At 66.1% G+C, this 57,101-nt stretch carries 49 protein-coding genes and 1 tRNA gene (2 of these 50 running past the window's edge); 15 read left to right on the top strand and 35 right to left on the bottom strand.

Annotation, left to right across the window (positions count from 1 at the left end):
* The 22 genes from OEJ36_RS01580 to trmJ all read right to left on the bottom strand — a co-directional run.
* Window positions 1–1,693: the 5' portion of a discoidin domain-containing protein gene (locus tag OEJ36_RS01580; RefSeq protein WP_263400119.1), read on the bottom strand. Its footprint begins 1,235 nt before the window's first position; 1,693 of the gene's 2,928 nt are visible here — the first part of the coding sequence; its start codon is at window positions 1,691–1,693; the stop codon falls past the left edge of the window.
* Between the two features lie 219 nt (window positions 1,694–1,912).
* Window positions 1,913–2,707, bottom strand: a complete 795-nt coding sequence (locus OEJ36_RS01585; RefSeq protein ID WP_263400120.1) for an amidohydrolase — start codon at window positions 2,705–2,707, stop codon at window positions 1,913–1,915.
* Window positions 2,695–3,843, bottom strand: coding sequence for a pyridoxal phosphate-dependent aminotransferase (locus OEJ36_RS01590; protein ID WP_263400121.1), 1,149 nt, complete (start codon window positions 3,841–3,843; stop codon window positions 2,695–2,697). The genes OEJ36_RS01585 and OEJ36_RS01590 overlap by 13 nt, the downstream gene beginning before the upstream one ends.
* 157 nt (window positions 3,844–4,000) lie before the next feature.
* Complete coding sequence (gene der / locus OEJ36_RS01595) at window positions 4,001–5,479, bottom strand: ribosome biogenesis GTPase Der (RefSeq protein WP_263400122.1); 1,479 nt, start codon at window positions 5,477–5,479, stop codon at window positions 4,001–4,003.
* A 79-nt stretch (window positions 5,480–5,558) separates the two neighbouring features.
* Window positions 5,559–6,710 carry an outer membrane protein assembly factor BamB gene (gene bamB, locus OEJ36_RS01600; RefSeq protein ID WP_021220832.1) on the bottom strand — a complete coding sequence of 384 codons (1,152 nt, stop codon included), beginning with the start codon at window positions 6,708–6,710 and terminating at the stop codon, window positions 5,559–5,561.
* Window positions 6,703–7,347 (bottom strand): YfgM family protein, encoded by a 645-nt coding sequence (locus tag OEJ36_RS01605; RefSeq protein WP_043240102.1) that lies wholly within the window; start codon window positions 7,345–7,347, stop codon window positions 6,703–6,705. The genes bamB and OEJ36_RS01605 overlap by 8 nt, the downstream gene beginning before the upstream one ends.
* A 25-nt stretch (window positions 7,348–7,372) precedes the next feature.
* Window positions 7,373–8,662, bottom strand: a complete 1,290-nt coding sequence (gene hisS, locus OEJ36_RS01610) for a histidine--tRNA ligase (protein WP_263400123.1) — start codon at window positions 8,660–8,662, stop codon at window positions 7,373–7,375.
* A 13-nt stretch (window positions 8,663–8,675) separates the two neighbouring features.
* Window positions 8,676–9,788, bottom strand: coding sequence for a flavodoxin-dependent (E)-4-hydroxy-3-methylbut-2-enyl-diphosphate synthase (gene ispG, locus OEJ36_RS01615; RefSeq protein ID WP_043240098.1), 1,113 nt, complete (start codon window positions 9,786–9,788; stop codon window positions 8,676–8,678).
* Between the two features lie 3 nt (window positions 9,789–9,791).
* Entirely contained in the window at window positions 9,792–10,850 is a 1,059-nt protein-coding gene (locus OEJ36_RS01620; RefSeq protein ID WP_263400124.1) for a helix-turn-helix domain-containing protein, read from the bottom strand.
* Window positions 10,847–11,602, bottom strand: a complete 756-nt coding sequence (pilW, locus tag OEJ36_RS01625; RefSeq protein ID WP_263400125.1) for a type IV pilus biogenesis/stability protein PilW — start codon at window positions 11,600–11,602, stop codon at window positions 10,847–10,849. The genes OEJ36_RS01620 and pilW overlap by 4 nt, the downstream gene beginning before the upstream one ends.
* A 13-nt stretch (window positions 11,603–11,615) precedes the next feature.
* Window positions 11,616–12,764, bottom strand: a complete 1,149-nt coding sequence (gene rlmN, locus OEJ36_RS01630; protein WP_263400126.1) for a 23S rRNA (adenine(2503)-C(2))-methyltransferase RlmN — start codon at window positions 12,762–12,764, stop codon at window positions 11,616–11,618.
* A 24-nt stretch (window positions 12,765–12,788) separates the two neighbouring features.
* Entirely contained in the window at window positions 12,789–13,220 is a 432-nt protein-coding gene (gene ndk / locus OEJ36_RS01635; protein ID WP_021220839.1) for a nucleoside-diphosphate kinase, read from the bottom strand.
* A 93-nt stretch (window positions 13,221–13,313) separates the two neighbouring features.
* Window positions 13,314–13,514 (bottom strand): Fe-S cluster assembly protein IscX, encoded by a 201-nt coding sequence (gene iscX, locus OEJ36_RS01640; protein ID WP_111263271.1) that lies wholly within the window; start codon window positions 13,512–13,514, stop codon window positions 13,314–13,316.
* Window positions 13,515–13,523: 9 nt separating this feature from the next.
* Window positions 13,524–13,862, bottom strand: coding sequence for an ISC system 2Fe-2S type ferredoxin (fdx, locus tag OEJ36_RS01645; RefSeq protein WP_021220841.1), 339 nt, complete (start codon window positions 13,860–13,862; stop codon window positions 13,524–13,526).
* A 3-nt stretch (window positions 13,863–13,865) separates the two neighbouring features.
* Window positions 13,866–15,725, bottom strand: coding sequence for a Fe-S protein assembly chaperone HscA (gene hscA / locus OEJ36_RS01650; RefSeq protein ID WP_263400127.1), 1,860 nt, complete (start codon window positions 15,723–15,725; stop codon window positions 13,866–13,868).
* A gap of 48 nt (window positions 15,726–15,773) precedes the next feature.
* A complete protein-coding gene (hscB, locus tag OEJ36_RS01655) occupies window positions 15,774–16,295 on the bottom strand; it encodes a co-chaperone HscB (RefSeq protein ID WP_184487501.1) in 522 nt (173 codons plus the stop codon).
* A gap of 8 nt (window positions 16,296–16,303) precedes the next feature.
* Entirely contained in the window at window positions 16,304–16,627 is a 324-nt protein-coding gene (gene iscA / locus OEJ36_RS01660) for an iron-sulfur cluster assembly protein IscA (RefSeq protein WP_021220844.1), read from the bottom strand.
* Between the two features lie 26 nt (window positions 16,628–16,653).
* Window positions 16,654–17,040: a Fe-S cluster assembly scaffold IscU gene (gene iscU, locus OEJ36_RS01665; RefSeq protein ID WP_021220845.1), complete on the bottom strand. Its 387-nt coding sequence runs from the start codon at window positions 17,038–17,040 to the stop codon at window positions 16,654–16,656.
* A gap of 31 nt (window positions 17,041–17,071) precedes the next feature.
* Window positions 17,072–18,286: an IscS subfamily cysteine desulfurase gene (locus tag OEJ36_RS01670; RefSeq protein WP_263400128.1), complete on the bottom strand. Its 1,215-nt coding sequence runs from the start codon at window positions 18,284–18,286 to the stop codon at window positions 17,072–17,074.
* Between the two features lie 30 nt (window positions 18,287–18,316).
* Window positions 18,317–18,823, bottom strand: a complete 507-nt coding sequence (iscR, locus tag OEJ36_RS01675; RefSeq protein ID WP_263400129.1) for a Fe-S cluster assembly transcriptional regulator IscR — start codon at window positions 18,821–18,823, stop codon at window positions 18,317–18,319.
* Between the two features lie 148 nt (window positions 18,824–18,971).
* Entirely contained in the window at window positions 18,972–19,748 is a 777-nt protein-coding gene (cysE, locus tag OEJ36_RS01680; RefSeq protein WP_263400130.1) for a serine O-acetyltransferase, read from the bottom strand.
* Entirely contained in the window at window positions 19,748–20,521 is a 774-nt protein-coding gene (gene trmJ / locus OEJ36_RS01685) for a tRNA (cytosine(32)/uridine(32)-2'-O)-methyltransferase TrmJ (protein WP_043240082.1), read from the bottom strand. Before trmJ ends, cysE begins: the two co-directional genes overlap by 1 nt.
* 145 nt (window positions 20,522–20,666) lie before the next feature.
* Here trmJ and suhB point away from each other — a divergent pair, with 145 nt between their 5' ends.
* Complete coding sequence (gene suhB, locus OEJ36_RS01690) at window positions 20,667–21,482, top strand: inositol-phosphate phosphatase (RefSeq protein WP_021220850.1); 816 nt, start codon at window positions 20,667–20,669, stop codon at window positions 21,480–21,482.
* A gap of 94 nt (window positions 21,483–21,576) precedes the next feature.
* Here the strand turns inward: suhB and OEJ36_RS01695 are convergent, their stop codons facing one another.
* The 6 genes from OEJ36_RS01695 to queA all read right to left on the bottom strand — a co-directional run bounded on the left by OEJ36_RS01695 (window position 21,577) and on the right by queA (window position 27,757).
* The gene (locus tag OEJ36_RS01695; RefSeq protein WP_021220851.1) at window positions 21,577–22,131 is read right to left on the bottom strand and encodes a glycine zipper 2TM domain-containing protein; all 555 of its coding nucleotides are present in this window, start codon (window positions 22,129–22,131) and stop codon (window positions 21,577–21,579) included.
* A 202-nt stretch (window positions 22,132–22,333) separates the two neighbouring features.
* A complete protein-coding gene (gene secF / locus OEJ36_RS01700) occupies window positions 22,334–23,248 on the bottom strand; it encodes a protein translocase subunit SecF (protein WP_263400131.1) in 915 nt (304 codons plus the stop codon).
* Window positions 23,249–23,255: 7 nt separating this feature from the next.
* Entirely contained in the window at window positions 23,256–25,118 is a 1,863-nt protein-coding gene (secD, locus tag OEJ36_RS01705; RefSeq protein ID WP_263400132.1) for a protein translocase subunit SecD, read from the bottom strand.
* Between the two features lie 61 nt (window positions 25,119–25,179).
* On the bottom strand, window positions 25,180–25,521 hold the full coding sequence (gene yajC / locus OEJ36_RS01710; protein WP_184487498.1) for a preprotein translocase subunit YajC: 342 nt from the start codon (window positions 25,519–25,521) through the stop codon (window positions 25,180–25,182).
* A gap of 56 nt (window positions 25,522–25,577) precedes the next feature.
* Window positions 25,578–26,693: a tRNA guanosine(34) transglycosylase Tgt gene (gene tgt, locus OEJ36_RS01715; protein ID WP_263400169.1), complete on the bottom strand. Its 1,116-nt coding sequence runs from the start codon at window positions 26,691–26,693 to the stop codon at window positions 25,578–25,580.
* A 14-nt stretch (window positions 26,694–26,707) separates the two neighbouring features.
* Window positions 26,708–27,757: a tRNA preQ1(34) S-adenosylmethionine ribosyltransferase-isomerase QueA gene (gene queA, locus OEJ36_RS01720; RefSeq protein WP_263400133.1), complete on the bottom strand. Its 1,050-nt coding sequence runs from the start codon at window positions 27,755–27,757 to the stop codon at window positions 26,708–26,710.
* A 107-nt stretch (window positions 27,758–27,864) separates the two neighbouring features.
* On the opposite strand from queA, the gene OEJ36_RS01725 reads away from it, so the two are divergent.
* From OEJ36_RS01725 to OEJ36_RS01735, 3 genes are all read left to right on the top strand, one after another.
* A tRNA-Leu gene (locus OEJ36_RS01725) sits at window positions 27,865–27,950 on the top strand.
* A 344-nt stretch (window positions 27,951–28,294) separates the two neighbouring features.
* Window positions 28,295–28,507 (top strand): cold-shock protein, encoded by a 213-nt coding sequence (locus tag OEJ36_RS01730; protein ID WP_003298189.1) that lies wholly within the window; start codon window positions 28,295–28,297, stop codon window positions 28,505–28,507.
* 113 nt (window positions 28,508–28,620) lie between these two features.
* A complete protein-coding gene (locus OEJ36_RS01735) occupies window positions 28,621–29,118 on the top strand; it encodes an RDD family protein (protein ID WP_263400134.1) in 498 nt (165 codons plus the stop codon).
* A gap of 63 nt (window positions 29,119–29,181) precedes the next feature.
* Here OEJ36_RS01735 and lptG read toward each other — a convergent pair whose 3' ends face one another.
* Window positions 29,182–30,243 (bottom strand): LPS export ABC transporter permease LptG, encoded by a 1,062-nt coding sequence (lptG, locus tag OEJ36_RS01740; RefSeq protein WP_031288249.1) that lies wholly within the window; start codon window positions 30,241–30,243, stop codon window positions 29,182–29,184.
* Window positions 30,236–31,354, bottom strand: coding sequence for an LPS export ABC transporter permease LptF (lptF, locus tag OEJ36_RS01745; RefSeq protein ID WP_263400135.1), 1,119 nt, complete (start codon window positions 31,352–31,354; stop codon window positions 30,236–30,238). Before lptF ends, lptG begins: the two co-directional genes overlap by 8 nt.
* Before the next feature lie 143 nt (window positions 31,355–31,497).
* Here lptF and OEJ36_RS01750 point away from each other — a divergent pair, with 143 nt between their 5' ends.
* The 8 genes from OEJ36_RS01750 to rlmF all read left to right on the top strand — a co-directional run bounded on the left by OEJ36_RS01750 (window position 31,498) and on the right by rlmF (window position 40,733).
* Window positions 31,498–32,982: a leucyl aminopeptidase gene (locus OEJ36_RS01750; protein WP_263400136.1), complete on the top strand. Its 1,485-nt coding sequence runs from the start codon at window positions 31,498–31,500 to the stop codon at window positions 32,980–32,982.
* A 63-nt stretch (window positions 32,983–33,045) separates the two neighbouring features.
* Window positions 33,046–33,465 (top strand): DNA polymerase III subunit chi, encoded by a 420-nt coding sequence (locus OEJ36_RS01755; RefSeq protein WP_263400137.1) that lies wholly within the window; start codon window positions 33,046–33,048, stop codon window positions 33,463–33,465.
* Between the two features lie 9 nt (window positions 33,466–33,474).
* A complete protein-coding gene (locus OEJ36_RS01760) occupies window positions 33,475–33,948 on the top strand; it encodes a DNA polymerase III subunit chi (protein WP_263400138.1) in 474 nt (157 codons plus the stop codon).
* Between the two features lie 109 nt (window positions 33,949–34,057).
* Window positions 34,058–36,907, top strand: coding sequence for a valine--tRNA ligase (locus OEJ36_RS01765; protein ID WP_043240057.1), 2,850 nt, complete (start codon window positions 34,058–34,060; stop codon window positions 36,905–36,907).
* Between the two features lie 55 nt (window positions 36,908–36,962).
* Window positions 36,963–37,412 carry an SRPBCC family protein gene (locus OEJ36_RS01770; protein ID WP_263400139.1) on the top strand — a complete coding sequence of 150 codons (450 nt, stop codon included), beginning with the start codon at window positions 36,963–36,965 and terminating at the stop codon, window positions 37,410–37,412.
* 13 nt (window positions 37,413–37,425) lie between these two features.
* A complete protein-coding gene (locus tag OEJ36_RS01775) occupies window positions 37,426–37,722 on the top strand; it encodes a winged helix-turn-helix domain-containing protein (RefSeq protein WP_263400140.1) in 297 nt (98 codons plus the stop codon).
* A gap of 107 nt (window positions 37,723–37,829) precedes the next feature.
* On the top strand, window positions 37,830–39,659 hold the full coding sequence (locus tag OEJ36_RS01780; RefSeq protein ID WP_263400141.1) for an SLC13 family permease: 1,830 nt from the start codon (window positions 37,830–37,832) through the stop codon (window positions 39,657–39,659).
* 78 nt (window positions 39,660–39,737) lie between these two features.
* A complete protein-coding gene (gene rlmF / locus OEJ36_RS01785; protein ID WP_263400142.1) occupies window positions 39,738–40,733 on the top strand; it encodes a 23S rRNA (adenine(1618)-N(6))-methyltransferase RlmF in 996 nt (331 codons plus the stop codon).
* A gap of 164 nt (window positions 40,734–40,897) precedes the next feature.
* Here the strand turns inward: rlmF and OEJ36_RS01790 are convergent, their stop codons facing one another.
* Window positions 40,898–42,424, bottom strand: a complete 1,527-nt coding sequence (locus OEJ36_RS01790; RefSeq protein WP_263400143.1) for an MFS transporter — start codon at window positions 42,422–42,424, stop codon at window positions 40,898–40,900.
* A gap of 110 nt (window positions 42,425–42,534) precedes the next feature.
* On the opposite strand from OEJ36_RS01790, the gene OEJ36_RS01795 reads away from it, so the two are divergent.
* Window positions 42,535–43,434 (top strand): LysR family transcriptional regulator, encoded by a 900-nt coding sequence (locus OEJ36_RS01795; RefSeq protein ID WP_263400144.1) that lies wholly within the window; start codon window positions 42,535–42,537, stop codon window positions 43,432–43,434.
* A 131-nt stretch (window positions 43,435–43,565) separates the two neighbouring features.
* On the opposite strand, the gene OEJ36_RS01800 is transcribed toward OEJ36_RS01795, so the two are convergent.
* The 3 genes from OEJ36_RS01800 to sbcD form a co-directional block, all read right to left on the bottom strand.
* Window positions 43,566–46,991, bottom strand: coding sequence for an AAA family ATPase (locus OEJ36_RS01800; protein WP_263400170.1), 3,426 nt, complete (start codon window positions 46,989–46,991; stop codon window positions 43,566–43,568).
* A 69-nt stretch (window positions 46,992–47,060) separates the two neighbouring features.
* Window positions 47,061–48,158, bottom strand: coding sequence for a sensor domain-containing diguanylate cyclase (locus OEJ36_RS01805; RefSeq protein WP_263400145.1), 1,098 nt, complete (start codon window positions 48,156–48,158; stop codon window positions 47,061–47,063).
* Between the two features lie 125 nt (window positions 48,159–48,283).
* Window positions 48,284–49,504: an exonuclease subunit SbcD gene (gene sbcD, locus OEJ36_RS01810; RefSeq protein WP_263400146.1), complete on the bottom strand. Its 1,221-nt coding sequence runs from the start codon at window positions 49,502–49,504 to the stop codon at window positions 48,284–48,286.
* Window positions 49,505–49,628: 124 nt separating this feature from the next.
* Between sbcD and OEJ36_RS01815 the strand changes: the two genes are divergently transcribed.
* Entirely contained in the window at window positions 49,629–50,957 is a 1,329-nt protein-coding gene (locus OEJ36_RS01815) for a TAXI family TRAP transporter solute-binding subunit (protein ID WP_263400147.1), read from the top strand.
* A 7-nt stretch (window positions 50,958–50,964) separates the two neighbouring features.
* On the opposite strand, the gene OEJ36_RS01820 is transcribed toward OEJ36_RS01815, so the two are convergent.
* Window positions 50,965–55,932: a tetratricopeptide repeat protein gene (locus tag OEJ36_RS01820; RefSeq protein ID WP_263400148.1), complete on the bottom strand. Its 4,968-nt coding sequence runs from the start codon at window positions 55,930–55,932 to the stop codon at window positions 50,965–50,967.
* A 173-nt stretch (window positions 55,933–56,105) separates the two neighbouring features.
* On the opposite strand from OEJ36_RS01820, the gene yejK reads away from it, so the two are divergent.
* Window positions 56,106–57,101 carry the 5' portion of a nucleoid-associated protein YejK gene (gene yejK / locus OEJ36_RS01825; RefSeq protein ID WP_263400149.1) on the top strand. It continues 12 nt past the right edge of the window, so only the first 996 of its 1,008 coding nucleotides appear in the window; its start codon is at window positions 56,106–56,108; its stop codon lies off the right edge, out of view.

A 57,101-nucleotide genomic window follows, 5' to 3' on the forward strand; every position in this document is an offset into this window, starting at 1 on the left:
CAGCGGGCGCAGAACCGGCAATGGCGCTGCTGGTGGAGTGAACCTTCCAGCTGTTACGCGGCAACTGCTTGCCCTTGGCATCCACCAGCAGCAGTTCGGCGACGCTGGCGTTGTCCTTGCCGTCCTGGGAAGAAGTGGCCACCAGTTTCAGGTAGCGGCCCTGGGCTGTGTCTTGGGTGACACCGAAGGCCTGGCCTTCGAGCACCAGGTCCCGGGTGGCCTTGGTATCCGACTCGATCGCCAGGTACCAGCGCCCGGGTTGAGGGTCGTTCACCCCCAGGGACACGTTGTGTTGCATGATCGAGCGGTAATCGAAGCTGGAATTGCTGGGGTGCGCTCGACGCTTGAGCAGCAGCCGGACCTTGCCGGACCTTTCCGAACCCTCTCCATCCAGCACGCTGAACACCAGGCGCTGGGTGCCTTCGGGTACATCGACCGGGTAGTAACGTGTTTCACGCGGAGCCAGGCTGACTCGCTGCTCAAGGACAGACGTTGCCTGCTCACCCTCGTGTGGCACCACCGATGGGCTATAGGCCGACATCCGCGCCGCGTTCTCACGCCAGACGCGGGCCATGTTGGCGGTGCGGGCATCCCCGAGCGGCACCCCCCGGTTGTCCTTGATGTCCGGGTTGGAGTAGTAGCCCACCTGGTTACCACAGAGGATGGTGCCGACCCGGCCGTTGTTGTAGCCGAACCGATAGCTGCTGCCGTCCGAGCAATGGCTACCACCGATGTTGTGGCCTAGCTCATGACGGAAGGTGGTCGACGAGTTGATGTAGTTGATCGAGTAGCGGCCGGGACGGTAGCCCCAGCCCACGGCGGTATCCACGCCCGGAGTACCCATGATGAAGCTGGCGACCACGTCCGGGCCGTACTGGCGCATACCCTGGGCAAATACGCTGCTCACCTGGCTCAAGGTCCCGGTGGTGATCGGGTAGTCCTCGGCCACCACCTGGGTACCCACCAGGCGCACGCGCACGCCCTGGACCTGGGACTGCTTCAGCGCGCGGTTCGCCGAGGCCACCTGGACCAGTGCATAGGCTTCATGGTCCCCCACCCAATTGGCCGCCTTCTGCGAGAACCCCGCCAGCAGGTCGATCACGGTTTCGCCCTGGGCGTTGCGGTGGGCCTGGAAGCTGCGCTGGCCGCTTTGCGACTCCTGCTGCCCCGCCACTTCGTTCTCGTCACCGGCCACGTAGTCGAGGCTGCCCGGGGTATGGAACGGAGCGGCGTCGAAGCGAATCAGCGACTGCTCGCCGTTGGCGGTGCCGCGGATGATTGCGTTGGCATCAGGCAGCAGCGCGATGAAACTGCCGTCGGGGCGGGCCGCCAGGGTCATTTCACCAGGTGCCTGCATGGAGCGGGCACGGCCTTCCAGTCGCCCGGTCATCACCTGCAGGTCCTTGAAGCTGTCATCGTGCTGCGCGGTCAGGCTGCGGATGCGCATCCCGGTTTCCTGCAGCAACAGGTCGGTCCCCGCTTCGGCGGAGCCGCGCAAGGTCCCGGCGCTCAACGCCTGGAGGTTGATGAAGCGGCCAGCGGTTACCCGCTCATGGCCCGGTGCGACGCTGGCAGCAACCTGCTCATCCTGCGCCAGAACGGGGGAAGCCAACGGCAGCAGCACGGCCAGGCTGAGGCTGGTGCCCCAGAATCGGGTGGCTCGGGTCAGTGCATTCAATCGGAAGCTCGGCATAACCAGTCCTTCAGTACCCAGCGCAGCCGTCAGCCTGACGAACAGCGGCCATCGGGCCGCAGCGCTGGAAGGTTCATGGAGTTGGAGGTGTGCCGGCGGCGCGATGGTAGGCAAGGAGCCTGGTCGCTGTAAAACGTAGAGGGGGTATTTCAGACCCGTCCTAGGAACGGCTTATCGACGAGCACCTGAGCACCCCGAACGGTGCCCAGGCGGCAGGTATCAGGACTGCAGGGTGAAGCCATCCGCATCCAGGTGGGCGGGGAAGCGCTCACGGTAGCTGGCCAGGGCACTGGCGCTGAGGGTGACGCTGAATACGCCTTCCTGTGCGGCGGCGTCGAGCAGCGTCTCGCCCTGGAAGTCCAGTGCCTGGCTGTCACCGCTGTAGGGGTGGCCCTTGCCGTCCTCGCCAACGCGGTTAACCGCGGCCACGTAGCAGAGGTTTTCGATGGCCCGGGCGGGCAGCAGGCGGTTCCAGTGGTGGCGGCGCGCAGCAGGCCAGTTGGCGGTGTAGAGCAGCAGGTCGGTGTCGTGGGGGTCGCGGCTCCAGACCGGGAAGCGCAGGTCGTAGCAGACCAGCGGGCGCACCCGCCAGCCCTTGAGCTCGAACAGCGCCTGGGTATCCCCCGGGGTGTAGTGCTTGTGTTCACCGGCCATGCGGAACAGGTGGCGCTTGTCGTAGTGCAGCACTTCGCCGTCGGGGCGCGCCCAGAGCAGGCGGTTGCGATGGCTGCCGTCGGCAGCGCGGATGATCAGGCTGCCCGTCACCACGGCATCGATGCGCCGGGCCTGCTCACGCAGCCAGGCGTAGGTGACGCCCTCTTCCTCCTCGGCGAGGGTGGCCGAATCCATGGAAAAGCCGGTGGTGAACATTTCCGGTAGCACCACCAGGTCGGCGCCACACGCCTGTTCCAGCAGCACCTCGAAGTGGCTGCGGTTGGCAGCCGCGTCGTGCCAGGCCAGGGTGCTTTGCACCAGGGCCAGCTTGAGGTCGGGCAACGCGGTCAGATCGCGCATAGTTTTTCCGCTGCCTGGCGCAGCGTCTCCTCACGTTTGGCGAAGCAGAAGCGCACCAGACGCAGGTCGCGCGGGGCGCTCTGGTAGAACACCGACACGGGAATGGCGGCAACGCCATGTTCACGGGTCAGCCATTCGGCCATGGCCACATCGTCCAGCTCGGGGCGGATGGCGCTGTAGTCCACCAGTTGGAAGTAAGTGCCGGCGGCGCGGGTGAAGCCGAAGCGGGAGTCGGCCAGCAGGTCGCAGAACAGGTCGCGCTTGGCCTGGTAGAAGCCGGGGAGCTCGGTGAGGTGCTCCGGGTGCGCGGCCATGAAATCGGCCAGCGCCCACTGCAGCGGGGTGACGCCGCAGAAGTTGACGTACTGGTGCACCTTGCGCAGCTCGGCGGAGAGGGCCGGTGGCGCGACCACGTAGCCGGTCTTCCAGCCGGTGACGTGGTAGGTCTTGCCGAAGGAGCTGACCACGAAGGCGCGGGCGTAGAGCTCGTCGTGGGACAGCACGCTGACGTGGGCCTGGCCGTCGAACACCAGGTGCTCGTAGACCTCGTCGGACACCAGGTAGATGTCACGGCCACGGATCAGCGCCGCCAACTGGTCCAGCTCGGCGCGGGAAATCAGGGCGCCGCTGGGGTTGTGCGGGCTGTTGAGGATGATCATCCGGGTGCGGTCGCTGAGGGCGTCGGTCATGCGCTGCCAGTCGATGGCGAAGCCCGGCAGCGCCAGGGGTACATGCACACAACGGCCACCGGCCAGCTCCACCGACGGCTCGTAGCTGTCGTAGCAGGGGTCGAGGACGATGACCTCGTCACCGGCGCGCACCACCGCCTGGATGGCACAGAAGATCGCTTCGGTAGCACCGGGGGTGACCGTGACCTCGGTGTCGACATCCACCTGGCGACCGTAGAAGGTCGCGACCTTGGCGGCCACCTGGTGGCGCAGCGCCGGCAGGCCGGTCATGGGCGCGTATTGGTTGTGGCCAGCGCCGATATGGCGGGCCACCGCATCGCACAGGGCGGCAGGGGCGGAGAAATCCGGGAAGCCCTGGGACAGGTTGATGGCGCCGGTTTCGGCGGCGAGCTGGGACATGCGGGTGAAGATGGTGGTGCCGACGTTGGGCAACTTGCTGGCGATCATTTCTTCAGGCTGCTGGCGACTGGGGATGGCGGCTAGCTTAAGGCCTGACGAGGCTCATGACCAAGATGAAAGCGGCGCCTGGCGGCGCTGCGTGAGGGCCCGGGACAACAGAAATGAAAAAGGCGCCCATGGGCGCCCTTTTCCGGTGCTGCGAGAATCAGCGGTTCTTGTCGCGGCGCTTCTTGTCAGCCTTCTTGTGGTGGGACATGAGGCGGCGTTTCTTGTTCACCTGGCGGTCGGTGAGGGTGTTCTTCTTGCCCTCGAAGGGGTTGTCGCCACCCTTGTACTCGATGCGGATGGGCGTACCCACCAGCTTCAGCACGCGCCGGTAGGTGTTCTCCAGGTAGCGCGAGTACGACTTGGGCACCGACTCGACCTGGTTGCCGTGGATCACGATCAGCGGCGGGTTGGCACCACCGAGGTGGGCATAGCGCAGCTTGATGCGGCGGCCGTTGACCAGCGGCGGCTGGTGCTCTTGCACCGCGCCTTCGAGGATCTGGGTCAGGCGGCTGGTGGGCCAGCGGGTGATGGCGGATTTGAAGGACGCCTGCACCGACTTGTACAGGTTGCCTACACCGGTGCCATGCAGCGCGGAGATGAAGTGGATGTCGGCGAAGTCGACGAAGAACAGCCGGCGCTCCAGCTCGGTCTTCACGTAGTCGCGCTCACCGGATTCCATGCCGTCCCACTTGTTCAGGGCGATGACCAGCGCGCGGCCGGTTTCCAGCACGAAGCCGAGCAGGTTGAGGTCGTGCTCGACCACGCCTTCGCGGGCGTCCATGACGAAGATCACCACGTTGGCGTCCTGGATCGCCTGCAGCGTCTTGACCACCGAGAACTTCTCGACCGCTTCGAAGATCTTGCCGCGACGACGTACGCCAGCGGTGTCGATCAGGGTGTACTTCTCTTCGTTGCGCTCGAAGGGGATGTAGATGCTGTCGCGGGTGGTACCGGCCTGGTCATAGACGATGACCCGCTCCTCGCCGAGCATGCGGTTGACCAGCGTCGACTTGCCGACGTTGGGGCGCCCGATGATGGCGATCTTGATGCCGTCCTTCTCGCTCGGCCCGGGGATGCGGCTGAGCTCTTCGCCTTCGGCGACTTCCTCGGTCTGGAGCGCAGCGTCTTCCTCGGCCGCGTCATCGCGGGGGAATTCGCCGAGGGCTTCCTGCAGCATCTGGCTGATGCCACGCCCGTGGGCGGCGGCGATCGGCAGGGCGTCGCCCAGGCCCAGGGGGCTGAACTCGGCGCGGGCGAGGTCCGGGTCGACGGTGTCGACCTTGTTCGCGACCAGGTAGGTCTTCTTGTTGCGCTTGCGCAGGTGCTCCGCGATGGACTGATCGGCAGCGCTCATGCCGGCGCGGGAGTCGACCATGAACAGCACTGCATCGGCCTCTTCGATGGCCTGCAGGGACTGTTCGGCCATCTTCGCGTCGATGCCCTGCTCGTCACCCGAGATACCACCGGTATCGATGACGATGAAGGTGCGGCCGTTCCACTTCGCCTCGCCGTATTGGCGGTCACGGGTCAGCCCCGCGTACTCCGCGACGATGGCGTCGCGGGTCTTGGTCAGGCGGTTGAACAGGGTGGACTTGCCGACGTTCGGGCGGCCCACCAGGGCAATTACGGGAACCATGAGGCTCTCCAATTCGTTATTTCAGAAAACGCAACGGCCGCTGCCGTCAGACGGCAGCGGCCGGACACTATTTTTCAGCTTAGCGGATGGTCAGCGCGACCAGCTTCCCGCCGTTGCCGAAGGCATACAGCATGTCGCCGATCACCAACGGACGGGCACGCAGGCCGTCGCCGTCGATCTTCTCGCGGCCCACGAAGTGACCATCCACCTGGCTCAGCAGGTGCAGGTAGCCTTCGAAGTCGCCGACCGCCACGTAGCTGGAGAACACTTCCGGAGCCGAGAGCTGGCGACGGGCCAGGGACTCGTTGCTCCACAGCGCCGAGGAGGAACGCTCGTCGATGCCTTCGATGGTGCCGCTGGCCTGGCTCACGTAAACGTTGCCGAAGCCCTGGGCGACGCCCACGTAGCTGGAGGCTTCGCGCTGCCAGAGCACACGGCCGCTGTCCAGGTCCAGACCCGCGACGCGGCCCTGGTAGGTGGCGACGTACAGGGTGCCGCCGGACAGCAGCAGGCCACCGTCGATGTCGACCACGCGATCCAGCTCGGAACGGCCTTGCGGAACGGCGACGCGTTGTTCCCAGATGGGCAGGCCGCGTTGCACGTCGAGGGCGATGACCTTGCCCGACGACAGGCCGGCAACGGCCAGGCGGTTGGTCACGATCGGCGCACCGGTGCCACGCAGGGTCAGCACGGCGGGGGTGTTTTCGTAGATCCAGCGCTGCTCACCGGTGGCGGCGTCGAAGCCGAACAGGGTGTCGTTCTGGGTCTGTACTACCACCACGTCACCGTTGGTGGCCGGCGGAGCGAGGACTTCACCGTTGACCCGGGCGCGCCACTTCTCTTCGCCAGTGCTGGCGTCGAGGGCGATCACCTGGCCCTTGAGGGTACCGACCAGCACCAGGCCGTAGCCCGCGCCGACCGCGCCGGATACCGGCAGGTCCAGTTCCTGTTCCCAGAGCTTGTCGCCGCTCATGCGGTCGATGGCGACCACGAGGCCTTCGACGTCACCGGCATAGATGACATCGCCGTCCACGGACGGGACCAGCATGTTGTAGGAATCGCCCTGACCTTCGCCGATGGAGCGGCTCCAGACCTCTTTGAGCTGGACCTCTTCGGTGATGTCGGGCAGTTCGGCAGGCGGCAGTTCCTTCTTGCTATTGCTGCTGCAACCTGCGGCCAGAACGGCCATGGCCAGCAGTGCGGCAAATTTCCAGCGCATCACGTCACGCATCCCCTTTGGCCAGGTCGTCGAGCTTCATCTGCAAGCCACCGACCGCCGCGTCTTCCGGCAGGGCGGCCTTGGCTTTCTCATAGGCGGCATGCGCCTCGTCGGAACGACCCAGCTGCACCAGCAGATCGCCTTTCAGTTCTTCACGGCTGGCCAGGTAGGACTTGCTGGCATCGCCTTCGAGCAGCTTCAGCGCGTCGTCGACCTTGCCCTGGGCAGCCAGGACACGGGCCAGGCGCTGACGGGCCAGCTCACCGAGGGTGGCATCGGCGGGCTTGTCCACCACGGCCTTGAGTTCGGCCGCAGCGTCATCGAGCTTGCCGGATTCGACCGCCACCTTGGCGACGAACAGGCTGCCGTACTGGGCGTAGTGGGTACCGCCGAAATCGGTCTTGAGCTTGGTGGCCAGTTCGGCGACCTTGCCGGCGTCGGGCTTGCCGGACGGATTCAGCGCGGTTTCCAGCAATTGCTGGTAGACCTGGGACGCGCCCTGGGCCTGGTTGGTCTGGTGCTTCTGCCAGGCCTGCCAGCCGAAGACCACCACCAGCGCGAGGGCGCCGCCGGTGAGCAGGGGCTTGCCATTGCGCTGCCACCAATCCTTGATCGCCGCCAGCTCTTCATCTTCGGTACGCGTGCTCACCCCAATACTCCTATGTTCTAAAGGCTCAAGCCTGATCGATGCAGGCCGCCAGGCGCTCTGCGAGAGCGTCCCAGGCGATGTTCTGTTGTTCGCTGTCGTCGCGCAGGGGTTTGAAACCTACCACGCGGTTGGCCAGTTCGTCCTCACCCAGGATCAGGGCGAAGCGTGCGCCGCTCTTGTCGGCTTTCTTGAACTGGCTCTTGAAGCTGCCGGCACCGGAGTTGACCAGCAGGCGCAGGCCGGGAACGGCGTCACGCAGCTGCTCGGCCAGTGTCAGCGCCGCGAGTTCGGCAGGCTCGCCGAACGCGCAGATGAAGGCATGCGCCGGGGCGTTGAGCTCGGCGGGAATCAGCTCCAGGGTTTCCAGCAGCAGCACCAGTCGCTCGACACCCATGGCGAAGCCGACGCCCGGGGTCGGCTTGCCGCCGAACTGGGTGATCAGGCCGTCATAGCGACCACCACCGCAGACGGTGCCCTGGGAGCCGAGCTTGTCGGTGACCCATTCGAAGGCAGTGCGGCTGTAGTAGTCCAGCCCGCGCACCAGCTTCTGGTTGATCTCGTAACGGATGCCGACCGCGTCCAGGCGCGCCTTGAGGCCTTCGAAGTGGGCCACGGACTCGGCGTCCAGGTAGTCGTGCAGGCGCGGTGCATCGACGAGCAGGGCCTGGGTTTCCGGCACCTTGCTATCGAGGATGCGCAGCGGGTTGGTGGTCATGCGGCGCTGGCTGTCTTCGTCGAGACGGTCGAAGCGCTCCTGCAGGTAGGCCACCAGGGCCTCGCGGTAGGCGACACGTGCCTCGCTGGAGCCCAGGCTGTTGAGCTGCAGGGTCACGGCGTCGCCGAGGCCGAGCTTCTTCCACAGGCGCCAGGTGAGCACGATCAGCTCGGCGTCGATGTCCGGGCCGGGCAGGTTGAAGACTTCCACGCCGATCTGGTGGAACTGGCGATAACGGCCTTTCTGCGGCTTCTCGTAGCGGAACATCGGGCCCGCGTACCAGAGCTTCTGCACCTGGCCGCCGCCGGTCATGCCGTGCTCAAGCACCGCACGCACGCAGCCCGCGGTGCCTTCGGGGCGCAGGGTCAGGGATTCTTCGTTGCGGTCGAGGAAGGTGTACATCTCCTTGTCGACCACGTCGGTGCCTTCGCCGATGCCGCGGGCGAAGAGCTCGGTGAACTCGAGGATCGGCAGGCGGACTTCACGGTAGCCGTAGCTGTCCAGCAGGTCTGCCAGGGTGCGTTCCAGGTAACGCCAGGCAGGGGTCTGCTCCGGCAGGATGTCGTTCATGCCACGGATGGCTTGCAGCGTCTTGCTCACTCGGAATCCTTAATCAGCTGCGGGCGATGACGGCCGCGTCAGCTTCGACCTTTTCGGCCGCTTTGCGACGGATCAGCTTTTCCAGCTCATCCACCAGGTTGTCATTGTTCAGCTTCTGCGCCGGCTTGCCGTCGATGTAGATCAGGTTGTTCGGCGTGCCGCCGGTCAGCCCCACATGGGCTTCCTTGGCTTCGCCGGGACCGTTGACCACGCAACCGATGACCGCGACGTCCAGCGGGACCAGCAGGTCCTCGAGGCGGCCTTCCAGCTCGTTCATGGTCTTGACCACATCGAAGTTCTGCCGCGAGCAGCTCGGACAGGCGATGAAGTTGATGCCACGGGAACGCAGGCGCAGGGACTTGAGAATGTCGTAACCGACCTTGATCTCTTCGACCGGGTCGGCCGCCAGCGAGATGCGGATGGTATCGCCAATCCCGTCGGCGAGCAGCATGCCCAGGCCCACGGCGGACTTCACGGTGCCGGAGCGCAAGCCACCGGCTTCGGTGATACCCAGGTGCAGCGGCTGGACGATCTGCGTGGCCAGCAGGCGGTAGGCTTCCACCGCCATGAACACATCGGACGCCTTGACGCTAACCTTGAAGTCCTGGAAATCCAGGCGATCCAGGTGCTCGACATGACGCAGCGCGGATTCCACCAGGGCTTGCGGGGTGGGTTCGCCGTATTTCTTCTGCAGGTCCTTCTCCAGCGAACCGGCGTTGACGCCGATGCGGATCGGGATACCGCGATCACGGGCGGCATCGACCACGGCGCGCACGCGGTCTTCGCGACCGATGTTGCCCGGGTTGATGCGCAGGCAATCGACGCCCAGCTCCGCCACGCGCAGGGCGATGGTGTAGTCGAAGTGGATGTCGGCGACCAGGGGGACGTTGACCAGCTTCTTGATCTTGCCGAAGGCCTCGGCGGCGTCCATGTCAGGTACCGAAACGCGGACGATGTCGGCGCCGGCTTCTTCCAGACGACGGATCTGGCCAACGGTGGCGGCTACGTCGCAGGTATCGGTGTTGGTCATGCTCTGCACGGCGATGGGGGCATCACCGCCCACCGGTACCGAGCCGACCCAGATCTTGCGGGACTGGCGGCGTTTGATCGGGGATTCACAATGCATGGCTTATTGCCCCAGCTTCAGGCGAGCAGTCTCGCCGTGGGTGTAGGGCGCTACGTCGACGGATTGGCCGTTGTAGCTGACCTGGGCGCCACGGGCATAGCCGAGGCGCAGTTCGAACGGCGGCCGGCCGGCCAGCTCGACGCTCTCGCCGGTGCGTTTCAGGGCGCTGAGCAGGACCTTGCCATCGGCATCGGTCACCTGGGTCCAGCAGTTGGCAACGAACTGGATACGCACCAGGCCCTGGCCTGCGGCAGCGACTACCGGGGCCGCGGCAGGTGCGGCCGGAGCAGTGGAAGCCGGAGCGGACGGGACAGCCGGGGTGGCAGGCGCAACGGGCGCTGCCGGTACGGAGGCGGCGGGTGCGGAGGCGGCGGGTGCGGCCGGTGCGCTGGTGGCGGGTGCACTGCCCTGGGGCAGCGGCAGGGCCTGCACGGGCGCGGCAGGCGTGGTGCCAGCTGCAGGGGGCGTGCCTTCGGGCTGGGCGGCGACCTCGGGGGACAGCTCGCTCGGAGCCGCCTCCTCGCCTTCCTGGGCGTCGGCCACGGCCTGGTCCTCGGGCTCGTCCAGCGGGTGGATCTGGGTGGTGCCGTCGGCGCTTTCGACTTCGACGTGCTCCATGCTGATGTCGGCGGTTTCGCCGCTGCGGCGCTCAGCCTGGTCCTGCCACCAGAGGAAACCGATGACGCCGAGGACCAGCAGGATGGCGAAGCTGACGAAGCGCAGCACGCTCTGCGACAGGCGCACGGGCTCCTCGATGCGGCCGAGGCTGTGGACATTGCTGCCGGTGGCGTCGGTGCCGGTATAGAGGTCGAAGTCGGTCACCAGGCGCGCCTGGTCCATACCCAGCAGCTTGGCGTAGGCACGGATGTAGCCACGGGCGAAGGTATGACCGGGCAACTGTTCGAAAGAGCCCGCTTCGAGCTGGCGCAGGGCCTGCTCGGTCAGGTTCAGCTGTCGGGCGACCTCGGCAAGGCTCAGGTCCTTGCTTTCACGTGCCTGGCGCAGGGTCTCGCCTGGGTTGGCACGGGTCGCGGCGGCAATTTCGGGTTGCGACGCTTTCATCTTTGCTCCGACAGGTATTGCTGGTATTCCGGCGTGCCGGGATAGAGTCGTTTGAGTTGCAGACCCAGGCTCGCGGCCTGGTCGCGATCATCGAATACGGTGGCCAGCCGAGTGCCCAGCAGCAGGCTGCGGGCACTCTGGGGGGCGATCTTGCTGTAGCGGTCGTAGTAGTCGCGGGCCGGGACGTACTGCTTATCGGCGTAGGACAAGTCGGCCATCTCCAGCAGCGCAACGGGCTGCTGGCGGTTCAGGCGCAGGGACTTGTCGAAATGCTGCTTGGCCAGGTCCGGGCGGTTCATCCGCAGGGCAGTGAGCCCGAGGTTCTCGAACACGCGGGAGCGTTCGGGATAGAGGCTGTCTTCGGCGGCCTGCTCGAAGCGCTTGTAGGCTTCCTCGTAGCGTTTCTGCTCATAGAGGAAACCGCCGTAGTTGTTGAGGATGCGGGAATCGGTGCGCGAGGACAGGGCCTTGCGGAAATGCTCGTCGGCGAGCTTGGGCTCCATTTCGGTCTGGAACACCAGGGCCAGCGCGGCGTTGGCGTCGGCGCTGGACGAGTCGAGCTCGAGGGCCTTGCGCAGCGGCACCTTGGCCCGCTCGGCCGCCCCTTGGGAGAGATAGCCGATGCCCAGCTGGATGTAGGCGTCGCGGGCCTTGGCGCGGCCTTCCGCGGTCTTCATCGGGTCAACGGAGCCAGTGGACACGCAGCCCACCAGGCTGGCGAAAACGAGAAGCAGCGCGGGGCGCAAGGTCATGGATGTCCTCTCTTCAGTTTCGGTTGGCAGCGTTCTGCGGAGCGTCGGTATCGCCATTGAGCTGGCGTACGGCGATGTAGCGCTCGCTGCGGCGGGTACGGTCCATGACCTGGCCAACGAGTTGACCGCAGGCAGCGTCGATGTCATCCCCGCGCGTGGTGCGCACGGTGACATTGTGGCCGGCCTTGTGGAGCATGTCCTGGAAACGGCGAATGGCGTTATTGCTCGGCCGCTCGTACCCCGAGAAAGGGAAGGGATTAAACGGAATCAGGTTGATCTTGCAAGGAAAATCCTTGAGGAGTGCGATCATCTGCTCAGCGTGGAGAGGCTGATCGTTCACATCCTTGAGCAGGGTGTACTCAATGGTCAGGAAACGTTTCTCGCCCAGTCGGGCGATGTAGCGTTGGCAGGCATCGAGCACCACCGCCAGGGGGTACTTCTTGTTGATCGGCACCAGCTTGTTGCGCAATTCGTCGTTCGGCGCATGCAGCGACAGCGCCAGGGAAACGTCGATCTGCTCGCCCAGCTTGTCGATCATCGGCGCAACGCCCGAGGTGGACAGGGTCACCTTGCGCTTGGAAATGCCGTAACCGAGGTCGTCCATCATGATGTTCATGGCGGCAACCACGTTGTCGAAATTCAGCAACGGCTCGCCCATGCCCATCATCACCACGTTGGTGACGGCGCGGTCGATCTTGGCCGGAACGGTGCCGAAGGACTTGTTGGCGATCCACACCTGACCGATGACTTCGGCGGCGGTGAGGTCGCTGTTGAAACCCTGCTTGCCGGTGGAGCAGAAGCTGCAATCCAGCGCGCAGCCCGCCTGGGAGGAGACGCAGAGGGTGCCGCGTCCGCCTTGCGGGATGTACACGGTCTCGACGCAGCTGCCGGACGCCACGCGCACCACCCATTTGCGGGTGCCGTCGCTGGAGATGTCCTGGCTGACGATTTCGGGACCGCGAATCTCGGCAGAGGCCTTGAGCTTGTCGCGCAGGGCCTTGCCGATATTGCTCATGGCGTCGAAATCATCGACGCCAAAGTGGTGAATCCATTTCATCACCTGTCCGGCACGGAAGCGCTTCTCCCCGATGGTCTCGAAGAAGTTCTCCAGTTGCGACTGGGTCAAGCCCAGCAGGTTAACTTTACCGGTTGATTCAGTCATGGCTTCACCCTCGTGCCTTCGCTATCAGCGAATACGAGCGCACACCTCGGTGGCGGCGAAGAAGTAGGAGATCTCGCGAGCAGCAGAAGCCTCGGAGTCGGAACCGTGTACGGCGTTTTCGTCGATGGAAACGGCGAAATCAGCGCGGATGGTGCCAGCGTCGGCTTTCTTCGGGTCGGTAGCGCCCATCAGTTCGCGGTTCTTGGCGATGGCGCCTTCACCTTCCAGCACCTGCACGACAACCGGGCCGGAGGTCATGAAGGAAACCAGATCCTTGAAGAAGGGACGCTCTTTGTGCTCGGCGTAGAAACCGCCAGCTTCGCGCTCGGAGAGTTGAACCATCTTGGCAGCGACGACGCTCAGGCCGGCTTTTTCGAAACGGGTGACGATCTCGCCCACTACGTTCTTGGCAACGGCGTCGGGCTTGATGATGGAAAGGGTACGTTCAACGGCCATGTGAAACTCCAGAAATCAGGATTAAAGCGAAAAATTAAACCCGCGAATTATACGCGGGTTCCTGTTAAATGCGTAGGGTCAGCAGACCGGGCTTCAGTCGGCTTCTTCGATCCATGCCGCCTGGATGGCTTCGAGGACCTTCTCACCGCCGCGCTGACTGTCGTCATCGAACTCCGGCAGGCTCACGACCCAATTGTGCAGATCGACGAAGTTGACGTAGCGCGGGTCAACCTCGGGCTTGCTCTCGGCCAGCTGGATGGCGATCTCCAGAACATCGACCCATTTGAGACTCATGACCTTTCCTCAGTGCTTTTCAGAAACCTGGTTGAGAGTGTACTTCGGAATCTCCACGACGAGATCCACCTCCCCCACGACGGCCTGACAGGACAGTCGCGACTCGGCTTCCAGGCCCCAGGCCTTGTCCAGCATGTCGTCTTCCAGCTCGTCGGACGCTTCGAGGGTGTTGAAGCCCTCGCGGATCACGACATGGCAGGTGGTGCAGGCACAGGACATCTCGCAGGCGTGCTCGATCTCCAGGCCGTTGCGCATGGCCGCCGCAATGATGGTTTCGCCCGGCTGGGCCTCGACCACCATCCCTTCAGGGCAATGCTCGGCATTGGGCAGAAATACGATCTGCGGCATCAGTCATTCCTCGATTTCATTCAGTCGGCGCCCCGCCAGGGCAGCCTTGACGCTGGCATCCATGCGACGCGCCGCGAAGGCGTCGGTCACTTGGGTCAGCCGCTTGGTTTGCTGTTCGATGGCGGCACCGTCGGTGCCCTCCAGCAGAGCCTGCAGTTGCTCCAGTTGGAAGTCGATGGCGATCCGCTCTTCAGCGGTGAGCAGCGCGTCGCCATCCGCCTGCAACGCGGCCTGGACCGCCTCGATCAGGCGCTGGGCATCGACCTGCTGCTCACGCAGCACGCGGGCGACCTTGTCGTCGTTGGCGTGCTGGAAGGAGTCCTGCAGCATGCGGGTGATCTCACCGTCGGTCAGGCCGTAGGAAGGCTTGACCTGGACGCTGGCTTCCACGCCGGAGGCGGTTTCGCTGGCCGTCACGCCCAGCAGGCCGTCGGCATCCACCTGGAAGGTCACGCGGATCTTCGCAGCGCCGGCAACCATGGGCGGTATGCCACGCAGTTCGAAACGGGCCAGGGATCGGCAGTCCTTGATCAACTCGCGCTCACCCTGGAGCACGTGGATCATCATGGCCGTCTGGCCGTCCTTGTAGGTAGTGAACTCCTGGGCACGGGCGACGGGGATGGTGGTATTGCGCGGAATCACCTTCTCCATCAGCCCGCCCATGGTTTCGAGCCCCAGGGACAGCGGGATGACATCCAGCAGCAGCAGCTCTTCGCCACGCTTGTTGCCCGCCAGGGTGTCCGCCTGCACGGCAGCGCCGATGGCCACCACCTGATCAGGATCGATATCGGTCAGGGGCGGATGGGAGAAAAGCTCGCCAACCGCTTCGCGCACGCGCGGGACACGGGTGGAGCCGCCGACCATGACCACGGCCTCGACCTCCTCAACCTCGATGCCGGCATCACGAACAGCGCGGCGGCAAGCCTTGAGACTGCGAGCGACCATGGGCTCGATCAGCTCGTCGAAGCGTGCACGGGTCAGCTGGCCCGACCACTGCGCATAACGAACCTCGATCGTATCGGCAGTGGTCAGCGCTTCCTTGGCGGCACAAGCGGCCTCCAGAAGGCTGCGCTGGGCACCGGGATCGAGGTCGGCGGAAAGCCCGGCCTGCTCGACGATCCAGCCCGCCAGGGCATGGTCGAAATCGTCGCCGCCGAGAGCGCTGTCGCCACCGGTTGCCATGACTTCGAAGACGCCACGGGTCAGGCGCAGGATGGAAATATCGAACGTGCCGCCGCCCAGGTCGTAGATGGCCACGACGCCTTCGGCCTGCTTATCCAGCCCGTAGGCAACGGCAGCAGCGGTGGGCTCGTTGAGCAGGCGCAGGACATTGAGCCCGGCAATGCGGGCAGCGTCCTTGGTGGCCTGGCGCTGGGCATCGTCGAAGTAGGCGGGAACCGTGATCACCGCCCCCACCAGCTCACCACCCAGGGTGGCTTCGGCGCGCTGGCGCAAGGCGCGGAGGATTTCGGCCGAGACTTCAACAGGGCTCTTGGCGCCCTGCACGGTCTCGATGAAGGGCATGTGCGACTCGCCGGTGGCGAAGCGGTAGGGGAGCTGCTCACCCAGTTGCTTCACGTCTTCCAGGCCGCGCCCCATGAAGCGCTTGACCGAAAGAACGGTGTTCAGCGGATCGGCGGAAGCCGCCTCTTTTGCCGAACGGCCGACTTCGACGTGATCCGCGTGGTAGCGCACGGCGGACGGCATGATGACCTGCCCATCGGCATCGGCCAGCGGTGCGGAAACACCACTGCGCACAGCGGCCACCAGGGAATTCGTGGTGCCCAGGTCGATGCCCACCGCCAGGCGGCGCTGGTGCGGTTTGGGGCTCTGTCCGGGTTCAGCGATCTGCAGTAGGGCCATGCTTGTCTGATTTTCAGGCGCACCATCGTCCATGCGGCGATGCGCGGGTTAGTCGTCGAGGCGCTCTTCCAGTTGGCGCACTTCGTGAGTCAGCTTGTCGAGGAACTGCATGCGGCGCACCAGGCGCTCGGCATCCTCGCGGCGGGCATCGTCGTTCCAGCAGGCGGAGAAGGCACCATCCAGATCGGACTGGGCCGCCTTGAGACGCCGCTTGAAAGCAGCTACGCCGGGCAGGTCCGCACTGTCGTGGAGCTCTTCCAGCTCTTCCCGCCACTGCATCTGCTGCAACAGGAACTCGGGGTCCTTGACGGTCGCCTCCAGGGGCAGCTCGTGGCCACGGATCGCCAGCAGGTAACGCGCCCGACGAGGCGCGCTCTTCAGCGTCTGGTAGGCCTCGTTCAGCTGCGCCGCGTGCTCCACGGCCAGGCGCTGCTCGCGCTCGGAGGTATCGACGAAGCGATCCGGATGGGCGCTACGCGCCAGCTCGCGATAGCGGCTCGCCAACTGATCCAGATCGAGGTCGAAGCCAGGCTTCAGTTCAAACAATGCGAAATGACAGGGGGTGCCCACGAGACGCCTCAGACGTTAAAGCTCTCGCCGCAACCACACTCGCCGCGAACGTTCGGATTGTTGAACTTGAACCCCTCGTTGAGGCCTTCGCGGACGAAGTCCAGCTCAGTGCCATCGAGGTAGGACAGGCTCTTGGGATCGATGATCACCTTCATGCCGAAGCTTTCGAAGACCATGTCCTCGCTCGCCACTTCATCGACGAACTCCAGGACATAGGCCAGGCCGGAGCAGCCGGTAGTGCGAACACCCAGGCGGATACCCTCACCCTTGCCGCGCCCTTCGAGGGAGCGACGCACGTGATCGGCGGCGGAAGCGGTCATGCTGATGGCCATAGCGGCTCCTTAACTCAGTCGAGCGGTTAGAGCAGACCCTTTTTCTGCTTGTAGTCCTGGACGGCCGCCTTGATGGCGTCCTCGGCCAGAACCGAGCAGTGGATCTTCACCGGCGGCAGCGCCAGCTCTTCGGCAATGGTGGTGTTCTTGATCGCGGCGGCTTCGTCCAGGGTCTTGCCCTTCATCCACTCGGTGGCGAGGGAGCTGGAGGCGATGGCCGAACCGCAACCGTAGGTCTTGAACTTGGCGTCTTCGATAACGCCCTGCTCGTTGACCTTGATCTGCAGGCGCATCACGTCGCCGCACGCCGGCGCGCCGACCATGCCGGTGCCGACATCAGGATCTTCAGCGTCGAGCTTGCCGACGTTGCGCGGGTTTTCGTAGTGGTCGATGACCTTTTCGCTGTATGCCATGGTGCTTATTCCTCACTCATCAGGGGTGGCGTCAGTGCGCCTGCCATTCGACCGTCGAGAGGTCGACGCCCTCTTTGTACATGTCCCACAGGGGAGACAATTCACGGAGCTTGTCTACGGCTTCACGGACCTTGCTGGCTGCGTAATCCACTTCTTGCTCGGTGGTGAAGCGGCCAAAGGTGAAACGAATGGAGCTGTGTGCCAACTCGTCGTTGCGGCCCAGTGCGCGCAGCACGTAGGACGGCTCGAGAGAGGCCGAGGTGCAGGCGGAACCCGAAGAGACCGCGAGGTCCTTCAGCGCCATGATCAGCGACTCGCCTTCGACGTAGTTGAAGCTGATGTTCAGGTTGTGCGGGACGCGAGAAGTGGCGCTGCCATTGAGGTAGAGCTCTTCCATACCGTCCACCGCAGCCCAGAAGCGGTCCGCCAGTGCCTTGATGCGCTGGTTCTCGGAGGCCATTTCCTGCTTGGCGATGTGGAAGGCTTCACCCATGCCGACGATCTGGTGGGTGGCCAGGGTGCCGGAACGCATACCGCGCTCGTGACCACCGCCATGCATCATGGCCTCCAGGCGCACGCGCGGCTTGCGACGCACGTAGAGGGCGCCAATGCCTTTAGGGCCGTAGGTCTTGTGGGCAGAGAAGGACATCAGGTCGACCTTCAGCTTGTCCAGGTCGATCTCGACCTTGCCGGTGGACTGGGCCGCATCGACGTGGAACAGGATGCCGCGGGCACGGGTCAGTTCACCGATGGCCGCGATGTCGTTGATGGTGCCGATTTCGTTGTTCACGTGCATCACCGACACCAGGATGGTGTCGTCGCGCAGGGCCGCTTCGACCATCGCGGGGGTGATCAGGCCGTCTTCGCCCGGCTCGATATAGGTGACTTCGAAGCCTTCACGCTCGAGCTGGCGAGTGGTGTCCAGGACCGCCTTGTGCTCGATCTTGGAGGTGATGATGTGCTTGCCCTTGGTGTTGTAGAAGTGCGCGACACCCTTGATGGCAAGGTTGTCGGACTCGGTGGCACCGGAGGTCCAGACGATTTCGCGAGGGTCGGCATTGACCAGCTCGGCGACCTGGCGGCGGGCATTCTCCACCGCTTCCTCGGCCTTCCAGCCGAACACGTGGGAACGCGAGGCCGGGTTGCCGAAGTTGCCATCGACCAGCAGGCAGTCGCTCATCTTCTGTGCAACACGAGGGTCCACCGGCGTGGTAGCGGAGTAGTCCAGGTAAATCGGCAATTTCATCGGTTATCTCCTATCAGGCGGGCGCCCTGCTCATTCGATGGCGGACACTTCAATCTTTTCTGAACGCGGCATCCTGCCACCGAGGCGGCGCTGGTCATGGCGCTCGTTCTGGCGCTGGGCCACCTCTTGGACTTCGTTACGGGCGACGATGTCACTCAGGCTGATGCTGCTGAGGAACTCGTGGATCTGCATGCTCAGGTCATCCCACAGATGGTGGGTCAGGCAAGCGCCCCCGGAAGAGTCGCAATTGCCCTGCCCCTGGCAGCGCGTGACGTCGACCGACTCGTTGACGGCGTCGATGACTTCGGCCACGTAGATGCTGGCCACATCGCGGGAAAGCTGATAACCGCCACCCGGACCACGAACACTGCTGACCAGATTGCCACGGCGCAACTTGGCGAAGAGCTGTTCGAGGTAGGAAAGGGAGATGCCCTGACGCTCGGAAATATCTGCCAGAGAAACCGGACCTTGCTGCGAATGCAAAGCCAGGTCGAGCATGGCTGTGACGGCGTAGCGGCCTTTAGTGGTCAAGCGCATGGGAGTTCCACGGTTCGCTGATTTGCCAGCGAGTATGCGATTCCCGACTATTTAAGTCAACTATAAGACCTATCAAATTAGTCGGGATTAGCAGATACAGGGGCGCGCATGATATCAGAATTGCACCCCCTATCGCACCCCTCGCCCATCAGGCCGCCGGCGGCCGCACCTCGTCCTTTACACCCTCGAAATCTTCTTCGCGAAGCGCCGGCAGTGCCTTGCCGCAGTAGTCGCTACCCAGGGCCGTCAGCGCCTTGCACATGCCCTCCAGGCGCTCATCCACCGCCTGGACGTGGTCCAGCAACTGTCCGATCGCGCGCGCCACCGGGTCAGGCATGTCCTGGCTCACGCCATAAGCATCGAAACCAAACTTCTCGGCGATGGCCTGGCGCTTGGCCACTTGCTCCGGGTCTTCCTTGACGATGACCCGCCCCGGAATCCCCACGGCAGTGGCGCCGGCCGGCACCGCCTTGGTCACCACGGCGTTGGAGCCGATCTTGGCGCCAGCTCCCACCGTGAACGGGCCGAGCACCTTGGCGCCCGCACCGACCACCACGCCGTCCTCCAGCGTCGGGTGGCGCTTGCCGGCATTCCAGCTGGTGCCACCCAGCGTCACACCTTGATAGAGGGTGACGTCATTGCCGATCTCGGCGGTTTCGCCAATGACGATGCCCATGCCGTGATCGATGAAGAAGCGCCGACCGATGCGAGCACCCGGGTGGATCTCGATACCAGTCATCCAGCGACTGAAGTTCGACACCAGGCGCGCCAGCCACTTCCAGCCCGCCAGCCACAAGGCATTGGCCAGACGATGCAGCCAGATGGCGTGCAGGCCGGGGTAACAGGTGAGCACCTCGAAGGCATTGCGCGCAGCCGGGTCACGGTGGAATACGCTTTGAATGTCTTCTCGAATGCGTTCGAACATCACTTCTCTCTCCGCTTCTGGATTTCTCCACGCGCAGCCTTCTGGGTCTCAGTCAGGATGCCGCGCAGGATATTCATCTCGAGCTTGCTGATGGCACTACGCCCGTACAGGCGACGCAGCCGTGGCATCAAATGGCGCGGGCGCTCCGGGTCGAGAAAACCGATATCGACCAACGTACGTTCGAGGTGGCCGAAGAACAGTTCCAGCTCATCCACCGTCACCGGCTGGATGTTTTCCTCGGCGGTCAGCTCCACCTTCTCCATCTTGGTCGGCTTGCCCTGCACGCCCAGCCAGGCCATGCGCGCCTCATAGGTCAGCACCTGGACAGCCGCCGCCAGGTTCAGCGAACCGAATTCGGGGTCCGACGGGATATGCACGTGGAACTGGCAGCGCTGCAGCTCTTCATTAGTGAGGCCGGCGTACTCACGCCCGAACACCAGCGCCACTTCCGCACCACCCTCCACCTGCTCGACGCAACTGGCACCGCACTCGCGAGGGTCGAGCAACGGCCAGGGAATATGGCGATCACGCGCACTGGTGCCGTACACCAGGCTGCAGCCGACCAACGCCTCTTCCAGCGTTCCGACGACCTGCGCGGACTCGAGAATGTCATCGGCACCGGAGGCACGCGCCCAGGCTTCCTGATGAGGGAACTGCTCGGGCTCCACCAGCACCAGGCGCGATAACCCCATGTTTTTCATGGCGCGAGCCGCCCCGCCGATATTGCCGGGGTGACTGGTACCGACCAGGACCACGCGAATGTTTTGCAGCAAGGCGCTGGCTCCAACCTAGACTTCAGGGGATGAAATCTTACAGAAGCACTCGGCCGAACGCCATGAAAGCGCCGGCCTGCACTTCATGCGCAACGCTTTTCTGTTAGAATGTCCGGCTTTCTTTAACGACCCAGGTGACTCCCCCATGCAGCCTATGCTGAATATCGCCCTGCGCGCCGCTCGCAGCGCCGGTGAATTGATCTTCCGCTCCATCGAGCGCCTGGACGTGATTTCGGTAAACGAAAAGGACGCCAAGGACTACGTCACCGAAGTCGACCGCGCCGCCGAAGAAACCATCATCCAGGCGCTGCGCAAAGCCTATCCGACCCACAGCATCCTCGGCGAGGAAGGCGGCTCCATCGCAGGCAGCGGCGAAGGCGCTGACTATCAGTGGATCATCGACCCGCTGGATGGCACCACCAACTTCATCCGTGGCGTGCCGCACTTCGCCGTCAGCGTCGCCTGCAAATACAAGGGTCGCCTGGAGCACGCCGTCGTAATCGATCCGGTTCGCCAGGAAGAGTTCACCGCCAGCCGCGGCCGCGGCGCCGCACTCAACGGCCGCCGCCTGCGCGTCAGCCCGCGCAAGAGCCTGGAAGGCGCCCTGCTGGGCACTGGCTTCCCCTTCCGCGACAGCCAGCTGGACAACCTCGACAACTACCTGAACATGTTCCGCAGCCTGGTCGGCCAGACTGCCGGCATCCGTCGCGCCGGCTCCGCCAGCCTGGACCTGGCCTACGTTGCCGCCGGTCGCTTCGACGCCTTCTGGGAGTTCGGCCTGTCCGAATGGGACATGGCAGCAGGCGCCCTGCTGGTACAGGAAGCCGGCGGCCTGGTGAGCGACTTCACCGGCGGCCATGACTTCCTCGAGAAGGGCCACATCGTTGCCGGCAACACCAAGTGCTTCAAGGCAGTCCTGACGGCCATCCAGCCGCACCTACCGCCGTCGCTGAAGCGCTGATACGCATCGCGACACGAAGAACCCGGCCAGGCGCCGGGTTTTTCATGCCCACGAAAAAGGCGCCCTCTGGCGCCTTTTTCCTTTCACCGACGGATCACTGCTGGATGCCGGCCTGACGCTGCGTCAGGACCAGGCGACCTTCCTTGGTGACAGGGATCTGCGCGCCCGGATCGTGATCCATGCGCACCTGATTCACCTTGCCATCCAGTTGGTACTGCACGTCATAGGCAACCACTTTCTCGTTGCTCTCCTGAACGGTGTTGCAGCGGGTTTCAGTTGTGGTATAGGTGTCGCTGTTCTGCATGTGCTCCTGCACCTTGTTACCGGCATAGCCACCGCCCACGGCACCCGCCACGGTGGCGATCTTCTTGCCGTTGCCGCCACCGACCTGGTTGCCCAACAAGCCACCCGCTACGGCACCCAATACGGTACCGGCGATCTGGTGCTGGTCCTGGACCGGCCTCTGGCGAGTCACGGCGACATCCTTGCAGACCTCACGCGGGGTCTTGAAAGTCTCCTTGACCGGCTGGACCGCGAGCACCTCGGCATATTCCGGGCCGTTACCCACAAGGCTGTAGGTAGCGACGGCGCCACCGGCGGTTACACCGACGGCACCCAATACGGCGCCGACGAGCATCGACTTGTTCACATGGACCTCCTGGTTCAAAACCGGCGCATCTGCGCCCTACTCCCTGCCTTGGAGTACAGCTTTTTGCCCGAGTTCCCGTAGGACCTATCCCACGCAAGCGACTGGGACACCCATCACACCGCGCCACTTCCCCAGGATGAACACCGCCGCCCCAAACAAAAAGGGCCTGCAGATGCAGGCCCTTTCGGCAACACGCTCACACTCAGGGACGCTCGTCCACCTCGGTGGCCACGGCCGGAGGAATCAGGTCCTCCGAACGCAGGCCCAGCCAGATGAGGACGGGGGCACTGATGTAGATCGACGAGTAGGTACCCACGACCACACCCACCAGCAGCGCGACCGCGAACCCGTGCAGGCTGTCACCACCGAACACCAGCAGCGCGACCAGGGCCAGCGCGGTGGACGTCGAGGTGGCGATGGTACGCAGCAGGGTCTGGGTGCAGGAGACGTCGATGTTCTCGATCAGGTCAGCCTTGCGCAGCACGCGGAAGTTCTCGCGGATACGGTCGAAGATGATGATGGTGTCGTTCAGCGAGTAACCGATCATCGCCAGCACTGCCGCCAGCACCGTCAGGTCGAACGGCAACTGGAAGAACGCCAGGATGCCCAGGGTGACGATCACGTCGTGCACCAGGGATGCCACCGCGCCGACACCGAACTTCCACTGGAAGCGGAAGGCCAGGTACAGCAGGATGCCGCCCAGCGCGAGCAGCATGGCGAGGCCACCCTGGTCACGCAGCTCTTCACCTACCTGCGGGCCGACGAACTCGACACGCTTGACCACGAACTTGCTGTCGGCGTCGATCTTGCGCAGCGCAGCGGCAACCTGGTTGCCCAGTTGCGGGTCCTCGCCCGCCATGCGCACCAGCACATCGGTGCTGGCGCCAAAGCTCTGCACCACGGCATCGCGATAGCCGGCCTGCCCCAGTTCTTCCTTGATCAGCTCGAGATTGGCGGGCTTCTCATAGGACAGCTCGATCAGGGTGCCGCCGGTGAAGTCCAGGCCGAAGTTCAGCCCCTTCATGAACAGCGCGCCAATACCGATCAGGCTGATGACGACGGTGACGGCGAACGCGAAATTGCGGATCGCCATGAAGCGGATTGTTGACTTGATCATGGCTGCCTCAGATCCACAGTTTCTTGAAGTTACGGCCACCGAAGATCAGGTTGACCAGACCACGGGTGAACATGATCGCGGTGAACATCGAGGTGACGATACCCAGGGACATGGTGACGGCGAAGCCCTTGATCGGGCCGGTGCCCAGCGCAAAGAGGATGCCGCCCACCAGCAGGGTGGTCAGGTTGGAGTCGATGATCGCGGCGTAGGCGCGGTCGAAGCCTTCATGAATGGCACGCTGTACGGACATGCCATTGGCCAACTCTTCTCGTATCCGTGAATAGATCAGTACGTTGGCGTCCACCGCCATGCCCAGGGTCAGCACGATACCCGCGATACCCGGCAGAGTCAGGGTCGCACCGATGGCCGACATCAGGCCCACCAGCAGGGCCAGGTTGAAGGCCAGGGCAACGGTCGCCAGCACACCGAAGAAGCGGTAGATGGCGATGATGAACAGCGACACGAAGACCATCGCCCACTCGGTGGACTCGATGCCCTTGACGATGTTCTCGGCACCCAGGCTCGGGCCGATGGTGCGTTCTTCAGCGAAGTACATCGGCGCAGCCAGGCCACCGGCACGCAGCAGCAGGGCCAGCTCGGAAGACTCGCCCTGGCCGTTCAGGCCAGTGATACGGAACTGGTTGCCCAGCGGCGACTGGATAGTCGCCAGGCTGATGATCTTCTTCTCTTCCTTGAAGCCAGGAACCACGACTTCCTGCTCGACACCGTCCACCACCTGCTTGACCTTGCGGTTCATCGGGCGCTGTTCGATGAAGATCACGGCCATGCTGCGGCCGACGTTGTTGCGGGTGGCACGGTTCATCAGCTCGCCGCCATGGCCATCCAGACGGATGTTCACCTGCGGGCGGCCGTTCTCGTCGTAGCTGGCCTGGGCGTCGGTGACCTGGTCACCGGTGATGATCAGGCTGCGCTCCAGCGGCACCGGCGGACGACCCGGCTCGCGGAATTCGAAGGATTCGGTGCTGGCCTTGCTCGCATCGGGCGCGGCAGCCAGGCGGAACTCGAGGTTGGCGGTCTTGCCGAGAATACGCTTGGCTTCGGCAGTGTCCTGCACACCCGGCAGCTCAACCACGATGCGGTTGGCGCCCTGGCGCTGTACCAGCGGCTCGGAGACGCCCAGCTCGTTCACGCGGTTGCGTACGGTGGTCAGGTTCTGCTTGATCGAGTATTCGCGGATTTCCGACAGCTTGGCCTGGGTCAGGGTCAGGCTCATCACCTGCTGATCACCACGCTCGGCGGTCTTCAGGTCGAAATCGGTAAAGGACTTGCGGATCAGCGACTGCGCCTTGTCCAGCGACTCCTGGTCGGTGAAGCCCAGCTGGAAGCCGTTGTCGATGCCCGGCAGGCTGCGGTAGCGCACGCGCTCCTTGCGCAGCAGGGTGCGGACTTCGCCTTCGTAGATCTTCACGCGGGCGGAAACGGCTTTCTCCATGTCCACTTCCAGCAGGAAGTGCACACCACCGGAAAGGTCGAGACCCAGCTTCATCGGCGTCGCGTGTACGCTGCGCAGCCAGTCCGGCGTGGTCGGCGCGAGGTTCAGCGCAACCACGTAGTCCTCGCCCAGCACCTGGGTGATGACTTCCTTGGCCGGCAGCTGATCGCCCAGCTTGGTCAGGCGCAGCAGCCCGCCACGTTCGCTGAGGCTCGCGCTTTTGACTTCGAACCCGGCAGCCTTGAGAGCCGCCACGGAGCGATCGAGATCGCCCTGCTGGATCTTCAGCGCAGTGCTGTTACCAGAGATCTGGATGGCCGGATCATTGGGGTAGAGGTTAGGTGCGGAATAGACCAGGCCGAGGGCGAGAACCGCCACGATCAGCAGATATTTCCACAGAGGGTACTTGTTGAGCATGACACCGCCCGTTATGACGCGGGGCGCCTTAAGCGCCCCGTGAATGGTGAAGAACGAATCGTTAGATGGCTTTCAGCGTGCCTTTCGGCAGCGTGGCCGCGATGGCGACCTTCTGGATCTTCAGTTCGACGGTGTCGGACACCTCGATGACCACGAAGTCATCGGAGACCTTGACCACCTTGCCGGCGATACCGCCAGAGGTAACCACTTCGTCGCCCTTCTGCAGGTTGCCCAGCAGATTCTTGTGCTCTTTGGCGCGCTTGGACTGGGGACGCCAGATCATCAGGTAGAAGATGACCAGGAAACCGACCAGGAAAACCCACTCGAAGCCAGTGCCGGCGGGACCAGCTGCTGCGGCCGGGGCGGCAGCGTCGGCATAGGCGGCGGGAATCAGAAAGCTCATGTAGCACTCCTGTTGCGAAAATTTGAAGAATGTTCAGCTCTATATATGCGGCTTTATCAGTCCAGGGGCGGTGTCGGTAGTCCGCGCCGGGCATAGAAGGCATCGACAAAGGCGGCCAATTTACCCTGTTGGATTGCCTCGCGCAAACCAGCCATCAGGCGCTGGTAATGCCGCAAGTTGTGGATTGTATTCAACATGCTGCCGAGCATTTCACCGCATTTGTCCAGATGGTGCAGATAGGCCCTGGAGAAATGTTTGCAGGTGTAACAGTCGCAGGTCGGGTCCAGCGGCGAGTCGTCGTACTTGTGCACCGAGTTACGGATTTTCAGCACCCCGGTCTCGACGAACAGGTGGCCGTTGCGGGCGTTACGGGTCGGCATCACGCAGTCGAACATGTCCACACCGCGGCGCACGCCTTCCACCAGGTCTTCCGGCTTGCCCACGCCCATCAGGTAGCGCGGCTTGTCCGCCGGCATCTGGGCGGGCAGGTAATCGAGTACACGGATCATTTCCTCCTTGGGCTCGCCCACGGAGAGGCCGCCGATGGCCAGGCCGTCGAAACCGATCTCGTTCAACCCGTCCAGCGAACGCATGCGCAGCTCTTCATGCATGCCGCCCTGAACGATGCCGAACAACGCGGCCGTGCTTTCGCCATGAGCGGTCTTCGAGCGCTTGGCCCAACGCAGCGACAGTTCCATGGAGCGTTTGGCCACATCGAGGTCGGCCGGGTACGGCGTGCACTCGTCGAAGATCATCACGATGTCGGAGCCGAGATCGCGCTGCACCTGCATGGACTCCTCAGGGCCCATGAACACCTTGGCGCCATCCACAGGGGAGGCGAAGGTCACGCCCTCCTCCTTGATCTTGCGCATGGCACCCAGGCTGAAGACCTGGAAGCCACCCGAGTCGGTGAGGATCGGCCCCTGCCACTGCATGAAGTCATGGAGGTCGCCGTGGCGCTTGATCACCTCGGTACCGGGGCGCAGCCAGAGGTGGAAGGTATTGCCGAGGATGATCTGCGCACCGATGTCCTCGATGTCGCGGGGGAGCATGCCCTTGACCGTCCCATAGGTACCGACAGGCATGAAGGCCGGCGTTTCGACCACGCCACGGGGGAAGGTCAGACGGCCGCGGCGGGCCTTGCCTTCGGTGGCCAGCAGTTCGAAGGTCATGCGGCAGGTACGGGTCATGCTTGGTCCTCGGGCCCGCGTGGAGCGGGGTTGCGGGTGATGAACATGGCATCACCGTAACTGAAGAAGCGATAGCCCTGCTCAACCGCTGCACTGTAGGCAGCCATTGTTTCCGGATAGCCGGCAAAGGCCGACACCAGCATCAGCAGGGTGGATTCGGGGAGATGGAAATTGGTCACCAGGGCATCCACCACATGGAAGGGTCGGCCCGGGTAGATGAAGATATCGGTGTCGCCACTGAAGGGTTTGAGCACGCCATCGCGTGCAGCGCTTTCCAGCGAGCGCACGCTGGTGGTACCGACAGCGATCACCCGGCCGCCACGGGCACGGCAAGCCGCCACGGCGTCAACCACCTCCTGGCCGACCTCCAGCCACTCGAGGTGCATGTGGTGCTCCTCGATGCGCTCGACGCGGACCGGCTGAAAGGTGCCGGCCCCCACGTGGAGGGTGACGAACGCGGTTTCGACGCCCTTGGCAGCGATGGACTCCAGCAACGCCTCGTCGAAATGCAGCCCGGCCGTAGGCGCCGCGACCGCGCCGGCGTGGCGGGCATAAACGGTCTGGTAGCGCTCGCGGTCCGCGTCTTCGTCTGGCCTATCTATATAAGGAGGCAATGGCATGTGCCCGAGGCGGTCCAGCAGCGGCAGCACGTCTTCGGCAAAACCCAGCTCGAACAACGCATCGTGGCGCGCCAGCATGGTCGCCTCGGCACCGCCGTCGATGAGAATGGTAGAGCCCGGTTTCGGCGACTTGCTCGAACGCACATGGGCCAGCACGCGATGGCTGTCCAGCACGCGCTCCACCAGTATCTCCAGCTTGCCGCCCGATGCCTTCTGGCCAAACAGGCGCGCCGGGATCACCCGGGTGTTGTTGAACACCATCAGGTCGCCGGGGCGCAGATAGCCCAGCAGGTCGGCAAAGCCCTTGTGGGCCAATTCACCCGTGGTGCCATCGAGCACCAGCAGGCGGCTGGCACGCCGCTCGCTCAGCGGATGACGGGCGATGAGGTGCTCGGGGAGCTCGAAATGAAAGTCGGCAACGCGCATGGTGGGGTCTTCTTGCAGGGGCGCGAATATTAACGGAAATGCGTAAATCTGACCACGCGGGCGGATTGACCCGCCTCGGCCGCCTCCCTATACTCCGCCGCCATCGTGCCCCGGTGGCGGAATGGTAGACGCGGCGGATTCAAAATCCGTTTCTGGCGACAGAGTGAGAGTTCGAGTCTCTCCCGGGGCACCACGATTTCAGCAAGCCCGCATTTATCGCGCGCTGCAGCCCATCGCTACACCTCAAACCAGCCCTGCCGAAGCCCCTTTTTCAGAAGCCGTACATCGGCACTGGAAATCTTCTCAAACCCCGCCTAGGATTGACCTTTCGGGGGGTTGGCAATTCCAAGAAAGTTAGCGTAGAGTGTGCGCACTGTGTTTGCATGGGTCGCTGTTGAATCGTGACCTGGTGCAGTAGATCCTACAGATCCGCTACATCCCGCTCGACTTCTCTTACTCTCTGCAACCAGTTCCAGCCCTCTATGCTTTAAGAAAAGCAAGAGGCTGTCATCAACTCTAGTTTCAAGGAAATAAGACATGTCGAATCGTCAAAACGGCACCGTTAAGTGGTTCAACGACGAGAAGGGTTTTGGTTTCATCACCCCCGAAAGCGGTCCGGATCTGTTCGTGCACTTCCGCGCTATCGAAGGTAACGGCTTCAAGAGCCTGAAAGAAGGCCAGAAAGTCAGCTTCGTAGCTGTGCAAGGTCAAAAAGGCATGCAGGCTGACCAGGTTCAAATCCTGGGCTAAGCCTTCTGCTTTGAAAGAACCCCTGATGGAAACATCAGGGGTTTTTTTATGCCCGTGATTCTATGGAGCCCAACCCTTAGAATGTCGCGACCCCACGTTTGCAAGGGCTTTCCATGCCGAACCAGAAACTGCGTCCCGAAGGCGATTTCCCCGTCGCGGGTCCGATCCGCCGCTTCGCTGCAATCTTCTACGACTTCCTTCTCTGCGTTGCCCTGATGATGGTCGTCACCCTCTTCTATCAGCAGGTGATCCTGCGCGCGATCTTCGGCGGCGAGCGCCTGCGACAGATGGCCGAACAGGGCGCACTGATCGGCGACCCGGTGCTTTCCAGCCTGCTGTTCCTCAGCCTCTTCGCCTTCTTCAGCAAGTTCTGGATGCGCGGCGGCCAAACCCTCGGCATGCAGGTCTGGGGCGTGCGCATCCAGAACCGCGACGGCTCGGCCATCAGCCTGTGGCAGGCCCTGCTTCGCTTCGTGGTCGCCATCGGCTCCTGGCTGTGCTTCGGCCTCGGCTTCCTGTGGATGATCGTCGACAAGCAGAAGCGCAGCTGGCACGACATGTACTCCGACAGCCAGGTCGTCCAACTGCCGAAGAACATCCACAAGAAGTAGCGCCACCCGAATCGCGCCCAAGAAAAAGCCGGCTCGCAGCCGGCTTTTTCATGCCCGGGGAAACTACCCCGCGCGCCTCAACAGCCAGGCACCGGCCAGGGCGCAGATACCCGCGGGGATCAGCACCGCCAGCAGCGGCGAGAAACCGAATACCAGGCTGGACGGGCCAAGCAGGTCCTGGCTGATGCGCACCACGAAGCCGATCACCACGCCAGTGAACACACGCTGCCCCAGGGTGACCGAGCGCAGCGGCCCGAAGATGAAGGAGATCGCCATCAACACCAGCGCGCCGGTGACCAGCGGCTGCAGCACCTTGGTCCAGAACGCCAGCCAGTAGCGGCCGTTGTTCAACCCCTGGTCCGCCAGGTAATGGGTGTAGCGCCACAGGCCGGTGATCGACAGTGCCTCGGGCTCCATCACCACCGTGCCCAGCAGCTGCGGATTCAGCTCGATGTCCCAGCGCTCGTTCGCCGCTTCCACCACTTCGGTGTGGTCACCGCGGAAGTAGGTGGTGGAAACATCTTCCAGTTGCCAGTGATCGGTCTGGTACAGGGCACGACGGGCGAAGCTCGCCGACTGCATATGGCGTTCGCCGTCGAAGTCGTAGCGGGTCACACCATAGAGCACGCCATTGGGCTGCACGGCGTTGATGTGCACGTACTGGTTACCCTGACGGTGCCACAGGCCGCGCTTGGCGCTCTGCGCCTCACCGCCACCCTGCGCCAGGGCGCGGTTGCCCTGTGCCAGGTTCTCGCTCCAGGGCGCGACGTACTCACCGATCAGCACGCCCACCAGCATCAGCACCAGCAGCGGCTTCATCACCGCCCAGACGATACGCCCGATGGACACGCCCGCCGCACGCATGATGGTCAGTTCGCTGCTGCTGGCCAGGCCACCGAGGCCGATCAGGCTGCCGATCAGCGCCGCCATCGGCAGCATCTCGTATACCCGGCGCGGCGTGGTCATCAGCACATAGGTGGCCGCTTCCAGCACACCGTAGGAGCCATCCACATCGCCCAGTTCGTCGATGAAGGCGAACAGCAGCGCCAGCCCGACTATCACCCCCAGCACCGCGAGGATGCCGAAGAACACGCTGGTGCCGATATAACGATCCAACCTAACCATGGGCCACCTCACGGGCATCACGACGAGCTGCCCACTTCAGCCGCATAGGCTCCCAGTAAAGCAATGACAGGCCCACCAGCAGGAACATCCCGTGCACCCACCAGAGGCCGAGCGCCATGGGGATCTTGCCCTTGTCCAGCTGGCCGCGCGCAGCGATCAGCAGGGACAGGTAAGCCATATAAAGAAGGATCGCCGGCAGCAGCTTGAGGAAGCGGCCCTGGCGCGGATTGACCCGCGACAGCGGCACCGCCAGCAGGGTCACCACGAACACCAGCAGCGGAATGGACAGGCGCCATTGCAGTTCGGCCTGGTAGCGCGGATTGTCACTGCCGATCAGCTCGGAGGTCGGGATCGCCTCGCGCTCACCGATTTCGCTGCTGATTTCCGGCTTGGGCAGGAGGATGCCGTAGGTCTCGTATTTGATGGCACGGTAGTCGGCCTTGCCCGGGTTACCGTCGTAGCGGTAGCCGTTCTCCAGGATCAGGTAGCGGCTGCCATCCTTGTGGATGACCTGGCTGCCCTTCTCCGCCACCAGCACGCCGATGCCGCGTTCCTTGTTGTTCTGCGACAGGCGCTTCTCGGAGATGAACACCCCGCCCAGCTCGCCACGGTCGGCCGAAAGGCTCTCGGTGTAGGTCACCCGCGTGCCGTTCTTCATGGTCTGGAAGCGGCCCGGCACCAGGGTGTCGAACTCGGTCAGCGCGTCCTGCTCATTGAGGATGCGCGCCACCTGGGCCACGCCCTGGGGCGCCAGGCCCAGGCTCAGCCAGGCCACCAGCAGAGCCACCAGGGTCGCCGGCGCCAGGCTATAGGCCATCAGCCGTTGCTGGCTCATACCGGTGGCGGCGAGCACGGTCATCTCGCTGTCCAGGTAGAGCCGGCCATAGGCCAGGAGGAAACCGAGGAACAGGCCAAGCGGCAGGATCAGCTCGAGGAAGCCCGGCAGGCGGAAGCCCATGATCAGGAACAGCACGCCCGGGTCCAGGACGCCTTGCGCGGCCTGGGCCAAGTACTTGATGAAGCGACCACTCATGATGATCACCAGCAGCACCGCACTTACGGCGCTCAGGGTGACCAGGACTTCGCGGGACAGATAACGGAAGACAATCAAACCAGACACTCCAGGGTTGTCAGGCTCAGGCGGCTACGCTCAAACTAGCCGCTTTGTGGCCAGCCCGCCGAACCGGCGGACCACTGAAAAATGGCCGGCATTATATCCTGCAATCCCGACTCTTTGTCTTGGGGACATACGTCATGGAATTCCTCGTCAAAAGCGCTCGTCCCGAAACCCTGAAAACCGCCACCCTGGTCGTCGCCGTCAGCGAAGGCCGCAAACTGGGCACCGCCGCCAGCGCACTGGATGGCGCCACCGGTGGCGCCATCAGCGCCCTGCTCAAGCGTGGCGATATCGCCGGCAAGGTCGGCCAGACCCTGCTGCTGCACAGCCTGCCCAACCTCAAGGCCGAACGCGTGCTGCTGGTGGGCGTGGGCAAGGAACGTGAACTCGGCGACCGCCAGTTCCGCAAGGTCGCCGCCGCCGTCAACGGCGTGCTCAAGGGCCTCGGCGGCAGCGACGCCGTACTGGCCCTGGGCGAACTCGCGGTCAAGGGCCGCGACGCCTACGGCAAGGCCCGCCTGCTGGTGGAAACCCTGGCCGACGGCACCTACCGCTTCGACCGCTTCAAAAGCACCAAGGCCGATGCCCCGGCGCTGAAGAAAATCACCCTGCTGGCCGAGAAGGCCGAAGTCGCCGACGTCGAGCGTGGCAGCGCCCATGCCCAGGCCATCGCCACCGGCATGGCCTTCACCAAGGACCTCGGCAACCTGCCGCCGAACCTCTGCCACCCCAGCTTCCTCGCCGAGGAGGCCAAGGCACTGGCCAAGGCCCACAAGAACCTCAAGGTCGAAGTACTGGACGAGAAGAAGCTCAAGGAGCTCGGCGCCGGTGCCTTCCTCGCCGTCGCCCAGGGCAGCGACCAGCCGCCGCGGATGATCGTGCTCAACTACCAGGGCGGCAAGAAGGACGACAAACCCTACGCCCTGGTGGGCAAGGGCATCACCTTCGATACCGGCGGCATCAGCATCAAGCCCGCCGCCGGCATGGACGAGATGAAGTACGACATGTGCGGCGCCGCCAGCGTGCTCGGCACCTTCCGTGCCCTGCTCGAGCTGCAGCTGCCGATCAACGTCGTCGGCCTGCTGGCCTGCGCCGAAAACATGCCCAGCGGCGGCGCCACCCGCCCCGGTGACATCGTCACCACCATGAGCGGCCAGACCGTCGAAATTCTCAACACCGACGCAGAAGGCCGCCTGGTGCTGTGCGACACCCTCACCTACGCCGAGCGCTTCAAGCCCCAGGCGGTGATCGACATCGCCACCCTCACCGGCGCCTGCATCGTCGCCCTGGGCAGCAATGTCTCCGGCCTCATGGGCAACAACGACGGCCTGGTGAAGCAGATCCTCAAGGCCGGCGAATACGCCGACGACCGTGCCTGGCAGCTGCCGTTGTTCGACGAATACCAGGAGCAGCTCGACAGCCCCTTCGCCGACATCGCCAACATCGGCGGCCCCAAGGCCGGCACCATCACCGCCGGCTGCTTCCTGTCGCGCTTCGCCAAGAAGTTCCACTGGGCCCACCTCGACATCGCCGGCACCGCCTGGGTCAGCGGTGGCAAGGACAAGGGCGCCACCGGTCGTCCGGTGCCCCTGCTCACCCAGTACCTGCTGGACCGCGTGTAAACTGCAGCATCGCCCGGCGGCACAGGCCGCCGGGCACCCGCCTCACCTCAGGAACACCCAGCCATGACCCGCGTCGAGTTCTATGTCCTTTCTTCCAGCAGCCCGGCGGACCGCCTGCGCGCCGCCTGCCAGCTGGCGAGCAAGGCCTGGCGCCATGGCCTGCCGGTGTTCGTGCGCTGCGCCGACAAGGCCCAGGGCAACGAGCTGGACGAGCTGATGTGGCGCTTCAAGGCCGAAACCTTCATCCCCCACAGCCAGCATGAAGACGACCCGCACGCACCGGTGGTGATCGGCGCCAACGAGCAGCCCGAAGCCGCCCAGGGCCTGCTGATCAACCTCGACGCCAGCCTCTCGCCGCATCTCGAACGCTTCAGCCGCATCATCGAGATCGTCAACCAGGAGCCGGCGCTGCTTGCCGCCTGCCGTGAGAATTTCCGGACCTATCGCCAGCGCGGCTATGATCCAAAGCGAGTCGAACTCTAAGTACGCCCCATGGACAACTCCAGACCGCCGCAAAAGCCCGCTCACCTGCTCGACGACCTCGAGTCGATCCGCGCCCTGCTCGATGAACACACCAGCAGCGAGCCGCCCCTGCTCACCGAATCCGTCGACCCGGACAGCATTCCCCTGCTCTCCGAAATCGTCGAACCGCCGCCCTTCGAGCTCACCCCGCTGGGCAGCGAGCCCGTCGCGCCGCGCCCGGCGCCGGCGGTGCAGCCCGCCCCCGCACCTGCACCGCGGGTCGAGCAACCCAGCGCCACGCCCCTCCAGTCTGCCCTGCAGCGCAGCGCCGAAGCGGCCAGCGCCCAGGAATTCAGCCGCCTGGACACCGAGCTGCGCGCCGCCGCGCAACTCATCCTGCAAGACGTCATCGACGATTTCGTGCCCCAGATAGAAGCCGAGCTCAAGCGCCGCCTCAGCGCCCGCCTGACCCGCCTCCTGCCCCAGCCGCCCCGCCGCGGCTGACCGGCGCGCGCCTTGCGCCGCCCCATCGCGCCCCGCGCTTGGGGCTTGTACCCGCAGCCGCTATACTCGGCGGCTTTCCGATCAGTTGCCGACACGGTCCCGCCGCACCATGGACAAGACCTACCAGCCCCACGCCATCGAAACCTCCTGGTACCAGACCTGGGAGAAGAACAACTACTTCGCCCCGCAAGGCTCCGGCGAGTCCTACACCATCATGATCCCGCCGCCGAACGTCACCGGCAGCCTGCACATGGGTCATGGCTTCAACAACGCCATCATGGACGCGCTGATCCGCTTCCGCCGCATGCAGGGTCGCAACACCCTGTGGCAGCCGGGCACCGACCACGCCGGCATCGCCACCCAGATGGTGGTAGAGCGCCAGCTGGCCGCCCAGGGCGTCGATCGCCATGACCTCGGCCGCGAGAAGTTCCTCGACAAGGTCTGGGAATGGAAGGAACAGTCCGGCGGCACCATCACCCGCCAGATCCGCCGCCTCGGCTCCTCCGTCGACTGGTCGCGCGAGCGCTTCACCATGGACGACGGCCTCTCCGAAGCGGTCAAGGAAGCCTTCGTGCGCCTGCACGCGGACGGCCTGATCTACCGTGGCAAGCGCCTGGTCAACTGGGACACCAAGTTCCACACCGCCATCTCCGACCTCGAAGTGGAAAGCCACGACGAGAAGGGCCACCTGTGGAACCTGCGCTACCCGCTGGCCGACGGCCTGAAGACCGCCGACGGCAAGGACCACCTGGTGGTCGCCACCACCCGTCCGGAAACCCTGCTCGGCGACAGCGCCGTGGCCGTGCACCCGGAAGACGAGCGCTACAAGGCCCTGATCGGCAAGTTCGTCGAGCTGCCCCTGGTCGGCCGTCGCATCCCCATCATCGCCGATGACTACTGCGACCCCGAGTTCGGCACCGGCTGCGTGAAGATCACCCCGGCCCACGACTTCAACGACTACGAAGTCGGCAAGCGCCACGACCTGCCGCTGATCAACATCTTCGACAAGAACGCCGCCGTGCTCGCCACCGCCCAGGTGTTCCACATCGACGGCAGCGTCAACGGCGAATTCGACGGCAGCCTGCCCGCCGCCTACGCCGGCCTCGACCGCTTCGACGCGCGCAAGCGCATCGTCGCCGACATCGAAGCCCTCGGCCTGCTGGAGAAGATCGACGACCACGCCCTCAAGGTGCCCAAGGGCGACCGTTCCGGCACCGTCATCGAACCCTGGCTGACCGACCAGTGGTACGTCTCCACCAAGCCCCTGGCCGAACCCGCCATCGCCGCCGTGGAAGACGGTCGCATCCAGTTCGTGCCCAAGCAGTACGAAAACATGTACTTCTCCTGGATGCGTGACATCCAGGACTGGTGCATCAGCCGCCAGCTCTGGTGGGGCCACCGCATCCCGGCCTGGTACGACGAAGCCGGCAACGTCTACGTCGGCCGCGACGAAGCCGAAGTCCGCGCCAAGCACAACCTGGGTGACATCGCCCTGCGCCAGGACGACGACGTCCTCGACACCTGGTTCAGCTCGGGCCTGTGGACCTTCTCCACCCTCGGCTGGCCGGAACAGACCGACTTCCTCAAGACCTTCCACCCCACCGACGTGCTGGTCACCGGCTTCGACATCATCTTCTTCTGGGTCGCCCGGATGATCATGCTCACCATGCACCTGGTGAAGAACGACGACGGCAGCGCCCAGGTCCCGTTCAAGACCGTGTACGTCCACGGCCTGGTCCGCGACGGCCAGGGCCAGAAGATGTCCAAGTCCAAGGGCAACGTCCTCGACCCGCTGGACATCGTCGACGGCATCACCCTCGACGCCCTGCTGGAGAAACGCACCAGCGGCATGATGCAGCCCAAGCTGGCCGAGAAGATCGCCAAGCAGACCAAGGTCGAGTTCCCCGAAGGCATCAACAGCTACGGCACCGATGCCCTGCGCTTCACCTTCTGCTCGCTGGCCTCCACCGGCCGCGACATCAAGTTCGACATGGGCCGCGTCGAGGGCTACCGCAACTTCTGCAACAAGCTGTGGAACGCCGCCAACTTCGTCACCGAGAACACCGACGGCCAGGACACCGGCATCAACGGCGAAGCCGTCGAGCTGTCCTCGGTCGACCGCTGGATCATCTCCCAGCTGCAGCGCACCGAAGCCGAAGTCACCCGCCAGCTCGACGCCTTCCGCTTCGACCTCGCCGCCCAGGCCCTCTACGAATTCGTCTGGGACGAGTACTGCTCCTGGTACCTGGAACTGGTCAAGCCGGTGCTGTGGGACGAAAACGCCCCCATCGAGCGCCAGCGTGGCACCCGCCGCACCCTGGTGCGCGTGCTGGAGGTCATCCTGCGCCTGGCCCACCCGTTCATGCCCTTCATCACCGAAGAGATCTGGCAGCGCATCAAGGCCCAGGCCGGCGTCAGCGGTGACACCCTGATGCTGCAACCCTGGCCGGTGGCCAACGAAGCCCGTATCGACGCAGCCGCCGAAGACGACATCGAATGGGTCAAGACCCTGATGCTCGGCGTGCGCCAGATCCGTGGCGAGATGAAGATCTCCATGGCCAAGCGCATCGACGTGGTCCTGGCCAACGCCAGCGATGAAGACCTGCGCCGCCTCGCCGACAACGGCCCGCTGCTGAACAAGCTGGCCAAGTTCGAATCGGTCCGCGTCCTCGCCGCCGGCGAAGAAGCCCCCATGTCCGCCACCGCCCTGGTGGGTGACCTGCAGGTGCTGGTGCCCATGGCCGGCCTGATCGACAAGGAAGCCGAGCTGGCCCGCCTGGACAAGGAAATCCAGCGCCTGGACGGCGAAGTGAAGCGCGTCGGCGGCAAGCTCGCCAACGAAGGCTTCGTCGCCAAGGCCCCGGCCGAAGTGCTCGACAAGGAGCGCGCCAAGCTGGCCGAAGCCGAACAGGCCCTGGCCAAGCTGGCCGAGCAGCGCGAGAAGATCGCCAACCTGTAAGCCCACAAGGCCCGCCAATCGGCGGGCCTTGCTCTTTCATAGGGACGTGGAAGACATGCCCATCGAACTGCGCTTCGAATCCACCCTCGCCGTCAGCCCCGGCCAGGCCTGGAGCTGGATCACCGACGTCGACCGCCTGCGCGAGGAAATGCGCCCCTGGCTGCGCATGACCGTGCCCGCCGGCATCCGCAACCTCGAAGACCTCGCCTTCCAGCCCGGCGAGCCGCTGTTCACCAGCCACCTCTGGCTGTTCGGCTTTCTGCCGCTGGGCACTTCGCGGCTGACCCTGCGCGAGCTCACCCCGGGCGTCGGCTTCGTCGAGGAATCCCCCATGACCGGCATGCGCCTGTGGCGCCACGAACGCCGCCTGGAAGTACAGGGCAGTGGCACCCGGGTGATCGACCGCCTTACCGTCGAGCCACGGTTCGGCGCGCCGCTGGTGCGGCTGTTCCTGCGCCTGTTCTTCGCCAACCGCCACCGCGTGCTGCGCCATCGCGCGCCCTGAACCCGGAGCCCCCATGGAAACCAGCAAGACCAAGACCAGCTTCTACCGCCGCCTCTACGTCGCCTGGCTGATCGACAGCGGCACCGCCGCCAGCGTCCCCGCCCTGATGGACGCCACCGGCATGCCCCGCCGCACCGCCCAGGACACCCTCGCCGCTCTCGCCGACCTGGACATCGACTGCCAGTTCCAACAGGACGAAGGCGCCCGCAACAACGCCGGCCACTACGTGATCCGCGACTGGGGCGCCATCGACAAGTACTGGATCGCCGCCAACCTGCAACAGATCAAGGCCACCCTCGGTTACCCCTGACAGAATCCCCCGTAAGCAGTCGTAGCCCGGGCTTCAGCCCGGGAAACTCCTCCGGTTGAAACCCGGGCTACGGTGCAACGGCCACACCCCATCCAGGAGCCCCCGCCATGACCCCGCAACTCCTCTGGGTACTCGGCCTGCTGCTGGTGGTCGTCACCCTCTTCGTGCGCAACCGCCCGCGCATGGACGCCGTCGCCCTGCTGGCCCTGGTCGCCCTGGCGCTGAGCGGCGTGCTCACCACCGAGCAGGCCCTGGCCGGCTTCAGCGACCCCAGCGTGGTGTTGATCGCCGCGCTCTTCATCATCGGCGACGGCCTGGTGCGCACCGGCATCGCCTACCGCCTGGGCGACTGGCTGGTGGCCCGCGCCGGCAGCAGCGAGACGCGTCTGCTGGTGCTGCTCATGCTCAGCGTCGCCGGGCTCGGCTCGGTGATGAGCTCCACCGGCATCGTCGCCATCTTCATCCCCGTGGTGCTCGGCGTCTCCGCCCGCCTGAAGATCGCCCCGGCGCGGCTGATGATGCCCCTGGCCTTCGCCGGCCTCATCAGCGGCATGCTCACCCTGGTGGCCACGCCGCCGAACATGGTGGTGCACAGCGAACTGCGCCGCGCCGGCTTCGACGGCTTCGGCTTCTTCGGCCCCACGCCCATCGGCCTCGCCGTGCTGGTCCTCGGTGTGTTCTACATGCTCGTCGCCAGCCGCTGGCTCGGCCGCGACACCCGTGACCAGAACACCGCCGCCCCGCGCCTGACCCTCGCCGACCTGGCCGGCGCCTACCACCTCAGCGAGCGCGAACGGCGCCTGCGGGTGCGCGCCGACTCGCCCCTGGCGCGCCAGGCCCTCAACGAGCTGGAGCTGCGCCGCGAATACGGCATCAACGTCATCGCCGTCGAGCGCCAGCGCAAGTTCCGCACCCTGCTGCTGATGGCCACCGGCAACACCCAGCTGGAACCCGGCGACGTGCTGCTGGTGGACCTCGCCAGCCCCGCCATCGGCCTGCTCGGCGCCTACCACGCGCTGGGCCTGGAGCCCATGCCCCTCAACGCCTCCTACTACAGCCTGCACGCCCACCAGCTGGGCCTGGCCGAAGTCGCCCTGCCGCCGGAATCCGAGCTGCCGGGCAAAACCATCCAGGAACTGGGCTTCCGCAGCCGCCACCGCCTCAACGTCGTCGGCCTGCGCCGCCACGGCCGTCCCCTCGAAGGCGTGCTGGTGGATGAAAAGCTCAAGGGCTCCGACACCCTGCTGGTGGCCGGCGAATGGAAGGACATCCACCGCCTGCAGGCCCAGGGCCGCGACTTCCTGGTGCTCAGCCTGCCCGCCGAGGTGGACGAAGTGGCGCCCACCGCGCACAAGGCGCCCCACGCCCTGCTCAGCCTGGCGGTGATGGTGGTGCTGATGGTCAGCGGCCTGGTGCCCAACGTCATGGCCGCGCTGGTGGGCTGCCTGCTGATGGGTGCGTTCCGCTGCATCGACCTGGACAGCGCCTACCGCGCCATCCACTGGCCCACGCTGATCCTCATCGTCGGCATGCTGCCCTTCGCCCACGCCCTGCAGCAGACCGGCGGCATCGACCTCGCCGTGCAGGGCCTGGTGACGCTGCTGGGCGACGCCACGCCGCGCCTGGTCATCGCCGCGCTGTTCGTGCTCACCGCGGTGATCGGCCTGTTCATCTCCAACACCGCCACCGCCGTGCTCATGGCCCCGGTGGCCATCGCCACCGCCCAGCAGCTCGGCGTCTCGCCGCAGCCCTTCGCCATGACCGTGGCCCTGGCCGCTTCGGCCGCCTTCATGACGCCCATTTCCTCACCGGTGAACACCCTGGTGCTCGGCCCCGGCCAGTACCGCTTCGGCGACTTCGTCAAGGTCGGCGTGCCCTTCACCCTGCTGGTGATGGTCGTCACCGTGCTGCTGGTGCCCTGGCTCCTGCCCTTCTGACCGGCCGCCCGACGGCGGCTGGCCAAACCCGGCGGGTTGTGAATAATGCGCGCCTGCCCTTCCTTCCCGGACCTCGCCATGCCCAGCAAACCGCCCAGCAAGACCGCACCGGCCAAGCCGTCCGAAGGGAGCAAGGCGCCGCTGCACCCGCGCAACCGCCACCAGGGCCGCTACGACTTCCCCGCGCTGATCGCAGGCAACCCGGAGCTGGCCGCCTTCGTCATCCTCAACCCCTACGGCAAGCAAAGCATCGACTTCGCCAACCCCGAGGCGGTCAAGGTCTTCAATCGCGCGCTGCTGCAGCAGTTCTACGGCATCCGCCAGTGGGACATCCCCGCCGGCTACCTGTGCCCGCCCATCCCCGGGCGCGCCGACTACCTGCACCATCTGGCCGACCTGCTGGGCGCCGCCCATGACGGCGTGATCCCCAAAGGCCCCGGCCTGCGCGGGCTGGACATCGGCGTCGGGGCCAACTGCATCTACCCGCTGATCGGCCACCACGACTACGGCTGGCGCTTCGTCGGTGCCGACATCGACCTGCAGTCCCTGGACTCCGCCGCCGCGATCCTCGCCGCCAACCCGCAGTACGGCGACGCCATCGAGCTGCGCCGCCAGGAGCACCCGCAGCACATCTTCCAGGGCCTGCTGCAGGCCGACGAACGCTTCGACTTCACCCTGTGCAACCCGCCCTTCCACGCCTCCCTGGACGAAGCCCGCAGCGGCAGCCGACGCAAGTGGAAGAACCTCGGCAAGCAGGACCCGAGCCGCGCATTGCCGGTGCTCAACTTCGGCGGCCAGTCCAACGAATTGCATTGCGAAGGCGGCGAAGCGGCCTTCATCGCGCGCATGGCCGACGAAAGCGCCGCCTTCGGCCAGCAGGTGTTCTGGTTCAGCACCCTGGTGTCCAAGACCGGCAACGTCCAGCCCCTGCAAGAGCGCCTCAAGGCCCTCGGCGCCACCGACATCCGCGTGGTGCACATGGCCCAGGGCCAGAAGCAAAGCCGCTTCGTCGCCTGGACCTACCTGGAAAAGAACCAGCGCCGTGCCTGGCGCAAGGAACGCTGGCCCGCCTGATCCGCTCCTTCCCTGTGGGAGCGAATTCATTCGCGATGCTCTTGTAGGCGTTACCGGCCACACAGACGGTGGACCGATGAAGCGTGGTCCACCCACGGCCGGGGCGATGTAGCCCGGACTTCAGTCCGGGAAATCCCATACACATCCCCGGGCTAAAGCCCGGGCTACGCGTCACAGGGAACCTCTCCCGCTGCCTCCGGCTCATGGGTGCGCACCCTGCCCAGCAGTGCGAACACCAGCACCGCCGTCAGCCCGGTCACCGCGGCCAGCACCTGCAACAGCGTGCGGAACGCCGCGTCATAGCCCGGCAGCAACGCCGCCCGGTCCATACCCAGCATCGCCGCAGCCTGGGCCAGGTCGCCCAGGGCCGCATGGCTGGCGGCGGCGACCAGTTGCGACGGCGCCACCGCTGAAGCCGGCAGGGCCACCAGCATCAGTGCGGCCAGCAACGCGCCGACCAGGGCGATGGCCACGCCGTCGCCGGACACCCGCACGGTGTTGAAGATGCCGGTGGCCATCCCCGCCCGCTCCTTCTCCACCACGCTCACCGCCAGCCCGTCCATCAACCCCCAGGGCAAGCCGATGCCCACGCCCACCAGCAGCATCGGCAGCACCAGTGCCTGCGGCCCGGCCACCAGCGCCTCGCTCATCCACAACAGCCCCAGCGCGTTCAACGCCAGGCCCAAGGCCGACAGCACACCCGCGGTGAACCAGCGCGACAGCCATGCCGCCAGCATCGGCACCACCAGCAACGGCGCCGACAAGGCGATCATCAGTTGCCCGGTCTGCACGGCGCTGAGGCCATCCACACCGATGAAACGCCCCGGCAGCAGCACGATCAGCACCACGAAGGCGAAGGCGGGCGACGCCCCCAGCAGTTGCACACCAGCAAACTGCGCACGACGGAACAGGCCCAGCTCCAGCATCGGCCGTGGGCTGCGCCGCTCGATCACCACGAAGGCCACCAGCAACGCCAGGCTGCCCCACAGCGAACCCTGCACCAGCGGGTGCGACCAGCCCTGCTCCGGCGCCAGCAACGTGCCGCAGGTGAACAGGGTGAGCATCGCGGTAAAGCTGATCGCCCCCGGCCAATCCAGCCCCTGGGCGTTGGGGTCGCGGCTCTCGCGGGCACAAACGGCCACCAGCAGCGCGCCGGCGATGCCGAACAGGGCCGGCAGCAAGAACACCATGCGCCAACCCAGGCCGTCGCTCAGCAGGCCGGCCAGCAACGGGCCGAACGCCAGCCCCAGGCCGAAGGTGGTGCCCAGCAGGCTGAACACCCGGGTGCGGATCGGGCCGTGGAACTCCTGGGCCAGCGCCGCCATGGCCCCGGCGAAGGCAGCGGAACCACCCAGGCCCTGGAGCACCCGCAACAGGTCGAACCACAGCACCGTGGGTGCGAAGGGGATCACCAGGGTCACCGCCGCGAACAGCGCCAGGCCCACCAGCCACACGCGCTTGCGCCCATGGATGTCGGCCAGGCTTCCGGCCGCCATCATCGCGCTGCCGTAGGCGAGGATGTAGCCGTTGGTGATCCAGCTCAGCTCCACCGCCGAGCCTCCCAGGGCCTGGCTGATGGCCGGCAGCACCACCGCCGGGCCGGTGAAGCACAGCGGGATCAGCACCGCCGTCAGGCAGGCGGCCAGCAGCAGCCAGCGGCGAGCGCCGTCGGAAAGGGATGAATCGGTCATTTCGAAAGCTCCGCAAGGAAAGTCGGAGCAGGTTATGGCGGCGGTAATTGCGGAAAAACAGGCTAGTATTCCGCACTTAACGGAAGCCTGAGTCCTCAATCGGAATCACCATGGAAAGCCTCAACCGCCTCGCCCTCTTCGTCCAGGTCACCGAAAGCCAGAGCTTCGTCGCCGCCGGCCGCGTCCTGGGCATCTCCGCCTCGGCGGTGGGCAAGGGCATCGCCCGCCTGGAGCAGCACCTCGGCGTGCGCCTGTTCCACCGCAACACCCGCAGCATCAACCTCACGGTGGAAGGCACGCTGTTCCTCGAACGCTGCCGGCGCATCCTCGGCGAGCTGGAGGCGGCCGAGCACGAGCTGTCGCAGAACACCCAGGAGCCCAGCGGCCGCCTGCGGGTCAGCCTGCCCCTGGTGCTGGGCCTGTTCCCCGTGGTGCTGCCGGCCTTCATGCGCCGCTACCCCGGCATCGAACTGGACCTGGACTTCAGCGACCGCCTGGTGGACGTGATCGAGGAAGGCTTCGACGTGGTGGTGCGCAGCGGTATCCCCGAAGACTCGCGCCTGCGCGCCCGCCAGCTCGGCGCCTTCCACCTGCAACTGGTGGCCTCGCCCGAGTACCTGGCCGCCCGGGGCACGCCACGGGTGCCGGCCGACCTGGAGCAGCACGCCTGCCTGCACTACAAGTTCCCCAGCACCGGCAAGCTGCAGAAATGGCCCCTGCGCCTAGACGCGGGGGAAAGCGAACCGCAGTTGCCCACCACCCTGGTGTGCAACCACGCCGACACCCTGATCCGCGTCGCCAGCGAAGGCATGGGCATCACCTGCCTGCCCGACTTCGCCGTGCGCGACGCCCTCGCCAGCGGCCAGCTGCAGGCCGTACTCGAAGACCGCAACCAGCACTCCGCCCACTTCCGCGCCCTCTGGCCCTGCTACAAGCAGATGCCCGCCAAGCTGCGGGTGTTCGTCGACTTCCTCGCCGAGCACCTGTTCCTCGACCAGAGCCAGGTGTGAACGCAGGCCTCTGCAACCTGTAGGGGCGACTTCAGTCGCCAAGGAGCGCGCAGCGGTCCCATCACAGCATGGGTTTCGCTGCGCTCTACCCATCCTACGAACTACAAAACACCTCAGCGCCGAAGTCCGGGTTACGAGACGGCGAAACGCGGCTCCAGGCGGCTGTAACCCATGCCCACGCCCTTGTGCACTTTCAACTGCACCGGGATGCGCTCCTTGAGCGCTTCGACGTGGCTGATCACACCGATCATCTTGCCGCTGGCATTGAGCGCATCCAGGGCGTCGAGGGCCACTTCCAGGGTTTCGCCATCGAGGGTGCCGAAGCCCTCGTCGAGGAACAGCGAGTCGATGCTGGTCTTGTGGCTGACCAGGTCGGAAAGCGCCAGGGCCAGGGCCAGGCTGACCAGGAAGCTCTCACCGCCGGACAGGGTGCGGCAGTCCCGGGCGACATCGGCCTGCCAGGTGTCCACCACTTCCAGCTCCAGCTCGCCCTGGGCACGACGGCGCAGCTGGTAGCGACCGTGCAGGCGTTCCAACTGCTGGTTGGCCAGGTAGATCAGGTGGTCCAGGGTCAGCCCCTGGGCGAAGCGCCGGTACTTGGCGCCGTCGGCCGAGCCGATCAGGCCGTTGAGGCGCTGCCATAGGTCGCAGGCGCCTTCCTGGGCGGCGATCTCGGCGAACAGCGCCTGCTGGTTCTGCCGGCGCTGCTCGTCGCCGCTCAGTTGCCCGCGCAGCTCGCCCTGGCGCTGGGCCAGTTCGCGCAGTTGCAGTTGCAACGCCTGCAGCTGCTCGTCCAGCTCCGCCAGGGCCAGCTCGGTCTGTGGCGTCGCCTGCAATTCCGCCAGGCTCTGCCGGGCCGAGGCCTCCAGGGCCTGGGCTTCGGTCCAGGCCTTTTCCAGGCGGGCCTTGAGGGCCAGCAATTGGTTACGTGCGTCCTCGTCCAGCAGCGCGGCGAGGTACTGCGCCTCGTCGGCGAAGGGGCTCTGCGCCAGCACCTGCTCCCAGGCAGCCCGTTGCACGTCGAGCGTGGCGCGGGCAGTGTCCAGCCGTTCGGCCAGGGTCTGCTCGCGCCCGATCAGCGCCTGGCTGCGCTGCTGGGCCAGTGCCAGGCGCTGCTCGGCCTGCTCCAAGGCGGCGGCGGGGTTATCCACAGGGGCCAGGGCTGTGCCATCGGGCTGCGCCAGCTCGCCCCAACGCTGCTGCCAGCGCGTGGCGGCACCTTCGGCGGTTTGCAGCTCGGCCAGCAGCAGTTGTTCGTCGCGCTCCAGGCGCTGCTGCAGGGCCTGGGCGTCACGCCAGGTGCGCCACTCGGCGTCGCGCTCGTCCAGCCAACGCTCGTTGTCTTCCGGCAGGGCGTAACCGAGCTCGCCCAGGGCCGCGCCCAGCTCCGACTCCTGGCGAACCTGCTGCACCTGGAGCTGGCCCAGTTGCTCGGTGTTCTCCGCTTCGCGGCGGCGCAAGGCGCCTTGTTCCTGCACCGCCAGCGCATGCTGCTGCATGGCGTCCTGCTGGTGCTTCTGGGCCTGCTCGCGCTGCCCACGGGCGGCGTCCACGGCTTGCTTGAGGCCATCCAGCTCACCCAGGCTGCGTTGCAGGGCGGCGAGGTCCGCCTGCTGCTGCGCCTGGGCCGCCGCCACCGCCGGGCCATCGACCAGTAGCTGGCCCAGGGCGGTGCAGTGCTGCTGCCACTGCGCCTGCAACTGTTGCAATTCATCCTGCAGGCGCTGCTCGTCCTGCTGGCGCTGGCGCAGGTGCGCTTCCAGCGCGGCCAGCTCGGTGTTCAGGGCCGCCCCCCGTTCGCGCACCTGGTCCTGCTCGGCGCGCTTGGCCTGCAACGTGGCCTGGGTCTCCGAGACATCCAAAGCGCCATAGGCCGCGATGGCCGGGTGTTCGTGGGAACCGCACAGCGGGCAGGCCTCACCTGGCTGCAGGGCGGCGCGATGGGCCTCCAGCTTGAGGATGCGCTGCTCCTGCTCCAGCAGCTTTTCCTTGTCCTGGATCTGTTGCTTGAGGTCGGTGAACTGCAGGCGCAGGGCATCCCGCACGGCGACCTTTTCCGCCTGCGCACGGCTGTCGGTATCGATGCCACCCCGGGTATCGGCCAGTTGGTGCTCCAGGCGCGTGCGGTTTTCCGCCAGCTGCTGCAGGCGGGCGAGTTGATGGCCTTGGTCGCTGAGGCGCTGCCAGCGCTCGCGCAGGGCGGCTTCTGAATCACCGGCCAACAGCGTGGCCAGGGCGGCCTGGCGCTGGGCTTCATCGGCACGGGCCTGCTCCAGGTGCTGGTCGCTTGCCCCCAGCACTGCCTGGAGGCTGGCGATGCGCTGCGCCAGCTGCTCGGCGTCCTGCCGCTCCTGCTGCTGGCGGGCCTGCGACTGGGCGATGGCCTGCGCCAGATTGCGGCGCGCGCCGAGCTGTTCACGCCAGGCGCCCAGGCGCTCGCCCAGCAGGCCGTGTTGCGGGTTGGCCGCCAGCAGCGCCTCAATCTGGCCCCGTTGCTCGGCCAGCCCATCGCGGCGGGCGGTGAGTGCTGCCAGCCGCTGCTGGCTGTAGCCCCGCGCCTGCCACAGGCCGTCGGCCACCTCGCGGGCGGCCTGGGCCTTCTGTTCACGCACCTGGGCCAGGGCCTCGGCGGCTTCGATAGCGGCCTGCCCGGCGCGCTGCCAGTCACGGTGCGGCGGGCGCAGGCGCTCGGCCGGCTCGCTCTCGGCCAGGCGCTGCAGCTGCGGCCCGGCCTGCTCCAGCGCCTGCCGGGCGTCCTGGCCCTGCTGCACGGCGGCGAGCTGGCGCGCCTCGGCGCCGGCCAGGGCCTCGCGCCACTGGCGCTGGCGCTGCAGGCTGTCCTGCTGGCCGTGCAGGCTGCCTTCCCGGGCGTTGAGTTCGGCGAGTTCGTCCTGCAGGTACTGGCGCTGCTCCGCGTTGAGCAGTTCCACGCCCTCGGCCCGTGCACGCAGTTGGCCCAGTCTGGCCTCGGCCTCCCGGGTGCGCTGGTAGACGCGCTCGGAGATCAGCCCGTACACCTCGGTGCCGGTCAGCTCCTCCAGCAGCTCGGCGCGCTGGTTGGCACTGGCTTCGAGGAAGGCGGCGAACCCGCCCTGGGCCAGCAGCATGGATTTGGTGAAGCGCTCGAAATCCAGCCCGGTGAGGCTTTCGGTCTGCTTGAGCTTGTCGTTGATCTTGTCGGTGAGAATCTCGCCGTCGGCGATGCGCGCCAGCTCCACCTTGGGCGCCTGCAGGCCGCCATCGACCTTGTCGCGGGCGCGGCGCTGGCTCCAGAAGGCGCGGTAGCCCACGCCCTTCACCTCGAACTCCACCTCGGCCAGGCAGTCGGCGGTGTGGCGGGTCATCAGCTCGTTGACCGAGGCCGAGACGCTGCTCATGCGCGGGGTGCGGTGATAGAGGGCCAGGCAGATGGCGTCCAGCAGCGTGGTCTTGCCGGCACCGGTGGGGCCGGTGATGGCGAACAGGCCGTTGCCGGCGAAGGGCTCGCCGGTGAAGTCGATCTTCCACTCGCCCTTGAGGGAGTTGAGGTTCTTCAGGCGCAGGCTGAGGATTTTCATGCAGAAGCCGCCGGGGGATGGGAGCGGCATTCTGGCATTCTCCGCCCGCCCGTGCAGGCCCGCTGCGCCTCAGAGCACCTCGATGCGGTTGCGGCCGTTGGCCTTGGCCCGGTACAGGGCGCGATCCACCCGTTCCAGCATGCCCAGGGTGTTGGCGTCGCCACGGTACTGGGTGACGCCGAAGCTCGCGGTCTTGCGGCACACCACGTCGAAGTCGAAACCGCTGATGCGCTCCTGCAGGGTGCGCGCGGCGATCAGCGCCTGCTCGGCGTCGATCTCCGGCAGCACGATGAGGAACTCCTCGCCCCCCAGGCGACCCACCTTGTCGGCTGCGCGTACGTTGTCGCGCAGCAGGGCGGCAAACTGGCGCAGCACCACATCACCGACGCCATGCCCGTGGGTGTCGTTGACGCTCTTGAAGTGGTCGATGTCCATCAGAATCACCGCGAAGGGCGTGCCGTAGCGCTCGGCGCGGGCGATTTCCTCGGCAAAGAACTGGTCGATCCGCACGCGGTTCCACAACCCGGTGAGGCCGTCGACACTGGCGTTCAGGGCCAGCCGGCGCTGGTCGAGGAACATGGTCTTGTGGGCCTTCTCCAGGAGGAAGGCACTGAGCAGGCCGAAGGAGAAGGACGCCAGTATCCAGACGAAGTGCAGGCGCCCCGGCCCCGGTTGCAGCGACTGCTCCAGGGTCACGACCAGGAGGATGGCGGTGGAGGTACTGGCGGTGAACAGCGCCTGGCGCAAGGTCAGCCCGGAGATGGCGAAGGTCCACATCAGGTTGAGGTAGATTTCCGGCGCGAAGTAGGCGGCCTGCTCACCGGGGAAATTGAAGTAGAGGTTGGCGACCACCGCGCCGATGGGCGCCCCGATCAGCAGCGCCAGCATCGGCCGGTACAGCGTGGGGCGATAGCTCATCACCGCCACGCTCAGCAGCGCAGCCGAGACCAGCACGCCATGGATGAACATCCGCAGGCCCGGCTGGTCCGCAGCCACGTTCCATTCGGTGACGGCGTAGATGAAGTACAGGACCACGGTCAGGTACGCCACGTAACGGATCTGCGGCACCTTGGCCTGCCGGTACCAGTCGGCGAACTCTTCGCGAACGCATTCCTGCACGCCCTGGAGCGGGTCCATGGCCTGTTTCAGCTCTTCGATCAACCTCACCCCAGCGCCCCCTGAGTGGACATCGTCGGCCCTTTATCGGCCCGGGCAGGAATGGCTCCAGTCCAGGGCCGTGAAATTGACGGCAAATCGCCATCTTTTCTCAGGATGCATAACCGGTGCCGGAGTCAGCTCCGTTCGGCGCGCACTTCGTTCAGCACCTCGCGGTGCAGGTCTTGCAGCCGACGGGCCTGATCGTCGTCCAGCTGCTCCAGCTCCAGGCGGCGTGTGAACACATCCTCGGCACTCAGCTCGTCCAGGGTCTCCCGGGCAGCGCCCAGAAGGCCGGGCGCCTGGCCGGCGCGCTCGCGGCGCAGGCGCAGCACTTCAACCGGCAGGCCTTCGCACAGGGCGGCGACGCGGCCCTGCAAATCGCTCAGGTAGTCGTCGGTGCCCACCTGCACTTCCAGCCAGACGGGGCGCTCGGGCGTGCCCCGACGGGCCTGCTCGGCAATGGCGCCGCCCAGTTCGCCCAGGGAGCCACGCACGCTGGCCAGGGGCTGGAAACAGGGCACCGGCAGGGGCGTGACGCTGCGCAGGCCCTCCCCGTCCAGCTCCACCAGCAGCACTTCCTTGGCCTGGCCGGCCTCGTCGAAGGACAGCGGGATGGGCGAGCCGCTGTAGCGGATGTGCTCCAGGCCGCCGACCTTCTGCGGCCTGTGGATATGTCCCAGGGCGATGTAGGCGGCCGGAGGGAAGGCGCTGGTGGGGAAGGCCTCCAGCGCGCCGACGTAGATTTCCCGCACCGACTCGCTGGCGCTGGCGCCGACCGTGGTCAGGTGGCCGGTGGCGATTATCGGCAGCCCGCCACCCAGTTCGTCCCGGCGCCGCTCGGCCAATTCGAACAGCTGCGCGTAATGGGCCTGGATGGCCTGCTGCAGGGACAGCTGCTTGTCCGCCGCGCTCTGCCCGGCCTGGCTTTGCAGCACGTCGCGGGCCCGCACGAAGGGGATGGCGCAGAGCACCGCGCCCGGCTCGCCATCAGGGCCGCGTAGCACCAGGACCTGGTCCTGCGGGTCGGCGGCGACACCCGGCACCACGCGGGTGCCCAGGGCTGCCAGCAGACCCTGGCTCTCGCCGAGCATGGCGGGCGAATCATGGTTGCCGCCCAGCACCACCAGTTGCGCACCGGCGTCGCGCAGCTCGATGACGAAGCGGTTGTACTGCTCGCGGGCGTAGCTCGGCGGCGCACCGGTGTCGAACACATCGCCCGCCACCAGCAACGCGTCCACCCGGTGTTCCTGCACCCGTTCCAGCAGCCAGGCACAGAAGGCCTGGTGTTCGGCCTGGCGGGTCTTGCCCATGAAGTGCTGGCCGAGATGCCAGTCGGAGCTGTGCAGGATGCGCATGGGGGTCTGTCACTTGTCGCGGGGAACGGGAAGGCGGCCACCTTGTCATTTACCGGCACCGGGAGGCAACCGCCGCTGCGTCAGTGGCTATCCTTCCCCTCAACTCCAAGCCCCAAGGACTCCCATGCCAAGGTTCCTGAAAGACCTGAAGATCATGCTGCTGGCCAACCTCTGGACCGTGCCCGTGGTGGCCGCGCTGGTGGGCGCGGTGTTCTATTTCGTCGCCCCGCCGCCGCCCATGCACGCCACCCTGGCCACCGGCGGCGCCAACGGCGGCTACGCCCTGTTCGGCGAAAAGCTCAAGGAGGAACTGGCGCGCCAGGGCTTCACCCTGGAGCTGGTGCCCAGCGCCGGCTCCCTGGACAACCTCGGCAAGCTGCAACGCGGCGAGGTGCAGATGGCCCTGGTGCAGAGCGGCCAGGAACTGACCCTGGAGCCGCGCGAACGCAAGCGCCTGCATGGGCTCGGGGTGATGTACCAGGAGCCCCTGTGGCTGTTCAAACGCAAGGACGTGGACATCGACAGCATGGGCGACCTGCTGCAGCTGCGGGTGGCCATCGGCACACCCAACAGCGGCACCCGTGCCATCGCCTCGGCCCTGCTGCAGGCCAACCAGATCGGCCCGGAACAGTACCCGCAGAACTGGCAGGAGTTCAGCGGCACCCGGGGTGCCGATGCGCTGATCGCCGGCGAGCTGGATGCCGCCTTCTTCGTCGGCCCGGCGGAGAACGCCGTGGTGCAGCGCCTGGCCACACGCAGCGAGCTGGACCTGGTCAGCCTGCGCCGCAGCGCCGCCTACCGTGCGCGCCTGCCCTACCTGACCAAGCTCGACGTGGGTGAAGGCCTGCTCAACCTCGCCAGCAACAGCCCCTCGCGGGACATCCTCACCCTGGGCCCGGTGGCGACCCTGGTGGCCAACGACGAATTCCACCCCTCGCTGACCCCGCTGATCCTCGAAGCCGCCCGCGAAGTGATGAAGAACGGCAGCCTGCTCGACCCCGCCGGGCGCTACCCCGCCGCCCAGCCGATGACCCTGTCGACGCTGGACGAGGCCGCCTACTACTACAAGAACGGCCTGCCGATCCTGCAGCGCTACCTGCCCTTCCGCATCGCCTCCCTGGCCGACCGCTACATCATCCTGCTGATCCCGCTGCTGGTGGTGATGTTCCCGCTGTTCAAGGCGGTGGGCCCGGTGTACCGCTGGCGCATCCGTGCGCGCATCTACCGCTGGTACAAGTACCTGCGCGAGATCGACCGCAAGCTGGACGCCGGCACCCTGCGCGAGGAGCTGGACGGCGAGATCGGCAAGCTGGAGGAACTGGAAGACCAACTGGCCAAGGTGGACGTGCCGCTCTCCTACTCCAACGAGCTGTACGACCTGCACGTGCACCTGCGCTACGTGATCGAGCGGCTCCAGGCGCTGAAGGCCAGGAGCCGCGAAAGCGAGGCCTGAACGGGCCTCAGAAGCGCAGTTGCAGGTAGCGCACCGGCGCCAGCCAGCGCGGCGTCGTCGGGCCGAAGGCCAGGGCCTTGGCCAGATGCCGGCGCAGGCGCCAGTAGGAGCCGTGCTCGCTGCCCTTGGCCACGGCGCGGGCGGTGCGGAAAGGCGCCACCGCGACCTGGCTGTCGCCGGCGTGAGCCGCGGCGGCGACGCCTTCCAGCAGGTGCTGCATGCAACGGAAGAAGGGCCGCGGCTCCGCCCCCTGCAAGCGCTCCAGCCAGGCATCCAGGGCCGCCATGTCGCCGGCCATGGCGGCATCGAAGCCCAGCCAGACCATCGCATCGTGGTTCTGCGGGTCGCGCTCCAGGGACAGCCGCGACACCGCCGCCGCACGCGCGTCCAGCTTGCGCGCACGCATGCCCAGCGCCAGGTTGTCCAGGCCCCAGGCCGGCGCTTCCGGGTGCTGTTCCCAGTCGGCGAGCCAGTCGAACATCATTTCGTAGCGTTCCTGGTTGACCATCGCGTAGCTGGCCATCCCCCAGATCACGCCATCGCTGCGGATCGTCTCGCGACAGGCTTCGAGGGCATCCACCAGCAGCCGGTTGGCGTTCTTGCGGTTGGCCAGCAGCTCCAGCATGGCGTGCTTGCCGGCATGCTGCGGGTCGTTCTCCAGCAGGCGCAGGAAACCCTTCCACAGCGAGCCGGGCATCCAGCGGGCATCCTCGCGGCGCAGCCATTGCAGCGCCGCGCCATGGTGCAGGGAGCCATCGGCGACACCGGCGTCGAGGGTTTCCTGCAGGTCCTTGTCCTGCTCCGGCCGCTCGAGGATCTTCAGCACCTCGCCCCAGGCATCGATGCAGCCACTATCGCGGCACAGGGGCTCCAGCACCCGGCGCTTGAGCGCCTGATCGCTCCGGGGCACGGCGAAACGCAGGGCTCGGATCAGCACCGCAGGCTGGCTCGATGCATCCAGCAGCCGCTCCAGCACCTCCCGCGTAGCCTCTCCCGTACCGTGCTTGAGCAGCAGGTCGAACTCGTGGAGGCCGGCGAAGGTGTAGCAGGCGTCCAGCTGGTAGGCGCGGCTGAAGGACGGCAGCGCCTCTTCGCCCTTGCCGTCGAGCCACAGCGCGTGGCCGAGGAAGCCGTGGGCGATGGCCTGCCGGGGTTCCAGGCGCACCATCTCCCGGGCCGACTCCACGTAGGCGGCGTATTCACCGGCGTCGTCCTGCCAATCGGCCAGGGTGCGCCACCCTTCGAAGAAGGCCGGTTGACGCTCCAGCAACTGGCGCATCTCGGCCATGGCGCTGGGCAGGTCCTGCTCCTGGCGGGTGGCGCGGGGGCCGAACAGCGCCAGTTCGGGTGGCGTTCCGCCGCCCCAGCAGGGTGCCGCCAGCAGCTGGCGCAATTCGTCGTAGCGCTGGGCTTCCAGCAGCCCTTCGGCCAGCTGGGTGTTGGCGCTGCGGTGACGCGGGTTCAGCTCCAGGGCACGGCGCAGGGCCGGCTCCTTCGCCTCGAAGCCTTCCTCCTGTTCGGCCAGGGCCAGCCAGGCATCAGGGTCGCCGGCGCGCAGGCGCGTCAGCTCGCGGGCCAGTTCCAGGGGGCGCCCGGGCGTTTCCAGGGCGGCGCTGTAGCGGCGCAGCTGGTTCCAGACCCAGCCGTTGCCGGGCTCCTCGCGCAGCACCTTCTCCGCCTCGATGACGCCTTCGGCCGGGTTGTCGCGCTCGCCCAGCACATAGCCCAGGTAGGCACGCAGTTCGGTGTTGTCGGGGGTGCGGGCGAGCACGCTGCGCAGCAGGCTTTCGGCCTCCTCCAGGTCTGTGCCCTCGTCCAGCAGGCTTTCGACGTAGAGGCGCACGCTGCGCGTCCACAGCGGGTTGATGCGGAAGCTCCCGCGCAGGGTCTCGCGGCACTCGGCGTACTGCTTCTGGTTGCTCTGCAGCTGGGCCCGTTCCAGGGCCAGGCGCGGCATCAGCGGGAAGCGCTCGATGGCCGATTGCAGCAGGGTCTCGGCCTGCTCCACCTGCCCCATCTCGGCCTGCTGGGCGGCGACCACCACCCACAGCTGCCAGAGGTCGGGGCGCTGTTGCAGGGCCTCGCTCAACTGCTCCAGCAACACCTGCGGTTCCAGCAGTCGGCGCGCCTGGTCCGGGTAGGCGAGCCAGCCGTCGCCGAAGGTCACCTGGGCCACCAACTGGCGATGGATGAAGTCGAGGCTGTCCAGGGCTTCGGCCTGGTCGGTGCAGGTTTCCAGCAGCATGTTGCCGGCGTAATCGTTATCGGCGGACCGCTCCAGCGCCTCACGGAAGGCCTCACGGGCGGCCTCGCGCTGGCCAGCCTGGAGCTGCACGAAGCCCCGGGTGGAATAGCTGCTGGAGCTGCGCGGGTCGGTGCGCCGGGCCAGCTCGCAGAATTCCAGGGCTTCCTCATGGCGGCCCAGACGCGCCAGGGTCACCGCCAGCTCACGGATCGCCCAGGCGTATTCCGGGTGGCTGGCCAGCAGCCGGCGCAGGGCCGCTTCGGTATCCTCCAGGGAGTGGCGCTGGGCGCGCTCCACCGCCAGCTCGGCGATGCCGCAGTGATGGGGGAAGCGCTCGGCCAGTGCGGTGACGTACTCGTCCACCGCCTCTTCACCGGCGCTCTGGCGCAGCAGCTGCACCTGCATGCGGTGCAGGCTCATGTTCAGCGGGTCCAGCTCCACCGCTTCGCGGCACCAGGCCAGGGCGCGCTGCGGGTCGCCATCGCTGCGCTGGCTGTGCAGCACGGCGGCGCGCAGCCAGGTGCCGCGGCGGCTCACCGGCTCGGCGCGGCGCAGCATCGCCTCGTTCAGTTCCAGCTCGCCATGGCGGCCGTAGAAGTCGGCAAGGTTGAGCAGCAGGGCCGGGTCCTGGGGGCGGCGTTCCACGGCCTGCTCGAGAATCTGCCGGCATTGCAGCGGGTCGGAGAGTTCCTCGATGAACTCGCAGAGGGTCAGGGTCGGGCCGGCAGCCAGGGCGCCGAGGCGTGCCTGGCGCTGGCGCAGGAATTCCAGCCCCGCCTCGGTGCGGCCCAGGCAGCGCAGGGCGCGGAAGTACTGGCTGCTGTAGCCCTCGTTGGTGTCGTGCAGGCAGGCGGCGATGCGGTACAGCTCGCAGGCCTGCTCGCGGCTGCCTTCGTTCCAGCGCAGGCTGGCCAGCTCGTTCCAGGCCTGGGCATGCCCCGGGGCCTGGCGCAGGGCACGGCCCAGCAGCTGCCGCGCGGTTTCCAGCTGGCTGCCGTCCTCCACCAGCAGGCCGGTGTAGCGCACCAGGATGCCGGCATCGCTCCAGCGCGCCTGGCAGTGGCCGGCGAGCCAGTCCAGCTGCTGCTCGCGGGCATGCAACTGGGCCAGGGACGTGGACTTGGAAAGGATCAGGTTGGCGTCATCGGGGAAACGTTCGAGCAACGCTTCGGTGGCCTCCAGCACCTGGGCCTCGCGGCCGTCGTACCAGCCCAGGGCGCGCTGGCCCTGGAGGGTCAGGCGGTGTTCGGGCGCGTGCTCGCGCAGGGCCTCGAAGGCGGCCAGAGCGGCTTCGCGGTCGTGCACTTCCAGGGCGCTGACCAGGCGGTAGTAGAGGTCCCAGGTCGCATGCTCCGGCAGCTCCAGGCCGTCCAGGCGATGGGCTTCCTCGGGGGGCAGCAGGAGCAGGCCACGGGGCCCGGACGCACGCTGGGTCTCGTACAGGCCCTCGGCGATGCTCTCGCCGAACTGCGCCTGGCCGGGGTCGCGGATGAGCACGGTGCCACGGGGCTCGTCATAGCCCACCACCGCCTGCAGGTGGCCGCTGCCGGTGTATTGCAGCGACAGGGTGAAGGGCAGGCCCCGGTCGATCAGCGCGCGGCTGGTGGCCCAGTCCACGGTGAACTCGCGCACCAGCCAGCCATTGCGCTCGGCCCAGGCCCGCTCGGCCTGGTAGGAGGTGCCGTCGTAGCAGATCTCCTCGGCCACCTCCAGGTGCGCCACCGGGCGGCCCCAGTAGGTGGACAGCGCGGTCAGGGTGGCGGGGACGCAGGTCATGTGGTGCTGGCGGATAAAGGTCACCGGCAGCAGGACGCGACCGCCCTTGGGCTCGGCCAGGCGCTCGGCGACCAGGGTGTAGAAGGGGCTCTGGGATTCCTGGGCCAGTGCCCGGCCCTGCTCGTGGTCACCGCGCAGGCAGGCGATGTCGCAACGACGGCCGGCGTACCAGCCGCGCATGCCTTTCTCCAGCAGCAGCGCCAGCGCCAGGGAGCGCTCGATCAGGCGCTCGGCCTCATCCAGTTCGCCCCGCTCGATCAGCAGGTCGATCAATTGCGCGCAAAGCCCGGCGCTCTCCATCCGTTGGGTGCCGTCCAGCAGGCGCGCGCGGGCGGCGTCTTCGCGCCCCAGCTGCAGCTCGAGCTGGGCGGCCTGCAGGGTCGCGGAGCGGAAGCCGGGGAGCATCGCCAGGGCGCGCTCGCAGAGGTCCAGCGCTTCGGCGTAGCGGTCTTCCTGCTCCAGGCTGTAGGAGCGCTCCACCAGCAGCCAGGGGTCGGTGGTGCCCAGTTGCATGGCCGCATCGTGCAGCTCGGCACTGCGGCCGAAGTCCCGCAGCAACGCCCGCAGGTAACCCTGGAACGACAGCCACTCGGCGCGCAGCCCGGGCTCTTCGGGCAGCCAGTCGGCGAAGCGCTGGAGGAATTCCCAGGCGCGGTACTGGCCACGGCGGGCGAGCAGGAAGCGGGCATAGCGCAGGCGCGACTCGGCGGCCTCCGGGTAGCGGCGGTAGCCGAGCCAGGCCAGGGCATCCCCCAGGCGCGGGGCTCCCAGTTGCCCGGCGAGGCGCGAGGCCAGCGCCATGGCGGCCGCTCCGCGCCAGTGGCGGTAGTCGCCGAACTCGGCAGCCCGGGCATGGGCCTGGAGGAACAGGCCGCGATCGGCCAGGGCTTCGAGGGAAAGGATCAACTCGGCATCGAGCGCATGGGTGGGCGTATCGAGGATCAGGCCGGACATCGGAACCATCCTTGGTCATTGCAGCGGAAATGGCGTCACTTTAGGGAGGCGCGGGCCCGGCAACAAGCGATCGGGTCACAAGGCCCCTCATCCCAGCCGAGGCTGAGGTAAACTCTGCGGCCTATCGGGCGAGCCACCGGCGCGCCCTTATCCACAGCTTCACAGGTACGCCCATGCCGATCCGCCACTGCATCGTCCACCTCATCGACAAGAAGCCCGATGGCAGCGCCGCCGTGCTCCACGCACGCGACAGCGAGCTGGGCGAATCCAAGGCCATCGAAAACCTGCTGGCCGACCTCAACGAAAGCTACAACGCCAAGCAAGGCAAGGCCTGGGGCCTGTTCCACGAGGAATCCGGCGCCTACCCGTTCAGCGGCTGGCTGAAGGAATACATGGAAGGCGGCCGCGACTTCACCGCCTTCAGCCGCGAGGCCGTGGCGCACCTGCAGAAGCTGATGGAAGAGTCCAACCTCTCCACCGGCGGCCACGTGCTCTTCGCCCATTACCAGCAAGGCATGACCGACTACCTGGCCATCGCCCTGCTGCACCACAGCGAAGGCGTCACCGTCACCGACGCGCTGGACCTGGCGCCGGCCCGCCACCTGGACCTGGGCCAGCTGCACCTGGCGGCGCGCATCAACATCTCCGAGTGGCGCAACAACGCCCAGTCGAAGCAATACATCTCCTTCATCAAGGGCAAGAACGGCAAGAAGGTCTCGGATTACTTCCGCGACTTCATCGGCTGCCAGGAAGGCGTCGACGCGCCGAGCGAGACCCGCACCCTGCTCAAGGCCTTCAGCGACTTCGTCGAGCACGAGGACTTCGCCGAGGAACAGGCCCGCGAGAAGACCAAGACCCTGGTGGACTACGCCAGCAGCCAGGCCAAGCTGGGCGAGCCGATCACCCTGCAGGAGCTGTCCGGGCTGATCGACGAAGACCGCCCGCGCGCCTTCTACGAGCACATCCGCAACAAGGACTACGGCCTGTCGCCGGAAATCCCGCCGGACAAGCGCACCCTCAGCCAGTTCCAGCGCTTCACCGGCCGCGCCGAGGGCCTGTCCATCAGCTTCGAGGCTCACCTGCTGGGCTCGAAGATCGAATACGACGAAGGCCGCGACATGCTGATCATCCGCCAGGTCCCGACCCAGCTGAAGGACCAGCTCAAGCGC

It is taken from the genome of Pseudomonas sp. PDM13 (assembly GCF_025685765.1).
GTDB classification, from domain to species: Bacteria; Pseudomonadota; Gammaproteobacteria; order Pseudomonadales; family Pseudomonadaceae; genus Metapseudomonas; species Metapseudomonas solani.

What these genes read in the sequence shown, in the direction of transcription:
- OEJ36_RS01770 (WP_263400139.1), top strand. Translation starts at nt 36,963, where the DNA reads ATGCCCATCGAACTGCGCTTCGAATCCACCCTCGCCGTCAGCCCCGGC.
- OEJ36_RS01765 (WP_043240057.1), top strand. Translation starts at nt 34,058, where the DNA reads ATGGACAAGACCTACCAGCCCCACGCCATCGAAACCTCCTGGTACCAG.
- yajC (WP_184487498.1), bottom strand. Translation starts at nt 25,521, where the DNA reads ATGAGCTTTCTGATTCCCGCCGCCTATGCCGACGCTGCCGCCCCGGCC.
- OEJ36_RS01820 (WP_263400148.1), bottom strand. Translation starts at nt 55,932, where the DNA reads ATGTCCGGCCTGATCCTCGATACGCCCACCCATGCGCTCGATGCCGAG.
- OEJ36_RS01780 (WP_263400141.1), top strand. Translation starts at nt 37,830, where the DNA reads ATGACCCCGCAACTCCTCTGGGTACTCGGCCTGCTGCTGGTGGTCGTC.
- fdx (WP_021220841.1), bottom strand. Translation starts at nt 13,862, where the DNA reads ATGCCGCAGATCGTATTTCTGCCCAATGCCGAGCATTGCCCTGAAGGG.
- OEJ36_RS01730 (WP_003298189.1), top strand. Translation starts at nt 28,295, where the DNA reads ATGTCGAATCGTCAAAACGGCACCGTTAAGTGGTTCAACGACGAGAAG.
- suhB (WP_021220850.1), top strand. Translation starts at nt 20,667, where the DNA reads ATGCAGCCTATGCTGAATATCGCCCTGCGCGCCGCTCGCAGCGCCGGT.
- OEJ36_RS01760 (WP_263400138.1), top strand. Translation starts at nt 33,475, where the DNA reads ATGGACAACTCCAGACCGCCGCAAAAGCCCGCTCACCTGCTCGACGAC.
- queA (WP_263400133.1), bottom strand. Translation starts at nt 27,757, where the DNA reads ATGCGCGTTGCCGACTTTCATTTCGAGCTCCCCGAGCACCTCATCGCC.
- OEJ36_RS01800 (WP_263400170.1), bottom strand. Translation starts at nt 46,991, where the DNA reads ATGAAAATCCTCAGCCTGCGCCTGAAGAACCTCAACTCCCTCAAGGGC.
- hscA (WP_263400127.1), bottom strand. Translation starts at nt 15,725, where the DNA reads ATGGCCCTACTGCAGATCGCTGAACCCGGACAGAGCCCCAAACCGCAC.
- OEJ36_RS01620 (WP_263400124.1), bottom strand. Translation starts at nt 10,850, where the DNA reads ATGAAAGCGTCGCAACCCGAAATTGCCGCCGCGACCCGTGCCAACCCA.
- cysE (WP_263400130.1), bottom strand. Translation starts at nt 19,748, where the DNA reads ATGTTCGAACGCATTCGAGAAGACATTCAAAGCGTATTCCACCGTGAC.
- ispG (WP_043240098.1), bottom strand. Translation starts at nt 9,788, where the DNA reads ATGCATTGTGAATCCCCGATCAAACGCCGCCAGTCCCGCAAGATCTGG.
- OEJ36_RS01775 (WP_263400140.1), top strand. Translation starts at nt 37,426, where the DNA reads ATGGAAACCAGCAAGACCAAGACCAGCTTCTACCGCCGCCTCTACGTC.
- sbcD (WP_263400146.1), bottom strand. Translation starts at nt 49,504, where the DNA reads ATGCGCATCCTGCACAGCTCCGACTGGCATCTCGGCCAGCACTTCATG.
- bamB (WP_021220832.1), bottom strand. Translation starts at nt 6,710, where the DNA reads ATGCGTGACGTGATGCGCTGGAAATTTGCCGCACTGCTGGCCATGGCC.
- rlmN (WP_263400126.1), bottom strand. Translation starts at nt 12,764, where the DNA reads ATGACTGAATCAACCGGTAAAGTTAACCTGCTGGGCTTGACCCAGTCG.
- OEJ36_RS01815 (WP_263400147.1), top strand. Translation starts at nt 49,629, where the DNA reads ATGCCAAGGTTCCTGAAAGACCTGAAGATCATGCTGCTGGCCAACCTC.
- OEJ36_RS01590 (WP_263400121.1), bottom strand. Translation starts at nt 3,843, where the DNA reads ATGATCGCCAGCAAGTTGCCCAACGTCGGCACCACCATCTTCACCCGC.
- OEJ36_RS01755 (WP_263400137.1), top strand. Translation starts at nt 33,046, where the DNA reads ATGACCCGCGTCGAGTTCTATGTCCTTTCTTCCAGCAGCCCGGCGGAC.
- OEJ36_RS01585 (WP_263400120.1), bottom strand. Translation starts at nt 2,707, where the DNA reads ATGCGCGATCTGACCGCGTTGCCCGACCTCAAGCTGGCCCTGGTGCAA.
- pilW (WP_263400125.1), bottom strand. Translation starts at nt 11,602, where the DNA reads ATGACCTTGCGCCCCGCGCTGCTTCTCGTTTTCGCCAGCCTGGTGGGC.
- secD (WP_263400132.1), bottom strand. Translation starts at nt 25,118, where the DNA reads ATGCTCAACAAGTACCCTCTGTGGAAATATCTGCTGATCGTGGCGGTT.
- iscR (WP_263400129.1), bottom strand. Translation starts at nt 18,823, where the DNA reads ATGCGCTTGACCACTAAAGGCCGCTACGCCGTCACAGCCATGCTCGAC.
- ndk (WP_021220839.1), bottom strand. Translation starts at nt 13,220, where the DNA reads ATGGCCGTTGAACGTACCCTTTCCATCATCAAGCCCGACGCCGTTGCC.
- OEJ36_RS01790 (WP_263400143.1), bottom strand. Translation starts at nt 42,424, where the DNA reads ATGACCGATTCATCCCTTTCCGACGGCGCTCGCCGCTGGCTGCTGCTG.
- OEJ36_RS01795 (WP_263400144.1), top strand. Translation starts at nt 42,535, where the DNA reads ATGGAAAGCCTCAACCGCCTCGCCCTCTTCGTCCAGGTCACCGAAAGC.
- iscU (WP_021220845.1), bottom strand. Translation starts at nt 17,040, where the DNA reads ATGGCATACAGCGAAAAGGTCATCGACCACTACGAAAACCCGCGCAAC.
- secF (WP_263400131.1), bottom strand. Translation starts at nt 23,248, where the DNA reads ATGATCAAGTCAACAATCCGCTTCATGGCGATCCGCAATTTCGCGTTC.
- OEJ36_RS01735 (WP_263400134.1), top strand. Translation starts at nt 28,621, where the DNA reads ATGCCGAACCAGAAACTGCGTCCCGAAGGCGATTTCCCCGTCGCGGGT.
- iscA (WP_021220844.1), bottom strand. Translation starts at nt 16,627, where the DNA reads ATGGCCATCAGCATGACCGCTTCCGCCGCCGATCACGTGCGTCGCTCC.
- iscX (WP_111263271.1), bottom strand. Translation starts at nt 13,514, where the DNA reads ATGAGTCTCAAATGGGTCGATGTTCTGGAGATCGCCATCCAGCTGGCC.
- lptG (WP_031288249.1), bottom strand. Translation starts at nt 30,243, where the DNA reads ATGGTTAGGTTGGATCGTTATATCGGCACCAGCGTGTTCTTCGGCATC.
- rlmF (WP_263400142.1), top strand. Translation starts at nt 39,738, where the DNA reads ATGCCCAGCAAACCGCCCAGCAAGACCGCACCGGCCAAGCCGTCCGAA.
- OEJ36_RS01670 (WP_263400128.1), bottom strand. Translation starts at nt 18,286, where the DNA reads ATGAAATTGCCGATTTACCTGGACTACTCCGCTACCACGCCGGTGGAC.
- tgt (WP_263400169.1), bottom strand. Translation starts at nt 26,693, where the DNA reads ATGACCTTCGAACTGCTGGCCACCGAAGGCAAGGCCCGCCGCGGCCGT.
- OEJ36_RS01750 (WP_263400136.1), top strand. Translation starts at nt 31,498, where the DNA reads ATGGAATTCCTCGTCAAAAGCGCTCGTCCCGAAACCCTGAAAACCGCC.
- der (WP_263400122.1), bottom strand. Translation starts at nt 5,479, where the DNA reads ATGGTTCCCGTAATTGCCCTGGTGGGCCGCCCGAACGTCGGCAAGTCC.